This window comes from Sorangiineae bacterium MSr11954 (genome assembly GCA_037157815.1).
Taxonomy (GTDB): Bacteria; Myxococcota_A; Polyangia; order Polyangiales; family Polyangiaceae; genus Pendulispora; species Pendulispora albinea.
In genome coordinates, this window is the sequence record CP089984.1 from 8,117,742 (window position 1) to 8,175,412 (window position 57,671).

Annotated in this window: 44 protein-coding genes (2 of these 44 cut by a window edge); 17 read left to right on the forward strand and 27 right to left on the reverse strand. The window is 67.2% G+C overall.

What is annotated here, in order from left to right; translation table 11 throughout:
- The 4 genes from alr to LZC94_31435 all read right to left on the reverse strand — a co-directional run.
- A protein-coding gene (alr, locus tag LZC94_31420) for an alanine racemase (GenBank protein ID WXB12347.1) crosses the window boundary here: on the reverse strand, nucleotides 1-1,091 show its 5' portion. Its footprint begins 142 nt before the window's first position; the window shows 1,091 of its 1,233 coding nt (coding positions 1-1,091); its start codon is at nucleotides 1,089-1,091; its stop codon lies beyond the left edge, outside the window.
- A 260-nt stretch (nucleotides 1,092-1,351) separates the two neighbouring features.
- On the reverse strand, nucleotides 1,352-3,391 hold the full coding sequence (locus LZC94_31425) for an ABC transporter ATP-binding protein/permease (GenBank protein ID WXB12348.1): 2,040 nt from the start codon (nucleotides 3,389-3,391) through the stop codon (nucleotides 1,352-1,354).
- Complete coding sequence (locus LZC94_31430; protein ID WXB12349.1) at nucleotides 3,388-5,265, reverse strand: ABC transporter ATP-binding protein/permease; 1,878 nt, start codon at nucleotides 5,263-5,265, stop codon at nucleotides 3,388-3,390. Before LZC94_31430 ends, LZC94_31425 begins: the two co-directional genes overlap by 4 nt.
- Before the next feature lie 13 nt (nucleotides 5,266-5,278).
- Entirely contained in the window at nucleotides 5,279-6,415 is a 1,137-nt protein-coding gene (locus LZC94_31435; protein WXB12350.1) for a KOW motif-containing protein, read from the reverse strand.
- Nucleotides 6,416-6,883: 468 nt separating this feature from the next.
- On the opposite strand from LZC94_31435, the gene LZC94_31440 reads away from it, so the two are divergent.
- From LZC94_31440 to pdxT, 5 genes are all read left to right on the forward strand, one after another.
- Nucleotides 6,884-7,999 carry an RNA polymerase factor sigma-32 gene (locus LZC94_31440; protein WXB12351.1) on the forward strand — a complete coding sequence of 372 codons (1,116 nt, stop codon included), beginning with the start codon at nucleotides 6,884-6,886 and terminating at the stop codon, nucleotides 7,997-7,999.
- Nucleotides 8,000-8,036: 37 nt separating this feature from the next.
- Nucleotides 8,037-8,882, forward strand: coding sequence for a 16S rRNA (cytidine(1402)-2'-O)-methyltransferase (rsmI, locus tag LZC94_31445; protein WXB12352.1), 846 nt, complete (start codon nucleotides 8,037-8,039; stop codon nucleotides 8,880-8,882).
- Between the two features lie 113 nt (nucleotides 8,883-8,995).
- Nucleotides 8,996-10,543, forward strand: a complete 1,548-nt coding sequence (locus tag LZC94_31450) for a PLP-dependent aminotransferase family protein (protein WXB12353.1) — start codon at nucleotides 8,996-8,998, stop codon at nucleotides 10,541-10,543.
- A 34-nt stretch (nucleotides 10,544-10,577) separates the two neighbouring features.
- Nucleotides 10,578-11,459 (forward strand): pyridoxal 5'-phosphate synthase lyase subunit PdxS, encoded by an 882-nt coding sequence (gene pdxS / locus LZC94_31455; protein WXB12354.1) that lies wholly within the window; start codon nucleotides 10,578-10,580, stop codon nucleotides 11,457-11,459.
- A gap of 8 nt (nucleotides 11,460-11,467) precedes the next feature.
- Entirely contained in the window at nucleotides 11,468-12,076 is a 609-nt protein-coding gene (pdxT, locus tag LZC94_31460) for a pyridoxal 5'-phosphate synthase glutaminase subunit PdxT (protein ID WXB12355.1), read from the forward strand.
- 161 nt (nucleotides 12,077-12,237) lie between these two features.
- Here the strand turns inward: pdxT and LZC94_31465 are convergent, their stop codons facing one another.
- From LZC94_31465 to LZC94_31485, 5 genes are all read right to left on the reverse strand, one after another.
- Complete coding sequence (locus tag LZC94_31465) at nucleotides 12,238-12,930, reverse strand: hypothetical protein (protein ID WXB12356.1); 693 nt, start codon at nucleotides 12,928-12,930, stop codon at nucleotides 12,238-12,240.
- Nucleotides 12,931-12,935: 5 nt separating this feature from the next.
- On the reverse strand, nucleotides 12,936-13,853 hold the full coding sequence (locus LZC94_31470) for a DMT family transporter (protein WXB12357.1): 918 nt from the start codon (nucleotides 13,851-13,853) through the stop codon (nucleotides 12,936-12,938).
- Between the two features lie 130 nt (nucleotides 13,854-13,983).
- Nucleotides 13,984-14,841, reverse strand: a complete 858-nt coding sequence (locus tag LZC94_31475; GenBank protein ID WXB12358.1) for an AraC family transcriptional regulator — start codon at nucleotides 14,839-14,841, stop codon at nucleotides 13,984-13,986.
- A gap of 68 nt (nucleotides 14,842-14,909) precedes the next feature.
- Nucleotides 14,910-15,665, reverse strand: coding sequence for a glutaredoxin family protein (locus tag LZC94_31480; GenBank protein ID WXB12359.1), 756 nt, complete (start codon nucleotides 15,663-15,665; stop codon nucleotides 14,910-14,912).
- A complete protein-coding gene (locus LZC94_31485; GenBank protein WXB12360.1) occupies nucleotides 15,662-17,620 on the reverse strand; it encodes an ATP-binding cassette domain-containing protein in 1,959 nt (652 codons plus the stop codon). The genes LZC94_31480 and LZC94_31485 overlap by 4 nt, the downstream gene beginning before the upstream one ends.
- Before the next feature lie 102 nt (nucleotides 17,621-17,722).
- Between LZC94_31485 and LZC94_31490 the strand changes: the two genes are divergently transcribed.
- Nucleotides 17,723-18,613 (forward strand): hypothetical protein, encoded by an 891-nt coding sequence (locus tag LZC94_31490; protein WXB12361.1) that lies wholly within the window; start codon nucleotides 17,723-17,725, stop codon nucleotides 18,611-18,613.
- A gap of 9 nt (nucleotides 18,614-18,622) precedes the next feature.
- On the opposite strand, the gene LZC94_31495 is transcribed toward LZC94_31490, so the two are convergent.
- From LZC94_31495 to LZC94_31510, 4 genes are all read right to left on the reverse strand, one after another.
- Complete coding sequence (locus tag LZC94_31495; GenBank protein ID WXB12362.1) at nucleotides 18,623-19,180, reverse strand: hypothetical protein; 558 nt, start codon at nucleotides 19,178-19,180, stop codon at nucleotides 18,623-18,625.
- Nucleotides 19,181-19,210: 30 nt separating this feature from the next.
- On the reverse strand, nucleotides 19,211-20,485 hold the full coding sequence (locus tag LZC94_31500; GenBank protein WXB20277.1) for a FliI/YscN family ATPase: 1,275 nt from the start codon (nucleotides 20,483-20,485) through the stop codon (nucleotides 19,211-19,213).
- Between the two features lie 92 nt (nucleotides 20,486-20,577).
- The gene (gene dnaJ, locus LZC94_31505; protein ID WXB12363.1) at nucleotides 20,578-21,738 is read right to left on the reverse strand and encodes a molecular chaperone DnaJ; all 1,161 of its coding nucleotides are present in this window, start codon (nucleotides 21,736-21,738) and stop codon (nucleotides 20,578-20,580) included.
- Nucleotides 21,739-21,873: 135 nt separating this feature from the next.
- Nucleotides 21,874-23,844: a hypothetical protein gene (locus tag LZC94_31510; protein ID WXB12364.1), complete on the reverse strand. Its 1,971-nt coding sequence runs from the start codon at nucleotides 23,842-23,844 to the stop codon at nucleotides 21,874-21,876.
- A gap of 90 nt (nucleotides 23,845-23,934) precedes the next feature.
- On the opposite strand from LZC94_31510, the gene LZC94_31515 reads away from it, so the two are divergent.
- From LZC94_31515 to LZC94_31535, 5 genes are read left to right on the forward strand one after another with little or no spacing between them, the layout of a single operon-like run.
- Nucleotides 23,935-25,452, forward strand: coding sequence for a hypothetical protein (locus LZC94_31515; protein WXB12365.1), 1,518 nt, complete (start codon nucleotides 23,935-23,937; stop codon nucleotides 25,450-25,452).
- Between the two features lie 3 nt (nucleotides 25,453-25,455).
- Nucleotides 25,456-27,126, forward strand: coding sequence for an FGGY-family carbohydrate kinase (locus LZC94_31520; GenBank protein ID WXB12366.1), 1,671 nt, complete (start codon nucleotides 25,456-25,458; stop codon nucleotides 27,124-27,126).
- Between the two features lie 51 nt (nucleotides 27,127-27,177).
- Nucleotides 27,178-28,269: a substrate-binding domain-containing protein gene (locus LZC94_31525; GenBank protein WXB12367.1), complete on the forward strand. Its 1,092-nt coding sequence runs from the start codon at nucleotides 27,178-27,180 to the stop codon at nucleotides 28,267-28,269.
- A 5-nt stretch (nucleotides 28,270-28,274) separates the two neighbouring features.
- The gene (locus tag LZC94_31530) at nucleotides 28,275-29,840 is read left to right on the forward strand and encodes a sugar ABC transporter ATP-binding protein (protein WXB12368.1); all 1,566 of its coding nucleotides are present in this window, start codon (nucleotides 28,275-28,277) and stop codon (nucleotides 29,838-29,840) included.
- A 15-nt stretch (nucleotides 29,841-29,855) separates the two neighbouring features.
- Nucleotides 29,856-30,824 carry an ABC transporter permease gene (locus LZC94_31535; protein ID WXB12369.1) on the forward strand — a complete coding sequence of 323 codons (969 nt, stop codon included), beginning with the start codon at nucleotides 29,856-29,858 and terminating at the stop codon, nucleotides 30,822-30,824.
- Between the two features lie 19 nt (nucleotides 30,825-30,843).
- On the opposite strand, the gene LZC94_31540 is transcribed toward LZC94_31535, so the two are convergent.
- From LZC94_31540 to LZC94_31550, 3 genes are all read right to left on the reverse strand, one after another.
- Entirely contained in the window at nucleotides 30,844-31,452 is a 609-nt protein-coding gene (locus LZC94_31540) for a Uma2 family endonuclease (protein ID WXB12370.1), read from the reverse strand.
- Between the two features lie 70 nt (nucleotides 31,453-31,522).
- Nucleotides 31,523-33,304, reverse strand: a complete 1,782-nt coding sequence (locus tag LZC94_31545; GenBank protein ID WXB12371.1) for a hypothetical protein — start codon at nucleotides 33,302-33,304, stop codon at nucleotides 31,523-31,525.
- 45 nt (nucleotides 33,305-33,349) lie between these two features.
- The gene (locus tag LZC94_31550; GenBank protein ID WXB12372.1) at nucleotides 33,350-34,435 is read right to left on the reverse strand and encodes an aldo/keto reductase; all 1,086 of its coding nucleotides are present in this window, start codon (nucleotides 34,433-34,435) and stop codon (nucleotides 33,350-33,352) included.
- 119 nt (nucleotides 34,436-34,554) lie between these two features.
- Here LZC94_31550 and LZC94_31555 point away from each other — a divergent pair, with 119 nt between their 5' ends.
- On the forward strand, nucleotides 34,555-35,454 hold the full coding sequence (locus LZC94_31555) for a LysR family transcriptional regulator (GenBank protein WXB12373.1): 900 nt from the start codon (nucleotides 34,555-34,557) through the stop codon (nucleotides 35,452-35,454).
- Between the two features lie 114 nt (nucleotides 35,455-35,568).
- A complete protein-coding gene (locus LZC94_31560; GenBank protein WXB12374.1) occupies nucleotides 35,569-36,798 on the forward strand; it encodes a hypothetical protein in 1,230 nt (409 codons plus the stop codon).
- On the opposite strand, the gene LZC94_31565 is transcribed toward LZC94_31560, so the two are convergent.
- From LZC94_31565 to LZC94_31580, 4 genes are read right to left on the reverse strand one after another with little or no spacing between them, the layout of a single operon-like run.
- Nucleotides 36,795-37,334 carry a hypothetical protein gene (locus tag LZC94_31565; protein WXB12375.1) on the reverse strand — a complete coding sequence of 180 codons (540 nt, stop codon included), beginning with the start codon at nucleotides 37,332-37,334 and terminating at the stop codon, nucleotides 36,795-36,797. The genes LZC94_31560 and LZC94_31565 overlap by 4 nt on opposite strands.
- Nucleotides 37,331-38,440 (reverse strand): NAD-dependent epimerase/dehydratase family protein, encoded by a 1,110-nt coding sequence (locus LZC94_31570; protein WXB12376.1) that lies wholly within the window; start codon nucleotides 38,438-38,440, stop codon nucleotides 37,331-37,333. The genes LZC94_31565 and LZC94_31570 overlap by 4 nt, the downstream gene beginning before the upstream one ends.
- A complete protein-coding gene (locus LZC94_31575; protein ID WXB12377.1) occupies nucleotides 38,416-40,653 on the reverse strand; it encodes a DUF362 domain-containing protein in 2,238 nt (745 codons plus the stop codon). Before LZC94_31575 ends, LZC94_31570 begins: the two co-directional genes overlap by 25 nt.
- Nucleotides 40,650-40,973 (reverse strand): hypothetical protein, encoded by a 324-nt coding sequence (locus LZC94_31580; protein WXB12378.1) that lies wholly within the window; start codon nucleotides 40,971-40,973, stop codon nucleotides 40,650-40,652. Before LZC94_31580 ends, LZC94_31575 begins: the two co-directional genes overlap by 4 nt.
- A gap of 184 nt (nucleotides 40,974-41,157) precedes the next feature.
- Here LZC94_31580 and LZC94_31585 point away from each other — a divergent pair, with 184 nt between their 5' ends.
- Nucleotides 41,158-42,720, forward strand: a complete 1,563-nt coding sequence (locus LZC94_31585) for a hypothetical protein (protein ID WXB12379.1) — start codon at nucleotides 41,158-41,160, stop codon at nucleotides 42,718-42,720.
- 45 nt (nucleotides 42,721-42,765) lie between these two features.
- Here the strand turns inward: LZC94_31585 and LZC94_31590 are convergent, their stop codons facing one another.
- Together LZC94_31590 and LZC94_31595 are read right to left on the reverse strand one after the other, a co-directional pair.
- On the reverse strand, nucleotides 42,766-44,109 hold the full coding sequence (locus LZC94_31590; GenBank protein ID WXB12380.1) for a cobalamin-dependent protein: 1,344 nt from the start codon (nucleotides 44,107-44,109) through the stop codon (nucleotides 42,766-42,768).
- Between the two features lie 129 nt (nucleotides 44,110-44,238).
- Nucleotides 44,239-46,278 carry a hypothetical protein gene (locus LZC94_31595; protein ID WXB12381.1) on the reverse strand — a complete coding sequence of 680 codons (2,040 nt, stop codon included), beginning with the start codon at nucleotides 46,276-46,278 and terminating at the stop codon, nucleotides 44,239-44,241.
- A gap of 80 nt (nucleotides 46,279-46,358) precedes the next feature.
- Between LZC94_31595 and LZC94_31600 the strand changes: the two genes are divergently transcribed.
- Nucleotides 46,359-48,428, forward strand: coding sequence for a UvrD-helicase domain-containing protein (locus LZC94_31600; protein ID WXB12382.1), 2,070 nt, complete (start codon nucleotides 46,359-46,361; stop codon nucleotides 48,426-48,428).
- Between the two features lie 219 nt (nucleotides 48,429-48,647).
- On the opposite strand, the gene LZC94_31605 is transcribed toward LZC94_31600, so the two are convergent.
- Nucleotides 48,648-50,450, reverse strand: a complete 1,803-nt coding sequence (locus tag LZC94_31605) for a DUF885 domain-containing protein (protein ID WXB12383.1) — start codon at nucleotides 50,448-50,450, stop codon at nucleotides 48,648-48,650.
- Between the two features lie 100 nt (nucleotides 50,451-50,550).
- Between LZC94_31605 and LZC94_31610 the strand changes: the two genes are divergently transcribed.
- Nucleotides 50,551-51,195, forward strand: a complete 645-nt coding sequence (locus tag LZC94_31610) for a Uma2 family endonuclease (protein WXB12384.1) — start codon at nucleotides 50,551-50,553, stop codon at nucleotides 51,193-51,195.
- A 1-nt stretch (nucleotide 51,196) separates the two neighbouring features.
- Here the strand turns inward: LZC94_31610 and LZC94_31615 are convergent, their stop codons facing one another.
- Nucleotides 51,197-53,467 carry a bifunctional salicylyl-CoA 5-hydroxylase/oxidoreductase gene (locus tag LZC94_31615; GenBank protein ID WXB12385.1) on the reverse strand — a complete coding sequence of 757 codons (2,271 nt, stop codon included), beginning with the start codon at nucleotides 53,465-53,467 and terminating at the stop codon, nucleotides 51,197-51,199.
- Between the two features lie 44 nt (nucleotides 53,468-53,511).
- Nucleotides 53,512-55,914 (reverse strand): endopeptidase La, encoded by a 2,403-nt coding sequence (gene lon / locus LZC94_31620; GenBank protein WXB12386.1) that lies wholly within the window; start codon nucleotides 55,912-55,914, stop codon nucleotides 53,512-53,514.
- Between the two features lie 150 nt (nucleotides 55,915-56,064).
- On the opposite strand from lon, the gene LZC94_31625 reads away from it, so the two are divergent.
- The gene (locus LZC94_31625; protein ID WXB12387.1) at nucleotides 56,065-56,673 is read left to right on the forward strand and encodes a TetR/AcrR family transcriptional regulator; all 609 of its coding nucleotides are present in this window, start codon (nucleotides 56,065-56,067) and stop codon (nucleotides 56,671-56,673) included.
- A 38-nt stretch (nucleotides 56,674-56,711) separates the two neighbouring features.
- Here the strand turns inward: LZC94_31625 and LZC94_31630 are convergent, their stop codons facing one another.
- Nucleotides 56,712-57,431: a hypothetical protein gene (locus LZC94_31630; protein ID WXB12388.1), complete on the reverse strand. Its 720-nt coding sequence runs from the start codon at nucleotides 57,429-57,431 to the stop codon at nucleotides 56,712-56,714.
- Nucleotides 57,432-57,612: 181 nt separating this feature from the next.
- A protein-coding gene (locus LZC94_31635; protein WXB12389.1) for a biotin--[acetyl-CoA-carboxylase] ligase crosses the window boundary here: on the reverse strand, nucleotides 57,613-57,671 show its 3' end. 742 nt of this gene lie beyond the right edge of the window; only the last 59 of its 801 coding nucleotides appear in the window; its start codon lies off the right edge, out of view — the gene reads right to left on this strand; its stop codon occupies nucleotides 57,613-57,615.

A 57,671-nucleotide genomic window follows, 5' to 3' on the forward strand; every position in this document is an offset into this window, starting at 1 on the left:
GCCTCGTCGCGCACGCTCACGCCCTCGTGATCCGTCACGTCGATCATGACCATATCCATGGATACGGCGCCGACGATGGCGGCGCGCTTCCCGCGGACGAGGACGTGCCCCTTGTTCGAGAGCTGCCGCGAGAGCCCATCGGCATAGCCCATGGCGATGGTCGCGATGCGCGAGCGCCGGGGCGCCCGCCAGAGGGCGCCGTAGCCCACCTTGCCGCCGGCGGGGATCTCGCGCAGGTCGATGATTTCCGAGCGAACGCGCATCACCGGGCGAAGCTCGCCGACGGGGCTGGAGCGCGGAGCCTCGTCGCCCGTGATGAGCGGCGGAGCCACCCCGAAGAGCGCAATTCCGGGTCGCACGGCATCGAAGCGCGCATCGGCTTCGGCGATGTCCGAGCGGAGGACGGCCGCGCTGTTGGCGGCGTGGCGCACCTCGGGGACGACGCCGCGCTCGCGCAAAAAGGCGGTGGCTTCGTCGAAGAGCGCGATTTGCGACTGCGTCTCCTCGGGCGAGAGCGCGTCGGCTTGCGCCAGGTGGGTCATCAAGCCGCGGACGGTGAGCTCGTTTCGCGCTTCGTACGCCCGAAGCTGGACGGCGAAGTCGGGCAGCTCGTCCAGGGTGATGCCGAGGCGTGACATGCCGGTGTCGATCTTCACGTGCACGTCGACCGGCCCTCGCACCTCCCCGCTGCGCACCAGGCGCGCGAACGCCTCGAGCTGCGCTTCGTCGTAGACGACGGGGGTCAGGCCGCGCGCGAGCACCTCGGCCTGCGCCGAGCCGTAGTAGCCGCCCATGACCAGAATGGGCGCGGTGATGCCGGCCTCGCGCAGCTCGATGCCCTCTTCGAGGAGCGCCACGCAGAAGCCGTTTACCCCTGCCCGCTCCAAGGTGCGCGCCACCGCGGGTGCGCCGTGTCCGTAGCCGTCGGCCTTCAGCACGGCCCAGATCTTCGCTTGGCCCGCGTGGCGCTGGACCACCCGCAAATTGTGACGGAGGGACGCGAGGTTGATCTCGGCCCTCGTGAGCCGTACGGCGTCGGCCGGAGCCGCTCGGCGGGGACGCAGAACGCGTGGTTCGGAGGTTTTCGTCACGAGCATCTCTATACCGAACGCCGAGCAAAAGGAGCAGATTCCTGCGCCTTCATGTCGCCGGCAGTACGCGACTGGACGCGGTTAGATGCCACTGAACGGCGACCGCTTACTCGGCCGGCGAGGCGCTCCGGCCTACCGGCCGTCGTGGGCCTCCCTTCCGAGACTTCGCCGCCCACGGCGGCCGACTCACTCCACGAGAGAGCCGCCGCTCACCGCCGCCGCCGTGCTCGGCCGGAGACTCGCCGCCCGCGGCGGACGGCTCACTCCGCGAGAGAGCCGCCGCTCGCCGCTGCCGTGCTCGGAAGGCTGCTCTTGGAGCCGCCATCGCCCGCGATCACCCGTTCATGTGCATACTGCATACGATACAGACGCGCATAGATCCCCTGGCGGGCGAGCAGCTGCTCGTGCGTCCCGGACTCGGCAATGCGCCCTTTGTGAAAGACCACGATGCGATCGACCGCCTTGATGGTCGACAGGCGGTGGGCGATGACCAGCGCCGTGCGGTCAGCCATCACCGCCTCGAGCGCGATCTGGAGCTGCGCTTCGGTGTCCGAGTCGACGCTGGCGGTCGCTTCGTCGAGGATCAGGATGGGCGCGTCGCGGTAGACGGCGCGCGCGAAGGCGATGAGCTGCCGCTCGCCCGCGCTGAAGTTCGCGCCGCGCTCGTCGACCCGCGCATCGAGACCGGAGCCGTCTTCCTCGCCGGCTTTGCCGCCCGCGCCCACGCGCACCCCCGAGGCCTTGCGCCGCGCGAAGAGCTCGTAGGCTCCGATGCGACGGAGCGCGCGCTCGGCCTTGGCCCGATCGGGGACGGGATCGCTCATGGCGATGTTCGAGAGCACCGTCCCCGTGAACAAATAGACGTCTTGCGGGACCACCGAGAACTGTTCGCGCAGCGCGTGCCGATCGTAGCTGCGCACGTCCTTGCCGAAGACGCGGGCATGACCGTGGGTCACCTCGTAGAGGCGCAAAAAGAGGCTGGCCACGGTGCTCTTGCCCGCGCCGGTGGCGCCGACCAGCGCGATCTTCTCGCCGCGGTTGGCGAACAGGCTCACGTCCTTGAGGACGGGGACCCCGGGCTTGTACTCGAAGTTCACATCGGTGAATGACAGCGCCTCCTCGGGGGGCCCCTCGGGCGCGACGGCGCCCGATTCGGTGCGCACGTCCTCCACGTCCTTCTCGTCGAGGAGCTGGAAGATGCGCTCGGCGCCGGCCATCGCCGACTGCAGCACCGTGTAGCGCTGCGAGAGCATGCTGATCGGCTCGAAGAATTGCTTGATGTACTGGGTGAACGTCACCACCAGCGGAAACGAGACCGGCGCCCCCGCTTGCCCCACGCCCAGGGGATCGAGGACCCCGCCCGCGTGCTCCAGGCGCTTGACCCCCGCCCACCAGAGGACGCTGGCGATGCACAGGGTGCTCACCATCTCGATCGCCGCGTCCAAGGTGGCTTCGTAGTAGATGGATCGCTTGTTGGCATCGAGGTACGCGGAGTTGATGGCGTCGAACTCGCCCGCCGTGGCCTCTTCACGCCCGTACGCTTGCACCACCGAGATGCCGTTGACCTGCTCGTTGAGGAAGGCGTTGAGGCGCGCCGTCTTGGCGCGGATGTCGCGGAAGGCCTCGCGCGAGCGCTTTCGCACCCACTGCACGATGGCCCCCACGATGGGGATGGCCGCGAACGCGATGCACGACAGGCGCCAGTCGAGCAGGAGCATCATCACCACGATGCCCGCCAGCGACAGGAGATCGCCCATCGAGTTGAGCACGCCCGACGCAAAGAGCTCGCCCACCGCGTCGACGTCGTTGCTGGCGCGCGTGACCAGCCGGCCCACCGGTGTGCGGTCGAAATAGCGGAGCGAGAGGCGCTGGAAGAAGAGGAAGATGTGCGCGCGAAGATCGGCCATCGCGCGGGCGCCCACCAGCTGCATGGTGTAGAGCTGCGCGAGCATGGTCAATTGCGTGCCGACCACCAACAGCGACAGGAAGATGCCGTCGCGAAGGAGGCCGCTCGCGTCGTTTACGGCCGCGCGCCGCACGACGTCGCCCATCAGGATGGGGCGCAAGAGGCCGAGCGCCGTCACCACGCCGAGCGACATGAAGGAGAGCACCAAGAACTTCACGTGAGGCTTCACGAACGGCACCAGCCGGCGCATCAAGCGTCCGTCGTAGGCCTTTCCGATGGAGTCCTCTTCGTGGAACGCGCGCAGCTTCTCTTCGGCGCGCCCGCTCTTCTTCGCGGGCTTGCCGTTCTTCCCGTTCTTTCCGGCCGCTCCGTGGGCCGAGGCCGCGGCGGTCATGCGACCTCCGCGCGCCCGATGGGCGAAGGCGTGAGCGAAGGGGGCTCGAGCTCGATCTCCTCCAGCTCGTGCGCCATCTTTTGCTCCTCGGCGAAGGCCGCGTAAATTCCTTGGGTGCGCAACAACTCCTCGTGCGTGCCGCGCTCGACCACCCGGCCTTGATCGAGGACGACGATGGAATCACAGCGGGCCGCCGCCGCCACCCGGTGGGTGATGAGCACCACCGTGCGCGCCTTGGCCTGCCGCTCGATGGCCTGCAAAATAGCGGCCTCGGTCTTCGCGTCCACCGCGCTCAGGGGATCGTCGAGCACCAAAATTCGAGGCCCCCACGAGAGCGCGCGCGCCAGGGCCACGCGCTGCTTCTGCCCGCCCGAGAGCTGCACCCCGCGCTCGCCCACCACGGTGTCGAACTGCTCGGGCAGCGAGAGCGCCTCCTCGAGCACCTGCGCCTCACGCGCGGCGTCGCGGACCGTCTCCATCGCCTCGGGGGCGTCGGGATCGTCGAGGGAGAAGCCGATGTTGCGCGCGACGGTGGTGGAGAACAAAAAGGCGTCTTGTTGCGCGTACCCCACGGTTTGGCGCACGAAGGAGACGGGGAGATCGCAGACGTCGTGGCCGTCGATGAAGACGGCGCCGCGGGGGGTGGGGAGCAGGCGCGCCAGGAGCATGGCCAAGGTGGACTTTCCGGAGCCGGTGCGCCCGACGATGGCCACGCTCTTTCCGGCCGGCACCTCGAAGCTCACGCCGTCCAGGACCTTGCGCGTGTCGTACTCGAAGCCGAGGCCCGTGATGGTGATCGCGCCCTTGCTCTCCGCCGGCGCGGGGAGCGGGCCGTCGGTCACCTCGGGCTTCGCGTCGAAGATCTCCTTGAGGCGATCGAACGAAACGCGCCCGCGCTGCACGATCGAGAGCGAGAAGCCGAGGGCGATCACCGGCCATGTCATGCGGCCGAGGGCGAGCTGGAACGCGAAGAAGTCGCCCTTGGTGATGCCGCCGTCGGCGGGTCCGCGAAGGAGCAAGGTGCCGCCGTACCAGAAGAAGACCAGGATGCCCGCGGCGCTGGCGGCGCCCAAGAGGGGCATGATGAGGCCGCGCGTGCGGGCCAGCGCCAGGCTCGCCTCCAGGTACTCGCGGTTCACCTTCTGGAAGCGATGGAGCTCGCGCGTCTCCAAGGCGAAGCTGCGCACCACGCGCACGCCGGCCAGGTTCGTTTGGAGCGAGTCGGAGAGCCTGCCCAGCGCCTCCTGGGTGCTGCGCGTGCGCTCGAACATGCGGCGCGAGAAGGTGCGCGTCATGAGAACGGTGAGCGGCAAGGTGACGAAGGCGGCCAGGGTGAGCTTGCCGGAGATGGCCACCATGACCTGGAACGCGCTGCCGAAGGCGAAGACGACGTTCACCACATTGAGCACGCCGAAGCCGAAGAGGAGGCGCACTTGGGCCAGATCCCCCGTCGAGCGGCTCATGATCTCGCCCGACGACATCTTTCGATAGAAGGCGGTGCCCAGGCGGTGAAGGCGCGCGAGCAAGAGCGCGCGCAGCTCGTATTCCACGTTGCGCCCGGCGTTGAAGACGAAGAGCCGGCTCGCCACGCGGGTGGCGAACGCGAAGACCGCGAGCCCCAGCATCAACACCGACGGCTTCCACGCGTCCTCGGGGTGATCGCTGAAGATGCGGTCGATGGACGCCTTGGCGAGCCAATCGATGCGGTTCATGGCCAGCTGAAACGCGGCGAGCACCAGGGTGCCCGCGACGTACGCGGGCATGTGGCGCCGGAACTGTCCGGCGAGGGTCACATCCGTCACATTGGCCGCGTGGGCCACATTGGCCGCGTTCGACGCGTTTGCATTCGATGAATCGATGGGATTGGCCGCCATGAATGGTCCGAGATCAGCGCGCGCCGAGGGGTCTTCGGTGCGAAGACGAAAGAATGGGACGATTGGGGCCGTCCTTGGAAAGGGCAAGGTCTCCCACATCGACCCGGGTCGCCAAAAGACCCAACATGACCTTGGCGGCGCCGCGTCCATCGAGCTCTTGAACCACGCCGGTCTTTCCGACGAACGGTCCCGAAAGAACGCGCACGACCGAGCCTTTCTCCAGCGGCGCGAGCGGCCGGCCGCGCGTGCGCGCCGAGGAAGCCGGCAGCGAAGGCCGCGAACGGCCACGTGCTGCGGCCGCGCCCGACGCGCGCGCGAGCGCCCCCAGCGACGCACCCGACGCGAACGAATCGGGGCGCACGGCGGTTTCGGTCACCAGCGCGAACACGGGGGCGAGGGCCATCACCGCGTCGCCGAGCTGCTCGCCGACCAGCGCGGCGTGTTTGAGGACGAGATCGCGCGGGACCGACCACCCCAGCCACAGACCTCGGCGGCGAAAGTCCGCCGCGGCGCGCGCCAGACCCCCAGGTCGAGGATCGGCTGCCGCCCGGGGCGAGCCTTCGCCCTCCAACAGTGCTCGGACGTCGTTTGCGCTCGCCTCGCGCGTGGGGATGCGGGTTTCATCCTGGATTTTTTCAATTCCACCGAGGGAAAACTGATCGGGGAGCGCGTCGAAAAGACGGGCGATCTCCTCGGACACGGCGCGTGCATGGACCGATGGATAGATCTCGATGCTCACTTCGACAACATGGGCCTGGAGCCTCAAGGCCAAGATGGCGTTCTTGCGAACGGGGGCGTGAAAGAGGATGGACGCGGTCGCCGTTTTTGGCGGCTGCTCGGCGCCGGCCTCGCCCTGCCGCACGATTGGCTCCTCGTCCGACCACGTTGCTTCCACCTCGATACCAAGCTCGGACAGGCGCGCCGCGATCCTTCGGGCCCAGGCCACCATGCGCGACCGAAGCGGAACGAGGTTCGTTTTGGGCGCGGCTTGCGATGCCAGCGATGAGCCACGTTGGGTGGGGGCGAGCGACTCGAAGTCCGCCGACCGCAGATCGAGGGTCGCGCCCTCGGACGATTTTTTGGCTCCCTCGAGCGCCGATGCCGGCTGGCTATCGCTCCGCCGGTTCGGCTCCGCCCCAGTGTCTTTCATCTTCCCACGAGGGCGCCTCTCGTGGGTTCGACGATCCTTCGGTATCATGTGGATATTCCTAGGAAATCTGATTCAGCTACGCAAATTTAATGCATTGCGTTATGAGGTCGGTTCGGGGCATGTCTCCATCGTTGAGGGGGTCCGAGCGAGCGAGTCCTCGCCATCCTTTCGCTCCTGCGTGCCGTCGTGCTCGCGGGAATCGTGCCTCGCCTGCGAGCTCGGGTGGCATCCGTATCGCGTACGGATGCGGAATCGTTTCCCAGAGGGGATTGTTGTCGCGGTAGCTGTGACCATAAACTACGATCCTCCACTGTGCCGCGAATGAGAAAGACGAACATAGCTACGGCCGACGAGCCGGCAACGAAACCGCGCGCGAAGCGTGCCCCGAAAGCGAACACGGCGGGGCGTGCGCGCGGGCCTCGAGATTCCCAGAGCCCCGCGGCCTCCTCGCGCTCCGAGCACTCGGATTTGGATTCGCATTCGGACTCCGCCAAGAAGGACGACGAGTCCTACGAAGGGCCTCGCAGCGAGGCCGAACCCGAGGGCGAAGAGTCCAGCGCCTTGGAGGGACCGGAGAGTGAGCTCGATGCGGAGTCGAGCCCCGCGGCCGAACTCTCTGCCGACGAGGAGGTCGATCTGGACGATCCGGGCCTCGACGCGCCCGAGTCGACCCGCACGACCTTCCCCAACTCCGAGCGGGAGCCTGTTTCGGAGGCCGCGAGCTCGCTGGCTCGCTTCGACCCGATGGCCGCGTACCTGCGCGAGGTGCAGCGCCATCCACTGCTCACGCCCGAGGAGACGCACGAGCTCGCGGTTCGCTTCGTGGAGTCGGCCGATCCCGAGTCCGCCGCGCGCTTGGTCACGGCCAACCTGCGCCTGGTGGTGAAGATCGCATACGAGTACCGCCGCGCGTACAAGAACATCATGGACCTGGTGCAGGAGGGCAACATCGGCCTCATGCAGGCGGTCAAGCGCTACGATCCCTACCGCGGCGTAAAGCTATCGTCGTACGCGGCGTGGTGGATCCGGGCCTATATCCTGCGGTTCATTCTCAACAATTGGCGCTTGGTCAAGCTCGGGACCACGCAGGCGCAGCGCAAGCTCTTCTTCAACCTTCGGAAGAAGCGCGCGGAGCTGCAGGCGATGGGCATCGACCCGACGCACGAGGAGATCGCCAAGCGCCTCAACGTGCCCGAGAGCGAAGTGGCCGACATGGACGTGCGGCTCACGTCCAGCGAAAAGTCGCTCGACGCCCCGGTGGGCGACGCCGAAGGGCGGGCCATCGCCAAGGTCGACATGATGCCGAGCGGGCTCGAAGGCCCCGAGACGCTCATGGCCGACGAGGAGCTGCACGCGCTGCTCAAGGAGAAGCTGGGCGCGTTCCGCGAGACGCTGGCCGGCAAGGAGAAGGATCTGGCCATCTTCGATGAGCGCCTGGTGTCCGACGAGCCGCTCACCTTGCAGGAGCTCGGGGATCGATTCGGCATTTCGCGCGAGCGCGTTCGGCAGCTCGAGCAGCGGCTCACCATGCGTCTGCGCGAGTTCTTGCGCGACGAAATGGGCGACGCAGCCGAGGCCACATGATGGCACCCGGGGCCATCCCCATCTCCATCCCCAGGCGATGAGCGGCCGACTCTACATCGTCGCTACCCCCATCGGAAATCTCGAGGACATCACTGCGCGGGCGCTGCGCATTCTCGGCGCGTGCCCGCGCATCGCCGCGGAGGACACGCGCCGCACGCGCGCCTTGCTCACGCACTTCGGCATCGCGCCGCGATCGCTGGAGTCGCTGCACGCGCACTCGAACGATCGGGAGATCGCGCGCTTGGTCGATGCGCTCACGGCGGGTGAAGACGTCGCCTTCGTGACCGACGCCGGCACCCCGCTCATCAGCGATCCGGGCGACGCGCTGGTGCGCGCGGCCACCTTCGCGGGCATCACGGTGATCCCGGTGCCGGGGCCCAGCGCGGTGCTGGCGGCGTTGATGGCCAGCGGCTTGGTCGGGGGTGCGTTTCGCTTCTTGGGCTTTCTTCCGCGCGATGGCTCCGCGCGCCGCGAGGCCCTGGCCAAGGTCTGCGACACGCCGGAGACGGTGGTGCTCTTCGAGGCGCCGAACCGCACCGCCGTCACCTTGCGCGAGCTCGCCGACGCCACCCCCGATCGCGCAGCGTGCATCGCGCGCGAGCTCACCAAGCTCCACGAGGAGATGGTGCGCGGCACGCTCCGCGAGCTCGCCTCGCTCGAACGCGAGTGGATGGGCGAGGTGGTCCTGGTGCTCGGTCCGCACGAAGTCGCCGCGCGCGCCGAGTCGATCGACGACGCGGCCATCGACGAGCGCATCGACGTGGCGCTCGCCCAAGGGGAGCACTCGCGCGCCATCGCCGAACGGCTCGCCGCGTGGAGTGGCAGGCCCAAGCGCGAAATGTATGGTCGTGTGATCGCACGTAAGCAGAAATTAGAGTCCTAATTGGCACAAGACCGATCGGGCCAATTGTCACAATTGATACTCCGCGAAATCACCTGGTGACCGTGGATAAGCCAGCCAACCAGCCGTACAACTAGGCCAATTGGAGGTTCCAATTGAGCCAAGATGTCGGCCTGAGTGTGGACCCTCGGCGTGAGGAGCCCATCTATCGTCAGATCTTCGATCAGGTGGTGGCGCGCATCCAGACGCACGCCTTTCCCCCTGGGTTCAAGCTGCCGCCCACCCGCGTACTGGCGCGCACCTTGTCCACGCATCGAAACACGGTGGCGCGCGCCTACGCCGATCTCGAGGCGGCGGGCTTCGTCTGCTCCACCGTCGGACGCGGCACCTTCGTGGAGGAGCAGACGGCGGATCCCGCCAGGGCGCCCGGCAACCGTCCGCGCCCGAGCCAGCCGGCGCCGACCACCATGGCGTGGTCGTCCCTCCTTTCGCGCGCATCACGGGTCGACATCGTAGGCCGCGCGGAGCGCATGGCGCGGTTCAGCGAGGGGCGCGACATCATCAACTTGGCGCGCATGCAGCCGTCGGTGGATCTGCTGCCCGACGATTTGATGCGGCGGTGCATCGAGCGCGTGATGAACGATTTGGGACCGCGCTCCATGAGCTACGCGCCGCCGGAGGGCGTGCGCCGCCTTCGCGAGCAGATCGCGCTCGATCTGAACGCGCGCGGCGTGCCGGCGACCATGGAGGACATCCTGGTCACCTCCGGCAGCCAGCAGGGGCTCGATCTGGTGGCGCGGGCGCTCATCAACCCGGGCGAGACGATGCTGGTCAACAGCTACACGTACTCGGGCGCCATCGAGATCTTCTCCGTGGCCGGCGCGCGCCTCATCGGGGTGCCGAACGACGCCGAGGGGCCCGATCTGCACGCGCTGGAACGCTTCGCGCGCGCCGACGTGAAGGGGCTCTACTTGATGCCCAACGGCCACAACCCCACGGGCCTCACCATTTCGACCGAGCGGCGCCACAAGCTGGTGCGGTGGTCGCACGCGACGGGCATCCCGCTGATCGAGGACGACTTCGGCGCCGGGTTGAGCCTGGACGCGCAGCCCTTGCCCCCACCGCTGCGCGCGCTCGACGGCGACGTGATCCACCTCTCCACCTTCAGCAAGCGGCTCATCCCCGCGCTCCGCGTGGGGTTCGTGGTCTGTCCGCGGCCGATCCGCACGGTCATGCGCTCGCTCAAACGCGTGAGCGATCTGGGCACCTCGACCCTCATGCAAAACGCGCTGGCGGAGTTCATGGAGCGCGGCTACCTGCGCGCGCACATGAACCGTCTGCTCCCCGAGTACCAGCTGCGACGCAATGTGCTCGAGGCCTCCTTGCGCGCCGCGCTCCCCCCCGAGATCCGTTGGAACACGCCCTTTCATGGTGTGGTCCTCTGGCTGCGGCTCCCGCGCACGATGGACGCCGATCGGGTCGCGGAGGAAGCGTACCGCCATGGTGTGATGGTCTCTCCGAGCTCCCTCTACTCGGTGGAGGCGGAGCCCGAGCCCGCGCTGCGCGCGACCTTCTGCTCGGAGCCGCCGGACCGGCTGGCGGAGGGCGCGAAGAGGCTGGGGAAAGCGTTCAAGTCGGTGATGGCACAACAAACCCGTTCATCCGACGGCCGTCCGCACGACGCCGTCGTCGAAGTCGTATGACGGCCGCGCGCGCGGCCTCGATTGGAGATTCGAAATGAAAAAGGCTACCAACACGACGAAGCTGGGTCTCTCCGAAATGCTCAAGGGCGGCGTGATCATGGACGTGGTCAACGCCGAGCAGGCGAAGATCGCGGAGGACGCCGGCGCGTGCGCCGTGATGGCGCTCGAGCGTGTCCCTGCCCAGATTCGAGCCGAGGGAGGCGTGTCGCGCGCCTCCGATCCGGCGATGATTCAGTCGATTCAAAAGGCGGTGAGCATCCCGGTCATGGCCAAGTGCCGCATCGGGCACTTCGCAGAGGCTCGCATCTTGGAAGCGCTGGGCGTCGACTTCATCGACGAGAGCGAAGTGCTGACCATGGCGGACGAGGAGTTCCACATCGAGAAGGCGTCCTTCCGGGTGCCCTTCGTCTGCGGATGTCGCGATCTGGGCGAGGCGCTCCGCCGCATCACCGAGGGCGCATCGCTCTTGCGCACCAAGGGCGAGGCGGGGACGGGCGACGTGGTGGAGGCCGTGCGCCACCTCCGCAAGCTGCGCTCCCAGATCCGCCGCATCACGGTGCTGGAGCACGACGAGCTGGTGGCCGAGGGCAAGACCTTGGGCGCGCCCTACGAGCTGTTGGTGAAGATCAAGGAGACCGGCAAATTGCCCGTCCCCAACTTCGCGGCCGGCGGGATCGCCACCCCGGCGGACGCCGCCCTGTGCATGGCGCTCGGCGCCGAGGCGCTGTTCGTGGGCAGCGGCATCTTCCTGAGCGAGGACGCGCCCAAGCGCGCGCGCGCCATCGTCACCGCCGCCACCTACTGGCAAGATCCGGCCAAGCTCGCGGAGATCAGCACCGGGCTCGGTCAACCGATGCGCTCCGTGCAGGTGGCGACCTTGCCATCGAACGAGCGCTTCGCCGCGCGCGGGATGTGAGGGCCACGATGCGAATCGGGATCTTGGCCTTACAAGGCGCGTTCGAGAAGCACGCCGAGGTCGCGCGCAGCCTCGGGCACGAAGCCGTCTTGGTGCGAAGCAAGGCCGACTTCGAAGATCTGGACGGGCTGATTCTTCCGGGCGGAGAGAGCACCGTTCAACTCAAATTGATCGACCGATTCGATCTGGAGTGGTCCCTCACCCGCTTCGCGGCGGCCGGAAAGCCGATCCTCGCCACCTGCGCGGGTCTCATTCTGGTCGCCCGCACCGTGACGCAGCCGGAGCAGCGCAGCTTCGGGTTCATCGACGTGCACGTGGCCCGCAACGCGTGGGGCCGCCAAATCGACAGCTTCGAGGCCAAGGCCGACGAGGGGAACCTTCCGCTCGTCTTCATCCGCGCGCCGCGCATCCTCGAGGTGGGCGAAGACGTGGAAGTGCTGGCGCGCTTCCGCGGCGAGCCGGTGCTCGTCCGCCAGGGCAACGTCACCTGCGCCACCTTCCACCCCGAGCTGACGAACGATCCCCATGTCTACCGCCTCGCCTTCCGCAGAAGCTCCGCCAAGGGGCTCCCCGGATTTGCGCCGCTCGGCGCAGGTGCTTCCGCGCCCCACGCTTGAAGGTCGATTCATCCGGCTGGAGCCGCTCGGTCCGGAGCATCACCCGGCATACCGGGCGCTCCAATCCGAACTCGACGAGCCGGTCTGGTCGTACCGGGAAGAATGGCCGGAGGTGGCGCGAGGGCTCGAGGAGCGGCTTTCGTCCTTCGCGCCGAAACCCGTCAGAACGAGAACACCGGTGAGGACAGGCTCAGAATGCCGGTCTTCGCCGAGAGCGCCCACACGGCGTGGAGCTCGTCGGCGGCGGTAGCGACGAGCCTTCGAACGTCGGTGTCGGCGGTCGCGTGGAGTGCTTCGGCGACGATCAGCACGGCGTGGGTATCGTTGGAGATGGCGGAGTGGGCGCTCTGGCGGTTCGTCCAGCGGCGGGCGTGGGCGCGGTTGGCTTGGTCGGCGAAGATCACCTCGCGGGGCTCGGGGTTCTCGAGTGTGCCGGAGAAGGTCGAATAGAGCTCGGTGCCGGCGGCGTAGCGGACCTCGAGGCTCCCCTCGATCTTGGAGGCGTCGAAGACGGCAATGGGGATGGCGAACGCGAGCGAGATGGCGTTGCAGAGATCGATGATGGGGTGAATGTGCGGCAGCGATTTTTCCTTCTTGAAGCGGCGGAGCAGCGACTCGGATGCGCAGCGGTATTGGGTTGGCTTGAGGCCCATTTTGGAGAACGTGCGTCGCCAGGCTTGGACCTCGGGGAGCTCCCCTTCCGAGCTCGAGGCGAGGCGCGATTCGGCGATGGCGTTGAATCGAAACGTGCGGGGCTCGACCAAAGCATCGTGGGTGATTCCCTCGGCGAAGAGCACACCGGGGACGAGCTCCGCGTAGTCGCTCCAGATTTCACGAGAATGACAGAATTGCATGGCATTCACCTCGCCAGCGCAGGGCTGGACTTCTTCGGCGAACCGAAGCCAAGAACCGCCACCAGCACGCACCCGATGCCAATCATCTGGTTCACACCGATGGGCTCCCCCAACACGACGAACGCAAAGAGCACGGCCGAAACCGGCGCCAAGGCGGTAAACAAGGAAGCTTGCGCGCCGCTCACCCGCGAGGATCCTGCATACCAGAGCAGAAAGCCGCCCACCGTGGGGACGAGCGCATAGTAGAAGACCGCCGCGAGCGAGCCGGTCGTCATCGACGTAGCCCAGGGCCTCTCGAAGAGGGCGAAGAGGGCGGCCACCACCAGGCCGACGCCGGTCATGATGGTGGAGAGTGAGAGCGGCGGGATATCCGCGCGAAGGCGCTTGTTCAGCAAGATGAACAGGCCCTCGCAGACGACGGCGCCGAAGATCAGCGCATTGCCAATCCACGCATGGCCAGCGCGGCCCGCGCCGCCGGCGCCATCGCCCGAATCGGTGCGAAACGTGATGACGAGAACGCCGATGGCGGCCAGCGCGATGGCCATCAGCAGCGAACGTCGGGGGCGTTCGCCCAGAACGACGATGGAAATGGCGCCGGAGACGATGGGCAAGGTCCCGATGATGACACCTGCATCGGCGGCCGACGTCCAGCGCAGGCCCGAGATGAGCAGGGTCGTGTAGCCTACGCTGCCCGCCGCCGCTTGCAGGACGAGAAGCACCGTGTCCCGCCATCCCGGCCTTGGCCACGGGGTTCCGGTGAGGCGCATCAGCCCCAGAAAGAGCGGGAACGCCACCGCGAACCGAAGCGCCGTCGCCGTAAACGGCGAGAGCCCCGATGCGATGACCTTGCTCGCGATGACCGTGCTCCCCACGCCCACCATCGCCAACGACAAATACGCATACCCTCGTGTCTGGCTCGACATGGCCCGCGCGCCTCCTTCTGCGCAGCTCCGGAGCTCCCACATGCGTGAGCTCGCGGAAACGCATGCAGTAAAGCGAAGGTGGGCAGGGCCGGTCTTGAACGAAATTGTCGCGCCTTTCCACCGCGCCCGTTCAACGCCGCGCAGCGCGGAGACGCCCCGCCATGGCGTCCGCATAGATGCGCGGCGAAACGCCATATTTCCGAACGAAGACGCGGGTCATATGGCTTTGATCGGCGAAGCCGCTCGCATCGGCAGCCTCCGCCAGCGGCATCCCATCGGCCATGAGCCGGCGCGCTTCATGAATCCGCTGCTGAACGATGTACGCGTGCGGCGTAAGCCCCGTGGCCCGTACGAACCCTTTGATGATCTGAAAGCGGGTGAGCCCCGTCTCCCGCGCCAGATCGGAGAGCGAAATCGCCCCCGTGGGATCGTCGTCGATGAAGCTTCGAGCTCGCGCGATCGCCTCGGGAACCGCCTGCGCCTCCCGACGGAGCCCCAGCGCCCCGGTCGACACATCTTGCTCGCAGAGCACGTCCGCCAAGAGCATCTGCGACAGCTCTTCCATCCGAAGACTGGGTTCGACCGCCCCCTCCCGGGTCACCGCGGAGAACAGCCTCCGAAAACGCTTGGCGATCCGCGCATCGCGAATGACCGGACGAGAAAACTCGCAATCGCCCGCCCTGCCCTCGCGGATATCCCCCGCAACTTCCGCGACCCACGATGGATTGAAATACAGGATCCGCCAGGCGCGCCCGCCATCACCGAGCGGTACGCCATCGTGGACCTCACCCGGGTTGACGGTGATCGTATCGCCAGGACCGGCTTCGACCATCCCCCGCCCACTATGCGACTTCTGCGCGCCGCGCTCGATGACCCCCACCCCGAACTGCTCGTGCGTATGCCTCTGGAACGTATGCCGCGTCTCGGCCTCCACGGCCTGCACGCCAACCATCGCGCACGGAAGCATCTTGAACTGGGACGCGGACATGCTCGTTCGCCGTTGGTAAGTCGCGGTTCGTACGTCGCGGTTCGTAAGTCGCCGTTTGCCCAACCCCCTCACATGGCCGCGCCCAGCGCTTCGTCGACGACCCGCGGATTGAATCCGACCATCACCTTGCCACGCACGTCGAGGACGGGAATGGATCCATGACCGAGCCCCGCCTTGGCCAGCTTGCCCTGCATCTCGCGCGCAGCACCGCGGTCAGCCTCGATGTCCTTCTCGACATAAGGAATCCCCTTGCTACGAAGGTAAGCCGCCGCTTGATGGCACGCCCCGCACCATTCGGCCCCGTAAATGATGACGGCCGGCCGCGCGTTCGGATCCCCCGGCTCCGCGCTGGAGCCGCCCCCTTTGGCCAGCCGCGGATCGGCAGCGGCAGCCGCGGCGTCGGTGGGCTCGAGGAGCGCCGTTTTGCCTTTGCGCCGGGCCACGGCCAGCTCGTCGAACTGCGGCTTGGTCATGGTCTTGACCAAGTAGGAACCGTCGGGTTGCGTGGTGCGGAGGTCGGCCACGAAGATGCGCTCGGGGTGCGTGCCCTCTTCGCGCGTGGGGTCGACCACGCGCACGCTGTCGCGGCCCACCAGGGGCACGTCGGCGGCTTTTTGCTCCACGTGGAAGTCGCCGTGCTCGTCGATCCAGGTGAACAGAAGGCCGTCGCTCGCGTCGGTCACCGTGAAGGGCGCGGCGCCGTTGTCGCCGGCGGAGGCCGCCGCCGTTTCGTTTCCGGTGCGTTTGCGGCTGCACCCGGCGGAGGGCAAAAGGATGCAACATGCAGCCAATAGCGCGGTGATCCGTTCGGCACGACCCTTCATGACGCTTCCTCGGACAGGCTGGCCCACTCGCTCATCATCTGATCCACCTTCTTGCTCAGAGCTTGCTCCGCCTTGGCCCGTTCGGCCAGCTTTGCCCAATCCCCGGCCGGATCTTCGCGGAGCTGGGCCCGCATTTCCGTGAGGTTCTTCTCGGCGGCGGCGATGCTCTTTTCCAGCTCCTCGAGCCGGCGCTTGCGGCGCTCGCGCTCGCGCGTCGCCTGGCGCTGGGCCTCGAACGACTGGCGCCCGCCTTGGGGCTCCGGCGCGGGCGCGGCCTTTTGCTTGGTCGCCTGCGCCTGCTCCTTGGCGGATTTCTCCTTCGCCGCCTTCTCTCTGGCGGCTTGCTCCTCGGCCAGCTGCGCGACGTGCGCCGCGTAGTCGTAGAAGCCGCCCTGGTAAATCTCCACCTGCCCGTCGCGCACGGAGACGATGCGGGTGGTGACCGTCTCGAGGAAGCGGCGGTCGTGGGAGACCAGGATCACGGTGCCCTCGAAGGCGACCAGGGCCTCCTCCAGGATCTCGGCCGCCGGGATGTCGAGGTGGTTCGTCGGCTCGTCCAAGAAGAGCAGGTTTCGCGGCTCGAGCAGGAGCTTGGCCAGGGCCAGGCGCGAGCGCTCACCGCCGGAGAAGCCCGAGACGGTGCGGAGCGGTTGATCGCCCCAGAAACGGAAGCGCGCGAGGTATTGGCGCGCGGCCTCCACCGTGAAGTCGCCCCGCACGCGGCGGACCTCTTCGACGGCGGTGCGCGAGGGGTCGACCTCGCCCAGGTGCTGATCGAAGAAGCCCTCTTGCAGGTTCGTGCCGCGTTTGACGTCGCCGCGATCGGCCTCGGCGCCGCGCGCGGCCAGGATCTTGAGGAGCGTGGTCTTTCCCGAGCCGTTGGGGCCGACGATGCCGATGCGCTCCCCGCGCCGCACGAGCAGATCGACCCCGGAGAAGAGCGGGCGGCCGCCGCGCTCGGCCGCGAGGCCCTTGGCGTCGAGCACGATGTCGCCGGTGCGGTTGGCGGGCACGAAGCGAAAGGCGATGCGCTCGGCCACCTGCCATACGTCCTCGGGCCGCTCGATGCGTTCGAGCTTGTCGAGCATCTTGCGCCGGCTCTGCGCCTGCTTGGTCTTTTGCCCGGCGATGTTGCGGCGGATGAAATCTTCCGTCTTGTCGATCATCGCCTGCTGCCGCTCGGTGAGCGCCCGCTCGCGCGCCAGATCTTCCTCGCGGGCGACCGCGTAATCGCTGTACTTGAGCGGGTAGTCGCGCAGGCCCCGCGTGCCCAGCTCCAATGTGCGAGGACAGGTGCGATCGAGGAAGGCGCGGTCGTGCGAGACCACGAGGACGGCGCCGCGGTAGCCGATCAAGTAGTTCTCGAGCCAGGCGATGGTGTCGAGATCGAGGTGGTTCGTGGGCTCGTCGATCAGCAGCAAATCCGGCTTTTGCGCGAGGACCACGCCGAGCTGGAGCCGTCCGCGCTCACCGCCCGAGAGCGACGCCACCGGGCGCGCCAGATCGGCATCGGTGAAGCCGAGCTTGTGGGCGAGCATGGCGACTTCACGCTCGAGCTCGTCTCCTCGGGCGACGTGGTAGCGGTCGGTGACCTCGGCCAGGTGGGCGAGCGCGCGCGCATCGCCGGAGGCGGCGCCGTGTTGGGCCTCGGTGAGCTGGTGGCGAAGCTGGACGATGTCTTGGAAGGCCGAGAGGAACGCCTCCATCACGTCCCCCTCGGGGGGGAGCTCGTGCGACTGCCGGTAGTAGCCGAAGGTGGCATCTTTGCGGATGACCGTGGTGCCCTGGTCGGGCTCGATCTCGCGGGCAATGAGGCGCAAAAGCGTCGATTTTCCGGCGCCGTTCGGGGCCACCAGGGAGGCGCGTTCGCCAAGGGCAAGGCTGAAGGTCACGTTTTCGAACAAGACGTCGTCGGCGTATCCAAAACGGAGGTCCGCGACTTGGAGCACGGTCATGGCGGCGTTGGATTTAGCACGAGGATGGCACGAAGATGCGGGGACGCCGCGCCGCACGTGGGGTCTCGCCAAGGGCAAGACACCTCCGGTAATCTTTGGGCCATGTGGCGCACCGGAGGCGCGCGGCTTGCCGCGCCCGACTTCAAACGCAGCGTCTTTTTGGTCGTCGTTACGGCAGCGACCGCTCTCGGCCTCGCCCAGGTTGGATGCAAGAAGTCGGTCGGGGAGCTGCAAACCTTCGACGTGGTCGCGGACGCGCCCGGCGATCCGCAGCACCCCGCCGAGGTGCGCATCGAGATGCAAAAGGGCGAGCTGCATATGACGCCAGGCGGCATCCACCTGGTCGGGGGCGCCGCCAAGACGAATGTGAGCGATCTGGCGCCGGCGCCGGCCACCTCGGGCTACCGCGCCACCGTGACCCAAGGCAAGCCGGGGGTCGACGCCACCAAGTGGGGCAACGAGCTCATCGCCGACTACCGCCTGACCCTGGGCACCACGCCGATGGCGCTCACCGTCACCTCGCGCGAGGCCTCCGTCGATCTGGAGCTGGGCGGCCTGGCCATCGCCTCGCTCACGGCCCGCACGGAAGCAGGCCCGATCCGTGTAGGTTGCAACTCCGCCAACCCCATGGCCGCCGAGCTGCTCGACGTGGAGACGAGCGCCGGCTCCATCTCCTTGACCGACGTGGGGCGCTTCGGCGCGAGCCGGGTGCGGGCGCACGCGGGGGCTGGCGTGATCAACGTGTCGCTCGGCAGCAAGGTGGATCGCGAGGTGGCGCTCGATCTGGAGACGCAAGCCGGCCCCGTCACGTTGTCGCTGCCGGCGGGCATCAGCGCGCGCGCCGACGTCACGAGCGACGCGGGGACCTTGAAGCTCAATGGCTGGAACAAGGACGGCGAGGAGTACGTGCTCGGCAGCCCGGGGCCCAAGCCGCGGGTGCGCATTCACGTGAAGACCGGGGCGGGGCCCATCACCTTCGAGACCTTGCCTTAGTCACGTTCGTCACGGTTCGCGGTAGAGCAGCCGGAACTCGCAGGCGTTGCCGTCGCGCAAGCGGCACATGACCTCGCGCGCGTCGATCAACTCGGCGCCGGCGATGGTGACGGTTTGTTCCAGCCAGCCGAGCACGGAGAGGCACATGCATCGGTGCGGCGTGGCGAAGCTCTCGACCCGAATGATGACGCCGTCCGGTACGGGCCGGCTCGATGCGATGCCGGAGTCGTAGTGCGCGGACCAGACGGCGCTCACCTTGGACAAGATGTAGGTCGGCGTGCCGATCTTGTAGAAGATGCGGTAAAGGGTCGGCAGATTGACCTCCGCGGTGTAGCGGCCGAGCACCCGGCAGAGGGAGAGATCGCCGATGCCGAAGCGGCGATCGATCTCGGTGTTCAGCGCCACATAGGCGTCGAAGGGGATCCAGAGGTTCGGGGAGGCCGCGCCTCGGATCGCCAGCTCGTGACGGTCGAGCGCGCCGATGACCTCTTCGACTCGGGCCTGTCCGTGATGGACCCGGACCCAGTCGAGCCGAGCTCGAATCGCGCTGCTGCGAACGTGCGCCACGCACCTACTATACCCCTCACCGGGCGATGGTCAGCCAAGGACAGCGCGGCGCAGGCGGGTGAGCGTGTCCTCGAAGGGCGTTTTTTCCCTCGGATCCTGCTTCAAAAATTGCTCGATGCGCGGCATGTGCAGGAGCGCCTCGTCGAGCTCGCGATCGGTTCCCTTGGCGTAGGCGCCGAGCGTAACCAGATCGCGCTTGGCCTCGTGCACCGCCACCATGGCGCGCAGGCGTCGTGCTGCGTCGCGGTGCTCGGGGGTGACGATGCTATCCATCACGCGCGAGAGGGAGCCCGTGACGTCGACCGCAGGATAATGCCCGCGGGCTGCGATGGTGCGATCGAGCACGACGTGACCGTCGAGGATGCCGCGCGCCTCGTCGGCGATGGGCTCGTCCATGTCGCCCCCCTCGACCAGGATGGTGTAGATGGCCGTGATCGAGCCGCGCGCGGCTTGGCCGGCCCGCTCGAGGAGGCGCGGGAGCATGGCAAAGACGCTGGGCGGATAGCCGCGCCGGGCGGGGGGCTCACCGGCCGCGAGCCCCACCTCGCGCTGCGCGCGCGCAAAGCGGGTGATGGAGTCGACGAGGAGCATGACGCGCGCGCCCTGATCGCGAAAGTACTCGGCGTACGCCGTGGCCACTTGCGCGGAGCGAAGGCGCTCGAGGGCCGAGACGTCGCTGGTGGCGACCACCACGACGCTGCGCGCGCGCCCCTCGTCGCCGAGAGCGTGGTCGAGGAACTCACCGACCTCGCGGCCGCGCTCGCCCACCAATCCGACGACCACCACATCGGCCGCCGCGCCGCGCGCGACCGCCCCGAGCAGCGCGCTCTTGCCGACCCCCGAGCCGGCAAAGAGCCCCATGCGCTGCCCCTCGCCAAGGGTGAGCAAGCCATCGAGGACGCGCACGCCCGTGGGGATGGGCACATGCACCCGCCGTCGCTCGAGCGCCGGAGGTGGATCGCGATCCACCGGGATCCATTCGTCGCCCGGGATCGCATCGCCGCCATCGAGCGGGCGCCCCAAGCCATCGACCACGCGACCGAGCAGCGACGGGTGCGCGCGCACCCCGGACACGAGCCCGGTCGCCTCCACTTCGTCGTCGGGTCCGACACCGGTGAGCGCTCCAAGGGGCATCGCGATCACTTCGCCCTCGGCAAAGCCGACCACCTCGCAAGGCAATGGCGCACCGCGTCTCCGCACCTCCACCACGTCGCCCACGCGGACCCCGGGCAACGTAAACCGCAGCGCCAGCCCCGTGACCCCCAGCACCCGCCCCGTGGCCCTCACCGTGGGCGTCGCGGCCAGCTTCGCCCTTAGGCGCTCGAAATCGTAATCCTTTTTCCCGTCCTTCTCGGGGGTCTCGGGAGCGCGAGACGGCCCGGGCGGGGGCAGGCTACTCACTTCGACGCGGCAACGCGCCGGCGCGATACGCCTTCGGCATCTGCATCCGCACCCACCCGGAGCTCCTCGTCGAGCAACTCGAGCAGCTCACGCGCCCGCGCGGTGAGCGCCGTCGGCACCTGCACCTGAACGACCACGATGAGGCACCCACGCCCTCGCCCATCGAGCCTCGGAATGCCCTGTCCTTTGAGCGTAAACACAGCACCCGACTGGGTGCCCGCGGGGATGGTGACCGTAAGGGTCGACTTGGCCGACGCCGGACCGGTGTCGTCGGCGCTGTCCGTTTCGGGGCCGATGGATGGAACCATCACGTCGGCGCCGAGGGCGGCTTCGACGAAGCCCACGTTGACGCGCGTGACCAGATCGGTGCCGTCGCGCTCGAAGCGCGGATCGTCTTCGACATCGATCTCGACATAGAGATCGCCCGCCGGGACATTGCCCGGCCCGGGCATCCCCTGCCCTTGCACGCGAAGCCGCTGGCCCGAGTCGATGCCGGCCGGAAAATTGACGGTGACCTTGCGCGGCTTGGCGACCATGCCCTCGCCTTTGCAAGTCTTGCAGACATTGCGAATGACCTGCCCGCGGCCTTGGCAACGCGCGCACGGCGCGGTGAACATGACGAAGCCCCGCGCGGTCGACACTTGGCCGGTGCCGCGGCACCCGCTGCACGTTTCGGGCTTGGAGCCGGCTGCACCACCGCTCCCGCCGCAATCGTCACACCGGGAAGGTGCGTGAACGACGACCTCGCGCTTGCAACCAAAGGCCGCCTCGCGCAGGGTGAGTCGCTGCTGAACGCGAAGATCGCCCCCGCGACGGGGCTGACGGTTGCCGCCAAAGCCAAAGGGCCCGCCGCCCGAGAACATCTCGGTGAACAAGTCCTGCATGTGCGAGAAGACATCGCCCATGTCACCTGGGCTCGCGGGACCACCGCCCTCGAGCCCAGCGAAACCGAACTGGTCGTAGATGCGGCGCTTCTGCTCGTCCGAAAGGACTTGGTAAGCCTCGTTGACCTCTTTAAAGAGGGCCTCGGCGCGGGGATTACCTTGGTTGCGATCCGGATGATGCTTCAACGCCTCCTTCTTGTAGGCGCGACGCAGTTCGTCGGCAGATGCATCCTTCGAAACCCCTAGAACTTCGTAATAGCACCGCTTCGACATGTCACCCAATGGGGCCTAAAGCAATGATTTGCTGGGTAATAGCTCGCTGCGGCAAGTTAAGTCGCACGAGTTTCTTGTCAACGAATATGGATGAAAGGGGGTCCTCCAAACGGGAACTTTGGGGACCATAGTCACTCAAGGCGCTTCGCGCGAGTCCTGAACTGCATGTGCGCGATCACGCGCATCGAGCTCGCGAGACAGTTGTTCGAGGAGGACCGCCTGCCGTTGGAGCTCGGCTCGCGCTTTCATGAGCTCCTCCCCCGATTCGGCCCGCTGCCGCGCCTCGTGCTCCTGCGCGATGGCCCGACGCAAAATATCGAGCTCGTCTTCGAGCCGAGCCAGGCGCTCCAAGTCAATCGATCGGTATGTGGTGCGCGTCAGCTCCCCTTGGAGCTCGGCAATGCGCCAGGTGCGGGCGTGGAGCTCGCCTTCCCGTCGCGCCGCATCGATGGCCATCTCATCGAGTTTGGCGCTCCACGCTGCATTTTCCTTCGCAAGGACATCCTTTTCCTGGACGAGGACCTCCATCTTGGCGAGCAGCTCGGCATCCTCGCGCTGCAGGGTTTCACCCGCACCCGCCGACGTACGTTCGCCGACGTCACCCGAGGTCTCCGGCCCGCCGGAGCCGAGGTCACGTCCCGCGATCTCCGGCTCGCCGGGGCCGAGGTCGCGTCCCGAGGTCTCCGACGCAACGCGCTCCTCCAGCTCGGTGACGAGCGATAGGGTGATGCGCTCGCGGCGCCCGAGCTCGCGCTCCAGCTCGGCGATGCGATGTCCCCTCTCCACCAAGCGGCCCTCGAGCGCCTCCAGCTCGGTCGTGTGGGCTTCCGCCATCTGGGAAAATTCGCGCTCGAGCAGAGTGTTCTTCTCCTCGTGCTCGCCAATCTGCAGAAGCAGGCGGTCGACCTCCTCGGAGTCCAGCAGCGCCCGTTGCTCGTGGGCCGCGCGCTCGGCCGCGAAGGCCGCCCGATCGCTCTCGCGACCCGCGCGCTCCGTCGCGAGCGCGGCCCGGTCGCTCTCGCGCGCCGCGCGCTCCGCGGCGAGGGCCGCCTTGAGCGACTCCACCTCGGCCAGCACCGAGACGCTTTGCTGCGCGCGCACCAGCGAGGACTCCTCGGCCTCGCGCGTGCGGTTCTCGAGGATCGACACGGCGTCTTCGGCGAGGCGCACGGCCTCCTCGAGCGCCACGGCGTGCTCGCGCCTTCGGTCGATGTCCACCTCGAGCAGCTGGATGCGGTTCTGCGCATCGAACAGCGCCTGCTCCAGATCCGGCAGCCGCTGCGCGTTCGCCGCCTCGGCGCCCAGGCGCGCGAGCTCGGTGCGATGCTCGTCGAGCTCCGCCTCCAGGGCATTGACGCGCGCGGTCGCCTCCACCAACACGGCGCGATCGGCGGCGCCCACGCCCTCTTGCGTGGAGCCGAGCGACAGCGACACCGCGTCGCGCGGCAGCTGCACGATGGCATAGGGCGCGAGGCGGATGCTGTCCGAGTGGCTGGCGAGCGCGATGAAGTACTCGGGCGGCTCGCCCTCGGTGACCAGCTCGGTGTGCACGCTCACGTCGGGCTCGTCTTCCGACTCCCCCAGCTCGGCGATGGCGGCGCCGAAGAAGGGCACCTGCCCGATCATCCGCACGCACGCGAACTGCAGCGACACGATGTCGTACAGCTCGTAGTAGTCGATGACGCGCGGCGCGGCGGCGCCACCCGCGCCAGATGGCGTGGATGGCGCAGATGGCGCGTCCCACGACTCGGGGTTGCGCGCGGCGACGAGCACCGCGCCATCGGCGTCGACCACGCGGCGAAGGCGGGCTACGAGGGCCGTGGGATCGGGCAAGATGGCCACGTCCGGCACGAGCACCAGATCGAAGGCGCCGTCGCGCACATCGAGCTCGTCGTCGCGCAGGTGGCGAAAGACCACGTTGCGCTCGGGCGGCGCGCGGCGAACGCGCTCACCGTCGGGGTCGTAGACATGAACGAGGCGTGCGCCGAGCTCCAGGAGGCGCGCACCCAAGTCTTGGGTGCAGTCGCCCACCACGAGCACGCGTCGCCCGGCCGCGAGGGGCTCGGCGTAGACGCAAAGGAGATGGGAGGGCTGTAGGGGATCCATGAGGGCGCCGTCGGGAGCACGAGGCTAATACGGCAAACGGGAAACTTGTACACAGTAACGAGCGCTTCGGGATCGGCTACCCTTGCTCCCATGACGAAAAAGATCGCTCTTTTCTGGCCAGGCGATGCACGGCAGAAGCCGAACGAGCTCGCCCTGCCAAATATCACCGAAGCGACCGTCCAGCTCGAGACGGCGCTAAAAAAGCTTGGGCGGCAACCTTACCGCGTGGAGGGCTTCCTCTCGAAGCCCCATGAGTCCATCGAAAAATTATCCCCCCTCGCGGACCCCATGATCGGCGTCTGCGTGCACTGGTTTTACGGTCCGCACACGTGCGACGGGGTCACCGGAAACGACAATCCGCTGCTCCTTGCAAGCAATTTCTCGGGTCAATGGCCCGGTTTGGTGGGTCTGCTCAACACAGGCGCCTGTCTCGAGAGCCTGAACCGGCCCTTTTCCCGGGTCTGGACCTCCTCGCCCGACTTCAGCAAGGACCCGCTCTTCATGGACCGCCTCGCCGAGTGGTGTGAAACGGGAAAGATCCGATACGGCGAAGAACAGGTGGCCTACAGCGCACCGGTGTCCGCGGATGCCTTTGCGCGCGCGCGCCGCGTCGCGTCGGGGATCAAGAAGCGCCGCCCGCTCTTTCTGATGCTGGGCGACACATCGATGGGCATGATCAACGGCTACTTCGGCCCGCGCTTTCTCCACGGCGTGGGGTTCGCCGAGCACAAGATCGACCAAGCGTGGATCATCGACCGCGGCCGCCGCATCGAAGAGGCGCGCATCGATCGGGCGCTCGCCTTCGTGAAGGAGAAGGGCATCACGTTCCACTGGGGCGAGAAGGGCGCCGAGGACTTCGACGAGCGGGCCACGCGCGAGCAGCTGCGCGACTACCTGGTGGTGCTCGATTTGGTGAACGAGTTCAAGGCCGATGGCTTGGGGTGGCAGTACCAGCTGGGGCTCATCCCGCTGCGGCCTCCGTCGGATCTGGCCGAGGGGCTCTTCAACTCGAGCTGCCGTCCGGAGTCGAACGGCGACACCATCGCCTGCGCCACCGAGGCCGATCAAGGCAACTTGGTGCCCATGGAAATGATGAAGCGCCTCCTTCGCGACAAGGGGCTTCATCAAGCGGTCATGTTCCACGACGTGCGCTGGGGCGCCGAGCACGATGGGCGCTTCCTCTGGGTGCTCCTCAACTCGGGCTCGTGCGGAGCGTACGCGTTCAACCACGATCCCGACACGCTCTCCGGCGTGCACTCGTACCGTCAGCCTTCGCTCTACTTCCCCACCCCGGGCGGCAGCTTCGCGGGGGAGAGCCTCCCCGGAGAGATGACCTGGGCGCGGGCCTACATCAAAGACGACGTGCTCTGGATGGACGTGGGTCGCGGCGAGGTGGTGAAGCTGCCCCCGGCCGTGCGCGACGCCTGGTGGGAGGGGACCACGCGGCAGTGGCCCTTCATGGCGGCCGACATGGGCATCTCGCAAGAGACCTTGATGGCGCACTACCTCTCGAACCACGTGGCGGTGGCCTACGGCGACATCTTCGACGAGATGGTGGCGCTCTCGCAGGAGCTCGGCTTTCGCGTGCGCATCCTGACGGGAGCCTGAGCCATGAGCAGCACCGATTCGGATCGGAAGTGCTACCTCGGCATCGACGTCGGCACCGGTAGCGCGCGCGCCGCGCTCTTCGATGCCCGCGGCACCATGCTCGGGATGGGGACCAGCCCCATCGAGATGTTTCGCCCGGCGGAGGACTTCGTCGAGCAGTCCTCGGAGGACATCTGGCGCGCGTGCGGCGAGGCCGTTCGCAAGGCGCTGGCCGAAGGAAAGATCGCGCCCTCGCAGGTCCGCGGCATCGGCTTCGACGCCACGTGCTCGATGGCGGTCCTCGGCGAGAACGACGAGCCGGTGAGCGTGAGCCCTACGGGGCGCGATGCGCAGAACGTCATCGTGTGGATGGATCATCGCGCGGTGGAGCAAGCGGGGAGGATCAACGCGCAGGGCCACGAGGTGCTGCGCTATGTGGGCGGGGTCATCTCGCCGGAAATGCAGACGCCCAAGCTCCTCTGGCTGGCGGAGCACGCGCCGCAGACCTGGAAGCGGGCGGCGCGCTTTCTGGACTTACCCGACTATCTGACCTACCGCGCCACCGGAAACGATACGCGCTCGCTCTGCACCACCACGTGCAAGTGGACGTACGTCGCGCGCAACGGGGGCTGGGACGCGGAGTATTTCCGGAGCATCGGGCTCGGTGCGTTGGTGGACGAGGGGTATGCGCGCATCGGCACGCGGGTGCGGCCGATGGGCGAGTTCGTGGGGGTGCTCACCGAGGGGGCGGCGAACGATCTGGGGCTCTTGCCCGGCACCCCGGTGGGCGTGGGCATCATCGATGCGCACGCGGGGGGGCTCGGAACCCTGGGGATGGCCATCGACGGCGCCGTCCCCGATGAGGCCGAATTGCAAACGCGGCTGGCGCTCATCGGTGGGACCTCGAGCTGCCATATGGCCGTATCGCGCGAGGCGCGCTTCGTCCAAGGCGTGTGGGGGCCGTACGAATCGGCGATGGTGCCGGGCCTTTGGCTCAGCGAAGGTGGACAATCGGCCACCGGCGCGCTCATCGACTTCACCATCGGCTCGCACGCGCGCGCCGCGGAGCTCCGCGAGGAAGGAAACCGGCGCGGCGTTCGGATCGAGACCCTCCTCGGCGAGCGGCTCGCCAGCCTTGCAGATGCACACAAATTGGAATTCACTGGGGAGCTCGTACGGGATCTTCACGTATTGCCCGATCATCATGGCAATCGCTCACCGCGCGCCGATCCCACGGCCCGCGGGATGGTTTCCGGGCTCAAGTTGGACGATGGGGCCGACTCCCTCGCTCGCTTGTACCTTGCAACGATTCAAGGCATCGCTTACGGCACGCGTCATATCATCGACGCAATGAGTCAATCCGGATATGCAATCCGGACATTGGTTGCATGCGGGGGTGGGACAAAGAACCCGATCTTCCTTCGGGAACACGCTGACGCAACGCAATGCAACGTCGTCCTGCCCAAAGAGCCCGAGGCCGTGCTCCTCGGCGCCGCCATTCTGGGGGCGGTCTCATCCGGAGATCATCGGAGCATTGTATCCGCCATGGGTGCGATGAGCGGCGCAGGGACCGTGATCACGCCCAGCAAAAAAGGCGGGGTGCGCGACTTTCATGATCGCAAGTACCAGGTTTTTCTGGCTATGTATAAGCATCAGATGCACTACCGATCGCTCATGTCGGGCGCGCCCGCGTGATCATCGAACATCCTTTGAAACATCGGATCATTTCAAGTAGGAGGTCGTGACGTGCGACAGCGACAGAAGCTCGGGACAAAGTTCGTCCGTCTCACGGCGGCGATGGCGCTGCTTCCTCTCGGTGTATTCGCCGCCCTGGGAGCGTCGGCCTGTGACAAGGGGGGAAGCAACGGTGGTGCGAGCGGCGGCTCGAACGCGAGCGAAAAAGAAGGAACCGCGGCGGCGGCGGCCACCAAGAAGACCACCATCGCGGTCATTCCAAAGGGCACGACGCACGAGTTCTGGAAGTCGGTCCATGCGGGCGCGGTGAAGGCCTCCAAAGAGGAGAAGGTCGACATCGTCTGGAAAGGGCCGCTGAAGGAAGACGATCTCAAAGGCCAGATCGACGTGGTGGAGAGCTTCACGTCGCAAAAGGTGAGCGGCATCACCGTGGCGCCGCTCAGCGACAAGGCGCTGGTCAACTCGGTGACCCAGGCCACGGCGGCCAAGGTGCCGGTGTTGGTCTTCGACTCCGACTTGGCCAGCGATCAGCAAATCAGCTTCGTGGCGACCGACAACCTCGCCGCGGGGAAAATTGCGGGCGAGAACATGGTGAAGCTCCTCAATGGCAAGGGGAAGATCATCGTGCTCCGCTACCAAGAGGGCTCCGCCAGCACGGCCAAGCGCGAGCAAGGCTTCCTGGAGGCGGTCAAGGAGGCCAAGGGCATCGAGGTGGTGAGCGAAAACCGCTACGCGGGCGCCACCACGGAGTCGGCGTTCTCGGCCAGCGAAAACCTGCTCGCCGCGCAAAAGGCGGCCGCCGGGAACATTCAAGGGATCTTCACGCCCAACGAGTCGAGCACGTTCGGCATGCTGCTGGCGCTGCGCAAGGCGAACCTGGCGGGGAAGATCAAATTCGTGGGCTTCGATGGATCGGACAAGCTCCTCGCCGGTCTCAAAGATGGGCACATCGACGGGCTCCTTCTGCAGAACCCGTTCCGAATGGGGTACCTGTCGATCAAGACCATGGCCAAGCACCTGCGCGGGGAGCCCATCGAAAAGCGGGTGGACACCGGGGCGGCGTTCATCACCAAGGCGAACATGGATTCGCCGGACATGCAGGAGGTCGTTCACCCCGACCTCAAGACGTGGCTGCAAGAGTGACGGGAGTGACGACGCTCGTCGCGCGAGGCCTGCAGAAAACCTTCGGGGCCACGCTGGCATTGCGCGGCGTGGACCTGGAGGTTCGCTCGGGTGAGATTCATGCGCTGATGGGGGAAAACGGGGCCGGCAAGTCGACCTTGATGAGCATCCTGTCGGGCTCCGCCCAAGCCGACGCCGGCTCGATGGCCTTCGATGGCTCGCCCTATCGGCCCAACGGCCCACGCGAGGCGCGCCACGAGGGCGTGCTCTTGGTGCACCAGGAGCTCTCGCTCTGCGGGCATATGACGGTGGGCGAAAATGTGATGCTGGGCATCGAGCCCGCGCGCTTCGGGTTCTTGCGGCGCGAGGAGATGCGGGCAAAGGCGGCAAAGGCCATTCGAGCCGTCACCGGCGCCGAGGGCTCCATTTCGCTCGACGCGCGCGCGGCCGATCTTTCGCCGGCGGATCGGCAGCTGGTGGAGATCGCGCGGGCGCTGGCCGTCCCGCAGTGCCGCGTTCTGTTGCTCGACGAGCCGACCAGCTCCCTGGCGGCGGGCGACGTGGATCGGCTGTTCGTGCTCCTGCGGGAGCTCAAACGGCGTTCGCTGGCCATCGTCTACATTTCGCACTTTCTCGAAGAGATCATGCGCGTGTGCGACGTGTACACGGTGCTGCGCGATGGGCAAGTGGCGGCCAAGGGGGCCATCGCGGAGACGGACGCGAAGAAGCTCGTCTTGGCGATGAGCGGCGGAGATCGCGCCGGGACGGAGGAGGGCGCGGCACAGGCGCCGCAGGTGACGGGCGGCGGCGGCGGCGCGGCTCCGTTTCGCGACGCGGGCGCGGGGACGGTCTCGGGGACGCGGGAGCCGGTGTTGGTGGTGGAGGACGTGACGGGGACGGTCAAGCCTGCGTCGGCCTCGCTCACCGTGCATCGCGGCGAGATCGTGGGCATCGCGGGGCTCTTGGGCGCGGGGCGCACGGAGCTTCTTCGCATGATCTTCGGGCTCGATCCGGTGGTGCGCGGCACGATCAAGGTGGCGGGGTCGGTGGCGATGAGCGGGGCCTCGCCGGCCAAGCGCATCGCGCAGGGGGTCGGATTTTTGAGCGAGGACCGCAAGGGCGAGGGGCTCTTGCTGGGCATGAGCATCGCCGACAACCTCACCATGTCGCGGCTCTCCGGCTTGGGGCCCAAGGGGTTCGTGAGCGAAGGGGCGCAGCACGCGAGCGCGAAGAAGTGGACCGATTTGCTCAAGGTGCGGCATCGCGACGCGGGGCAGCCGGTGCGCGATCTCTCGGGCGGCAACCAGCAGAAGATCGCGCTGGCGCGGCTCCTCCACCAAGGCGCCGATCTCTTCTTGCTCGACGAGCCGACCCGCGGGGTCGACATCAACAGCAAGACGCAAATCGAAGGGCACATCCGGGCCCTGGCCGCTTCGGGGAAGGCGGTCCTCCTCGTATCGAGCCACCTGCCCGATCTGATCGCGGTGTGCGATCGCATCGGCGTGATGTACCGCGGCCGCCTCGGCGAAATCCGGCCCGTCTCCGCGTGGACGGAGCACACGCTTCTCGCCGCAGCCACCGGAGCGAATTAGGAGCAGATGACATCGATGTCCAAGAGCCTTGCACTTCCGAAGCTTCGCGCACCGTGGATTGGACCGCTTTTGGCGGTCGCGCTGCTGTTCGCGCTCTTTGCGATCCTCGCGCACGAGACGTTCGCGAGCACCTCCACCGTGGTCACCATGCTCCGCCAAACGACGGTGGTCGGCATCGCCGCGGTGGGCATGACCATGATCATCGTGCTGGGCGGCATCGATCTGTCGGTGGGCTCGGCGGTGGCGCTGACGACGGTGTCGGTGGCGCTCTGTTTGCGCGCCGGGCAAGGCCCGTGGGTGGCGGCCTTGGTGGGCATCGCCACCGCGGCGGCGTGCGGTGCGATCAACGGTTTGCTGGTCGGCTACCTCAAGTTCGTGCCGTTCATCGCCACCTTGGGGACGATGAGCCTTCTGCGCGGTCTCTGCAAAGGTCTGGCCGACGAGCAAAAGATCGACGCCGAGCCGCACGGCCTCGAGTCGCTCCTCGCGCCGCTGCCCGATGGGCGCGAGTGGATGCTCTTGCCCACCGGCGTCTGGATCACGGTGCTCCTGGCGGTGGTGGTGGCCGTCCTGTTGCGAACGACGCAGGCCGGCCGCTACGTCTTTGCGGTGGGCTCGAGCGAGCCGGCGGCGCGGCTCTGCGGCATCGATGTGGCCAAGGTGAAGTTCGGCGTGTTTGCGCTGGCCGGGGTGCTCGTGGGGTGGGCCGGGGTGCTCGAGTTTTCACGGCTGACGGTGGGCGATCCCACCGACTCCGTGGGGCTGGAGCTCGACGTGATCGCGGCCGTGGTCATCGGCGGGGGCTCGCTCTCGGGCGGCGAGGGCTCGGTCCTCGGATCGGTGCTCGGCGCGCTCTTGATGACGATCATCAAGACGGGCTGTACGCACGTGGGGCTGCCCAACTGGGTGCAGGAGATCCTGACGGGCGTCATCATCGTCGTGGCGGTGGGGCTCGACCGGATCCGGCATCGGAAGGGCGCGTAAGGCGCAGCGCCCGCTCCGTCTACATGCGCCAGAGGGTGCCGAGGGGGAGTGGCATGGCCTCGAACGGCTCGGCGTGTACTTCGTCGTCGCCTTCGTAGGTGTCGACGAAGTACCAGCGCTCGCGCTCGAGGCGGTACACTTCCAAGGTCTGCGCCTCGGGGTTTACGAGCCAGGCGTGGCCGACGCCTTCGCGGCGGTAGATGCGCATCTTCTTTCCGCGATCACGGCGTTCGGTCGAAGGTGAAATGACTTCGCAAAGCCAGTCGGGGCGGACGGTGATGCCAACGGGGGCGTGCTTCGCGAGGGCGGAGCTTGGAAAGCGGTCGCGGTGCCAGCCCGCCAAATCCGGAACCACCTTGTCGGGTTTGGGTCCGAGGTGAAGCTCGGGCTCGATGAGGAAGATCCAACTGTCGGGGCCACGAGGGCCACCAAGGTTGAACTTACTGTTTAGCTCTGTAAGGAGATTGGATGCCGCCAGCGAATGCTTCGGCCGTGGACGCGGCTGCAGGAAGAGCTCGCCGTCCAAAATTTCCGCGACCATCTCCGGCGGCGCGGACTGGAAAGCCGCTTCCACCTCCGAATCGTTCGGTGCGGAAGGATCGTATCCATACACCTTTGCGCGGTTCATCCTCGAAGCTTACCACCGCGGGCCCGAACGCACCCGCCACCCGCGCGCTGCCGCTCGACGCCCCGGCGCCTTAAGCCGGGTGCCCGGACGAGCCTTGCACGGCTTGCGCGCGCTGCGCCGGAGGCAGACGGCGCTCGGTGCCTTCCCACGCCGTTTTCGAAGAGGCGGTGCGCCGATCCACGAAGGCGGTGACGAGGGAGAGCACCAGGGTGCGCGTGGCCGCGAGGGTCGGAATTTCGGGGACCAGGCGGACGACGCGTTCGTGGAGGCGGCGGCCGGGGAGCGGGCGCTCATGAGGGGCGAGGGCGAGCAGCTTGGCGGCAGCGGCGCTGGCATCGTGGACGCGGACGAGCACCTCGGGCGCCAAGTAGGGACCGTCGGGGACGCCGGGCCAGGTGGCGCCGATTTCGATGCCGATGACGCCGGGCATGGAGGCGCGCGGCAGGACGAGCAGACGCAGCTCGTCGTGGTCCTCGCTGCCCACCGGGTGCCTGGCCCACGCGACCACCCGAAGCGCGGAGACGTGCTTCTTCATGGCGTTGAAGAGCGACTTGAGCCACGGCGCGGAGGCTTGCGGCAGCGGCGGTGGAAGCTGGGCGCGCGTGCCCGTGAAGAACAGCGGGATCAGCATCAGCGCGTCGAGCAGCACCAAGTAGCTCGCGGCGCGGCCCACATAGCGCTGCACCAGGACGGCGGCGCCCACGGCCACGGCGAGCACCAGCGCCGCGGCGATCTTTCCGGAGCGGGTCGAGGCATCGAACGCGTCGCCCTCGCGCGGAGGCGACGCAAACGCCTCGCGCTCGCGCACCGTCGACCAGCTCCCCGGGCCGCGCGGGCGCAGGATCACGCGCGGCGCGCGGTAGGCGGCGGCGAACATGGCGCCCGCGAGAAAGACGCCGCTCCATGTGGCGTATCCCGCGAGCTGGAGCGCAATGCTGGTGGCGGCGGCCCCGCCGGATGCCGCGATGCGAAAGGCCGGCGCGAGCGGCATGAGCGGACGCGCCGCGACTTTTTCGCGCGCGTAGAGCGCGGACGCGTGCTTGTTCTTCTTCGCGACGGCCGCCGCGAACAAAACGCCGATCAGGGCGGCGAACGCCGTGCGCAGGCCCTCGTGGAGCTTGCCTTCCGCAGGGGCCGACGCTGCGGCCGGCGGGCGCAGCTCCGGCGCGTGCACGGCGGGAAAGGCCTTGGGATCGACGCGCGCCCCCCAGGTGACGCGCTCGCCGCGGGCCACGTGCGGGCGCACGATTTCGAGCTCGTCGCGATCGGACGAGCGCCGCAAGGTGGAGACGACGCCATCGCCCCCTGCCCCATCGGCGCGCCACGGGCGAGGCTCCGTCGGGGCCGACGGAAGATCGAAGACCATGCGCTCGCCGTCGATGCCCTCCGGAAGCGAAGGCGAGGTCCATGCGATGCGCCAGAGCGCCAGATCCTTGCTGATCGCCTTCTCGGCCACGAGATCCAGCCGGTAGCGCACCTTGACCACGTAGGTGCCGCGGCGAAGGGCCTTTTTATCGAGCATCTCCACGTGCAGCGAGGCATCGCGATCGTCGCCCGCGGGCGGCTGCAACGTCACCTGCCCTGCGAACGAACGCCCATCCTCCGCGGTGACCACCGCCTCGGACTCGACCGCGACATGGGGCTCGATGCCGGCCAAGTCGAAGCTCGTGAGCGTGCCCGATACCACGCGGTACGTGATGGCGTGCTCCATCTGCGCCATGCCCGCGTCATCGATGCGCGCGCGCATGTCGTGCGCCGTGGCGTGTGCCTCGCGGTAAGCCGCCCGCGCGGGCCCCGGCGCCCAAAAAAGGAGCCCCAGCATCGCGACCCCAGCCAAATCTCGACGAAGCACGCCCGACATGTCCTACATGTACGCACACATGCCGGCGAGGGCAAATTACGTGCGTTTCACGATGGTGGCGCCGCCGAAAATCACGTTGTTCGTGATTTCGCGCGCCAGCATATCGTGGGGCACGCCGAGCTCGATGGCGGTGGCCGCCTCGAGCCGCGCGCGCTGCTCGGGGGTAAATGTCACGTCGAGCGCGCCGAGGTTGTCCTCGAGCTGCCGCACGGTGCGGGCGCCCACGATGGGCGATGTCACGGCCGGGTGGAGCAAGGTCCACGCGAGGGCGACTTGGGCGGGCGTCTTATCCATCTCGCGCGCCACGGACTGGACGACCTCGGCGATCTCCAGGTTGCGCGCCGTGAGCACACCGTTGACGGCGGCGACGTTCTTGCGCGTTCCAACGGGGTTCGCCGGGCCGGGGGTGTCCTCCAAGTCGGCCTTGGAGTACTTGCCGGTCAAGACGCCGCTGGCGAGGGCGAAGAAGGGCACCACGCCGAGGCCCAGCTCTTTGGCCATCGGCAAAAGCTCGCGCTCCACCGTGCGCTGCGCGAGGCTGTACTCGATCTGCAGCGCGACGAACGGCGACCAGCCGCGCAGATCGGCCAGGGTCTGCATGCGCGCGATCTGCCACGCGGGCGTGTCGGAGATGCCGGCGTAGAGCACCTTTCCGGCGCGCACCAGATCGTCGAGCGCGCGGAGAATTTCCTCGGGCGGGGTGGTGCCGTCCCACGCGTGGAGGTAGAGGAGATCGATGTAGCTCGTGCCGAGCCGCGAGAGGCTCGCCTCGACGGAGCGCACCATGCTCTTGCGGTGGTTGCCGCCCGAGTTGGGATCGCCGGGCTGCATGGTGAGCGTATACTTGGTGGCGATCACCAGCCCATCGCGCTTGCCCTGAGCAAACTCGCCAATGAGCTTCTCCGATGTGCCGCCCGTGTAGAAGTTCGCCGTGTCGATGAAGTTTCCACCGCGGTCGACGTACGTGTCGAAGATGCGGCGCGTCTCATCGCGGTCCGCGCCCCACCCCCAGTCGGTGCCGAAGGTCATGCCGCCCAGCGCGAGCGGGGAAACGCGGAGCCCCGAGCGGCCGAGCAGGCGGTACGTGTCGAGGGAAACGGCGGAAGAAGCAGATGTGGTCATGGTGCATGTCCTCGCATGCGGCAGGCACCTCGTCCTGCCCGCACCGTGGAAGATGCGACCTTTCCGCTCTTTTCAGAATCGCACACAATCGAATGAGCCTATTAAGCTGAGGGTACATAATGCGCGGAAGCGAATTTGCCGAGCTGAACGCCTTTGCCACCATCGCGGCGCACGGAAGCTTCGCGCGCGCCGCCGCACATTTGCGCGTGTCGCCCTCGGCGCTCAGCCAGACCATCCGCGGGCTGGAGGAGCGGCTGGGGGTGCGCCTCTTGAATCGCACCACGCGCAGCGTCGCCGCCAGCGAGGCGGGGGCCCAGCTGCTCGCGAGGCTTCGGCCGGTGCTCGACGAGCTCGACGCGGCGGTGGCCGATGTCACGGCGTTTCGCGACCGGCCTGCGGGCACCGTGCGCATCAACGCCGCGCGGATGGCGGCCATTCGCTTCCTGGGGCCCTTGCTGGGTCGCTTTTACCGAGCGCACCCGGAGATCGTGCTCGACGTCACGGTGGACGATACGCTCGCGGATATCGTGGAGGGCGGCTTCGACGCGGGCATTCGCCTGGGCGAGCGGCTCGAAAAGGACATGGTCGCCGTGAAATTGAGCGGCGACATGACCAGCCTGGTGGTCGCGACGCCCTCGTATCTGGCCCGGTATGGAACGCCGAAGACGCCTCGCGATCTGCACCAGCACCGCTGCATCAACGCGCGCTTCCCGACGAATCGAACGCTGTACCGTTGGGAGTTCGAGCAAGGAAAGAAGAGCGTCGAGGTCGCGGTCAAAGGGCCGCTCGTCCTCGACGATTGGGATCTCGTGCTCCGTGCCGCGCTGCAAGGCGTGGGCATCGCATATGTCATCGACCCCAGGGCCCAGAGGTGGATCGATCGCGGAAAGCTAACGCGCATCCTGGAAGCGTGGTCGCCCACATTCCCGGGCTTTTACCTGTATTATCCGAGCCGGAGGCAAACGCCACCCGCGCTGCGCGCCTTCCTCGACTTCGTGCGAAGCCACGCGCTCGCGTGAATCGGTGCTTCGTTATTCCTAGGGGCGACCGCCCCCACGATGTCGGCCTCACAATTTTAATAAAAATGAGACTTATAGCAACATAGGCACTGCGCGAACCGATACGTACTTATTGTGCGGTCGTTCGATAGCTATCCTTATCGCTTCTACGTCGCGCTCGACGGAAACGGCGTCAACGGGCTCGAAGGCATGGCGGGGGTGTGCCTCTTCCTGTACGACCCGGCCGATCATGCCTACGCCTACAAAATCCGGTACTACGACGGTATCGCGGCGGGCCACGCGGTGTCGGTCAATCCGGGTGCCACCGTTGGCTTTCTTGGGAACGCGGGCCAACACCTCCTGCTGTACGACGCCCGCACCCTCGAGGAGATTGGCCGGGTGTCGACACTGCGCTACGAGAACCCGGGCTCGTCGCTGCAAGGCTCGACGCACCTGGTTTGGACGTCGGACCGCGAGTTCATCACGGCCATCGGCACCGGCTTCTATCGCTGTTCCGTCGATGCGCTGGAGCAGGGCACGCGCCTGGCGGATCATCGCCTGAAGCTCCCGCATGCCATGAAACGGACCGCCTCGGGGCGCTATGTCGCCGTCGGCTCGATGGATAACCCGGCGGACGGCGCCGCAGGCGAAGCCCGTCATGTGGGCATCCTCGATGTGGAGACGATGCAAATGCGCGTCGTGCCGCTGCCGGCCACGTGCTGGCACGTGGTGGCGCATCCCACGCGCGACGTTTTTTACGCCGTCTCCTTTCGCGTCATGCCGCAGGAGCACGTGGACTGGCACGAGTGGGCCATGGCGTACTTGAAGGAGTACGCCTTCGAGATCGATGCGCCGAGCGCCCGGGTGCTGCGCCACTGGAGCGCCGGGCGTGAAGTGCCGGCTCATATCAACTCCGACATCTGCCTGTCCGATCGCGAGCTGATCTTCTGCAACGGGGGCAGCCAGACCATCATGTGCATCGATCTCGAGAGCTTCGCCAAATACCGCTTCATCGACGAGAAGCCGGATCTGCAAGCCCAGATGGACCGGCCGCGCGAGGTGGCCACCCAGGTGTTCGACGTGCTCGCGCGCGGGAGCATGTTCACCAGCACCCACCGCATGCTCGGTGCGCTGCGGGTTTCGCGCTTCGCGTTGCTCGACTCGGTGTACGCGTGTCAGCTGTCGAAGGATCAGTCGCTGCTCTTCACCGCCAACCGCGGGCTCAATCACATCACGGTCTACGACTACCCGTCCGCCACCGTGCGGTTGCGCGTGCGCATGCCGGAGATCCGTGAATACTTCGCCTGGATGCCGGAGTTGGCCGATCCGCGGCTTGGATTCCACCACGGGTATCTGGTCGGCTAGCGCTTGCGATCCGCGGCGATCAGCTCGCCCGCGGCCACGATGGCGCGGGTGAGGTTTCTCGGGATGAGGGTGCTGACCATCGACTCCACGAAGCTCGCCAGCACCGGTTCGAGCGCGGGCGACAGCACGCCGCCGAAGCCTGGCCGGAGCTCGAAATAACCTTCGAAGCTGACGCGCGTCCCGCGTCCGGCCATGGCGCTCTCGTAGCGCGTACGGCCGCCGCAAGCGACGTGGTCGTGCAGCAACGAGGGCTCGATCGTCCATTCGCAAAGGCGCTGGGCATCGTGCCATCGCGCCCGGTCGAGCCAGCTGATGGTTTCGCTGCCGAGCGCGTCGCGCAGAAGCGCCGGGACCTTCTGGCTCGCGATCCAGCGGTTGAGAAGTCGCGCGCCATCGGGGTCGAGGGTGCGCTCGAGCTCCTCGATGCCGTGGAGATCGTCCATGGTCGCGGCCACCGCGGACAGACGGTCGCGCATCGTGGTCCACACGGTGTCGACGGGCTCGCGGATCATCGTAAAGCTTCGGAACTCCTTCATCGTGCCTCGCTCCGATCCCACGCGCCAAGCGCTCGCCGTGCCGCGTGCACCTCCGCGTGGAGGCGCAAGGTGCTCCGCAACTCCCGCGACACGTGCTCGCTTCCGGCGAGCCATGCGCAGGCCTCCGCGAGCGCGGCACGTGCAGTCCGCGGCGCGTAGCCCATGGCCGCAGCTTTGGCGTGCGAATACCAATAATAACGGCCGACGAGCCGCGCCTGCTGGCGGGTCGTCAGCGCCGCGCGCCGCTCGAACCGAGCGCGGAGCTCTTCAAAACCCGCGGCGGCAAAGGCCAAGGTGTGGTTGATGCGGGTGCGCGGCGGGTCCGCGCCGCACAATCCGGCCACGAGCGCGTGGATTTGCTCCCACTGCAGGTTCTCGCCGCCGAGCAGGTAGTGTTCGCCCGCCGTACCGCGGGTGGCCGCGAGCCAGTGGCCGGCGGCGACGTCACGCACCGAGACGATGTTGCAGCCGCCGGGGTAGGTCATGCGCAGCGGATCGGATAGGTAGGCCACGATCACGCCATTCGAGGGGCCGAGCACGGTGCCGTACGGGCCAACGCACATGGTCGGACAGGTGAACACGATCTCCAAGCCTAGCTCGCGCGCCAGCTCCGCCGCCGCGACATCCTGCTGCACTTTGGACGCTACATAGACCGGCTCCACGAAGCCGTCGGCGGACACGGCACCGCGCGGCGCGGTCTCGTCGAGCCACCGGGGCGTCGGTGACGAGCCGAAGATCACCGACGACGAGGTGACCACGACCCGCCGCACACCGGCCATGGCGGCCGCGCGCAGCACGTTCTGCGTTCCGGTCACGGACGTGCGAACGAGCGCGTCGTCGCTCACACGGTCGTACGTGAAGTGGGCGGCGGCGTGGAAGACGATCTCGCAGCCTCGCATTGGACGAGCCAGTAGGTCGGGGGATTGCAGGACATCACCCAGCACGCGCGGAGCCGCCGTGCCCTGCAAAGCTTCGAGCCGGCTGGTGGCGCGCACCATGGCGTGGACGTCGACATTCCGGTGCAGAAGCTCGCGCACGAGGTTTGCGCCAACCAGCCCGTTTGCGCCCGTGACCAGCACCTTCATGCCCGCTCGCCCCTCGCCCATGGATCGTGCTGCTGCCGCGAGACGGCGAGATCGCGCAGAAGCGCCTCGAGCGCGCCGTCGAACCATCGGCCCCACACCGTGGTCGCGGGGCTCATCGCGTTGACGTGGGGCGGCGCGGCGGGTGGTGCCTGGAAATGGAGGAAGCCGTCCGTGTCCAAGGTTCCTGCAGACGCCGCGGGGTCGCCCGGCGCGAGGCGCGACCGCGACACATCGAACAGGAGCTCCTTGACCAGCGGGACGATTGCTTCGGCCAGCCGCGTGGCGGTGGCGGCGAGCGCCTCGATGGGCCGCGTGGTGGTCGCCAAGGGGAGAGCCGGATCGGGAGGCGCGCGGCCGATGGCGATGTCGCGCCCTTCGAGCAGAGCCTCGAAGGCCGCGAAGGTCCGCGAGAAGAAGGTCCCGTAGGCGTGGTCGATCAGGTGGGACTCGAGATCCGGCCGGAGGCCCGGGCGCAGCGCTTCGAGCATCGGCGGGAGCGGGAAGTGCTGGCAGCCAAAAATGGTCACGCGGGTGATCCCTTCGCCCGCAGCGGCGAACGTTACGATGCCGTCGTCACGGATCGCCGAGCCGTTCTCCGAAAGGATGGTCTTCCAGAACATGCGCTGGTGGTCGGCCGCATGCTCGATGGACTCGATCTTGGCTACGTCGATCGGCTTGCTGCCCCACCACGCCAGATAGTTGGGCTGCGGTAAGTAGAGGTTGCGCTCCGCCTGGCGGATCGGCCGGCCCTGCTCGTCGCGCTGCAGCACGACGATGCTGCCGCCGAGGTAGTCACTCATCGATTGAATCACGCGCGAGATATCGACCTTGGCCCGAAACTCCTCCAGCGGTACGGCGATCTCCCGGGTGCAGCAGAACACCACCGCACCATCGAGCTTCCGCCACCGCAGCGCGGCGTTGTCGTCCGTCGGTGGCAGGCTGGTGTCGAGCCAAGCCTCGAGGGCCTGCATTTCAGAGACCATCGCCTGGTAGTCGGCCTCCGTGCAGGCGAGGGTCTCGGGCGATATGCCGGCGAGCCTTCGCCCGACTTGGTCCTTGTCGTAGTTGATACGCCAGGCATCGAGCGCAAAGTCGATCGCCACGCACACGTGGTTCAGCGCGACGATCGCCGCCCGCATGGTCTCGTCGGTGTCGAGCGCGCCGAGGCGCGGTGCGATCCGAGCTTGCAGCCGCGCGTCGATCGGGTGCTGGAGCGGGAACGATGCCGTGTCGACCCGCTGCAGCCACGGCGACAGCAAGCGGCGGAAGGTCGGCGAGCGGTCGCGTGCGCGCGTCGCGTTCACGAGCAGCGGATCGGGCAGCTCGATACCTGGTAACGGCACGAGGTTGCCCCGGATCGGCCGGGGCACGCCGCCGCCGCGCAGCGCACGCAGCGCGGACCATAGCGGGGAGCAACCCGGATCGGCGCCCATTTTGGAGGCGGCCGCCGCGTCCACCGTCACGAGATCGCGCCCGACCACCACCGCCGCGGACGGGGCGCGCCGCGGGGCGTTCCGGCCGCCCGAACCATGCGCCACGCCGCACAAGTCGACGATGCAAAGGCCAAGCGGTGCGCGGTCGAGCAGGAGCGACAACGCCCGTGCGGCGTCCGCGGCCTGCGGGAACATGCGCTCGGGTTCGGCCGCTGGCCAAGCGCGACGGAGCGTGTGCGCCGCGAGGGTCAAGGTGTCGTGCTGATCGGTGCTCGCCTTGGCGACGACGAGGCGCAGGCCCGCGTCGCGCCAGGCGCGCGAGAGCATGCCGCCCGCAAAGGGCGTGGTGTGGTCGAAGCCTCCATCGACCAGATCCTCCGACAAGTCGAGGATGTCGTAGGGCGTGCCGCGTGCGGTTTCGTAGGTGTAGCCGAACAAGTCGGCCAGCACCGGTACGGCGCGATTCTCGGCCCAGGTGCTGGAGTCATCCGGGGACGATGCGAGCGCGATGTGCTGCCACCCCATGTCACCCAGGCGATCGATCACCTGCTCGACCAGCGCGCGGCTCGGCAGCACCGGCGAATGGCTCTCGAAGGCGCCGAGGTCCACCAGCACCAGCGCGCGCCGGCTCGGATCGCTCGATGCCGATTGTGTTTCGAAGCCCAGCGTCTCGAAGCCCAGTGTCTCGAAGCCCAGCGTCTCGAAGCCGATGGCGTCGAGCGCGCAGCTCAGCAGAGCGGAAGGGTCGGCCGCGGTAGCGTCGGTGGCTTGGGCGATGGCCACCGCAGCGGCATCGATCATGCTTTTGGCTCGTTGCCCTCGCCCCTCTCGCCGGGCGGGCTCACGGTGCGCGTCTCGACCTTCAGATCATTGATCCCCACGAGCGACACTGCCCACTTGGCATAGGCCGACGCGAGGCCGATGCCGAGCTCGATGGCCTGGCGTGACTCGCTTGCGACCAATTTGAGCGTTGTTTCCGCCACCTGCGCCGCGTCGATCTCGCCCTTGCCATACGAGGAGAGGGCGTTGGCGTATTGCATGACGGCGCTGCCGTACTGGCTGGCCGCGCTACGCAACACTTGGCTGACGTTGCGCTCAATCTCGCTTTGCAGATTGCCCATCGAGACCTCCATGAATTTCGAAATGGACAGTGGATGCTTGCACGCACACCTCCAGCGCGCAATGGAGCCACATGCCCGACGTTCCGAACTCATGGTATGCAGAGCGATGGGTAAGCGCATTCGTTCTCGAATCGATGAAAACTCGGTCGAGCCTCGATGCGCGCACGACAACGAGGGGACGATCGTGACGCAAGTGATTTTGGTGATCATCGCGCTTTGCGCGATCGCCGGATGCGCGCCGAAGTCGGGCTCTCGTGTACCGGACGGTGAAAGCCGCACGCCGGAGTCCGGACCGATGTCGTCGCCCGAAGAGTACGGCGATCGGCCGATTTCAGCAGAGGCGGGCGCGGACTATTTTCTTCGCCTGGGCGGCGGCGATCCTTATGCCACGGGCATGGCCTATCCGCTGTTTCTGGCCCTGATGGAGGCTTATCCCGGAGAGCTCGGCCGCGACTGGAATGCGTTTGCGGAGAAGTTCGGGATGATTTCCGATCCCGAAGCAAAGGGCGATCCGCGCGTGCTGCCCATTGGGTTTCACCTCACCGTCGACCCGAAAACGAACGTTCCATGGTTGGTTGCCAATTGCCAATTTTGCCATGCGGAGCGCATCCGCCTTCCGGGCGGGGACCGCATCGTGCCAGGCATGGGCAACAAGAGCGTACGGCCCCACGCGTACGGGGCGGCGCTCGTTCGCATCGGGACGGATCCGGGGCTCGATCCGGCCCGTCTGACGGCGCTCGCCACGCAGCGCGCGGCGGCATGGAATGTCGCATGGCCCGAGGTGATGCGGCGGCCGATCGTCGATGCGACCCTCGCGGCCTTCAAGAGCGGCTCGGCGAGACGGGCAGCATGGGCCAAGCAGGTCGACGATGCGCTCCCGGGGCGCACGGCCACCATCGAGAGCTTCGCGTTCGCCCTCGGCGAACGGCAAAACCAGACCATCGTGCTCCCCAGCACCATCGGCTGGGTCAAGACGCCCGATGTGCGAGGCTTCCCATTCCGCGAAACATTTTCCTACGACGCATCCGGATACGGCTCGCCGCAGGCGCTGGTCTTGGAGGCGGACTTCCTCTTCGGCACGCGCGCCGAGTGGTACCTCTCGCACCCGCACATCGCGACGAGCATGTACCTTTACCTGAAGAGCTTCACCCGCAAGCTCCCGTTCCCAAAACCCGTCGACGAGGCGCTCGCCCGCCGGGGCAAAGGTGTGTTCGAAGCACGCTGCGCCGAGTGCCACGGCTTCTATGTCGATCATGGCGACGACGTCCGAGTGAGCTACCGCGAGCGCGTGATCCCGCTGGACGTGATCGGCACCGATCCTGCGCGCGTCAAAGCCGTCACGGCCGACTTCGTGGAGGCGGCCAACCGTTTCGAGATGACGCGCGGTTACACGCGGGTGCGAAATACGAACGGTTACGTGCCGCCGGTGCTCATCGACGTGTGGGCTCGCGGCGTCTTCGGTCACGCCGGACAGTGGCCCAGCCTCGAGGCGATGGCCACGCGGCCGGATGAACGCCCGCGCCAATTCATCGTCGATACGCGCGGCCTCTACGATCTCGAGCGCGTGGGCGTTCGTCACGAGATCGTGCCGCGCGGCCGCCCCGCCCGCCCCCTCAAGCCCGGCGAGTACCTGTACAACGGCGATCTTCCGGGGTTCCGTACCGACGGCCACCCCTTTCTCTCCAATCTTCCGCCCGCGGATCGTCTCGCCACCATCGAATACTTGAAGACGCTCTCGGCGGATTGACGTCCGCCCCAACGGCTCACCGGGTGACCGCTCGCCGCGTTCCGTTCAACGCGAGAGCGCACCGCGGCGCGCACGCGCCAGATGGACCCAGCCCGGCCCGCGCAGGCGCGCCTTCTGGAGAAAGGCCGACACCTTGGCGCCAAAGCGGATCCCGAGCTCGGGCACGATCCACCCGGCGCGCTTCGGCGCCTCGCGCGCGAGGAGGTCGAGCAGCGCTTGTCGGTGCTCGGCGCGGCCCACGCCATGGCTCTCCCGGTCCTCCATATAGGCGATGAACACGGCCACGTCGGGATCGAGCTCCTCCACGAACGCCAAGGTGCGCTCCGCCTCGGCGGCGGTCTCGCCTTCGGCCCCCAAAACGAAGGTGTGGCAGTCCGCGATCCCGTGCGCTCGAAACGCCGCGCGCACCCTGCGCACCTGGTCCAACGTAAACGGCTTGCGGAGGCGCTCCAGCACGCGCGCCGAGCCCGAGTCGGTCCCGATCTCGGCGCCGACGCAGCCGGCGCGCGCCATCGACTCCACCAGCTCGTCGTCGAGCGACGCGGGTGAGACGTAGCAGACCCACGGGAGCGCGACGTTTCGCGCGATCTTGGCGCGGCACACGGCGAGCGCGTGCGAGCGCGGCACGTTGAAGACGCTGTCGACCACGAAGGCGTGCGACACCTGACCCGAGGCGGCCAGCGCCTCCATCTCGTCCACCACCGACTCGGGCGCGCGCACGCGCACCTTGCGGCCCTCCAGATCCGGGTAGTCGCAGTACGTGCACTGGAACGCGCAGCCGCGCTTCGTCTGCAAGGAGGCGGTGCCGTCGAGCGCGATGTAGCGCGGATCGACCAGATCGCGCGCGGGCCGCGGGAGATCGTCGAGCTCGTAGGCGCCCGCGCCTTTACGTGCAATTTGCACATATTTTCCGGGCGACGACTGCGCGCGGATCACGTCCGACGTGACGATGGGATCGGGGCGCTCGCCGCGCGCGAACGCGTCGAGCAAGGCGCGAAAGGTGCGCTCCCCTTCCCCGACCACGGCGTGGGTGGCGCCGAGCCGCTCCATGAGCTGCGTGGGGCGCAAGGTCACGGCCGAGCCCCCGAGGACGAAGGGCGCCCGCGTGGCGCGACGGATGCACGCGGCCACGTCTTCGTAGTAAGCGAGGAGCGGCTCGCTGCCCGCGTAGGTGTTGTCGTGCAGGTTGCGCAGGCCCAAGCCGACGACGTCGGGACGAACGGCGGCGATGGTCTTCTCGAGGACCGCCAGCGGATCGTCTTCGAAGCACAGATCCAGCACCTCGACGTCGTGCGCCTCGCGCACGGCCGCCGCCACCGAGAGGACGCCGAGCGGCACGACGGCCGAGGGGAGCTTCTCGCGGTTGGCGGAGACGAGGAGCACGCGCATCGTGCTCCCATGCTACGCGAAGCCGCGTGGAAAGTCGGCCGCGCCGCGCCGCGGGCCTCGGAAAGAGCCCCGCGACGCGTCGGACCGGAGTGTCCTTCGGGTTGCTCGGCTGCCTCGGGTCCTTCGGGTTCAGCGCCCCAAGTTGATGGACGCGGCGATGAGTTCGCGAACCGCGGCCTTGGGCACCTTGGCGGTCACGACGAAGGTGCCGGCCGCGTCTTTCCCTGGCTGTACGAGGAAGGTGAACGGAACCGGTGTGGCGCCATGGGCCGGCGAATTGGCGAGCGTGCGGAACGGATCCTCCGGCTGGGGATGGCGCTCGGACGCAAAGGTCAGCGGGTTGGCAGAGAGGAAGCCGCGCGCGTCGAAGAAGCCACCCGCGTTCAGCTTGGCTTGCTTCAACTCCGCGAGCCCCTCGCGCTGCTCGAGGGACGTTCCTCCGGCCACGACCCCCGCGAGCGTCTTGGCGACCAGCGCATCGTCCATGCCGTACGCCACGAGGGTGCGCGCGCCGTCGGGCGCGAAGAAGACGTGGAGCTTGACGGGCTTGTCCAGCTTGACCGTTACCTTCTTCGGCGCCGGCGCGGCCGCGCCCTTGGCGCCGGCCTTCGGCTCGGCCGCCTTGTCCTCTTTGACGTCCGCGTGCACGAAGGTGAGCTCGTAGTGCGTGGTGCCCTTCGGCAAGCTCGCGGTGAGCTTCGACGGCGTCTCTTTCAAGGTCGGGGCTGGGCTATGCGGGTGCCGCTCCTTGAGCCACTTCGCCACCGCGGGGCGCGCGACCAGGGCCGCGATCTCCTTGGCCACCGATTGAACCTTCGCGGCCGGCTCCTCGAACGAGGTGATCGCCCAACCCCCGAGCTGCGCCACCGCCGTCCGCACGGCCTCGGCCCTCGCGAGGTCGGCCTTCGCATCCGGCTTTCCGCTGCCGCCGCCGGCCGCACCCAGCGCCGCAAACGCCTTTTGCTGCGCCTCGAAGTCGAGCCCCTTGGCGTGCACGGCGGGCGAGGCCAAGAGCGACACCAGGTGCGAAATCGTGCCCTTGATGGCGTTCTTGTCCGCCTCGGCGAGGCCGCCCTTGGCGAGGCTCTTCGTGAGGGCGTCGAGCGCGAGATCGCGCGCGTGCAAGAGCTCCTTCTCCTCGGTGCCCCGGTGGAAGTACGCCACATCGGAGGAGGCGGGCATGCGCCAGAAGGCGTCGGGCGGCGCGGCGGCGCGCTCGGGGTGGCTCAACGCCAAGCGCGTGGTGAGCGCCTGGTTCGACTTGAAGCTCGCGGCCAAGGTGCCCTCCGCGCCGGGGTCGGCCGCCTTGGCGTCGAACTGGAGCTTGTCCAGATCGAGCGCAAAGTCCGCGAGATCGCCGATGGCGGCCGCCGTCAGCTCGTACACCGCGGGGTTGTCGTCCTTCCGGATCCCGAGCACGCCCGCGAGCAAGGTCGGGAACATGGAGCGCCCTTGGTTCAGGGTCTCCCGGAACGGTCCGAGGGTCAGATCCATATGAATGTCGGACGCGAACTTCTCACGCGGCGTGGTGCGCGACAGGTACGGTCCGAGCGCCTCCAAGCTCCACGCGGCGGTCGCGCAGACCAGGCGCACCATCGCCCCCGCCGGCGCGGACGCCGAGGCGTCGGCCGACGGATAAATGGCGCAAAAGCGGCGATCGTCCTCTTCGTCCTCGCCCTGCGCCTTTTGCTCGAGACTGTAGACTCCACCCTTCGCGGCCTTCAAGGTAAAATACTTCTCCAAGACGGGCCGCGACTCCTCGAGCGGGCGCACCGCCATCGAGAGCGCCAAGCCCGGCGAGGCCGAGCGCCCGCGCGGATCGGTGGCCACGGCAAAGTCCACTGGGCGCCCGAGCTCGGAGGCCGCGGCGATGGGCGCGCTGGCCACGAGCCTTCCGACCATGTCCTCGGGCAAGGTGGTGCCCGCCCAGCCGCCGGCGACCTTCAAGAGATCCCCCGGCTTGGCCACGCGCCCGAACACGATGAGGGTGGACGGCGCAGGGACCGCGCTCACATCGGGCGGCGTGGTGGCCGACGTGGGCTTGGTCTCCGCCGGCTTGGGCGGGGCGGCCGGCTCGGGTGTCGCGCCCCCACAGGCAAGGCCAGCAAAGGTCGGGAGCAACAAAAGCAACGACGGGGCGAGGCGAGCGACGCGCTTCGAGCGGTTCATGTTGAGGCCAGCATACCGCGCATATCGCGGCGATTCTTTCAATCTAGTTCCCGCGGCGACTCCATGCTTATGGGGGAGCCATGGTTGGTCTCAATCCGGCTCAGAAGAGAGCGGTCGAGCATCAAAACGGCCCGCTTCTCGTCCTCGCGGGCGCTGGATCAGGAAAAACGCGCGTCATCACGCAGCGGATGGTCCGAATGATGGAACGTGGGGTCCCGGCGTCCACCATCGTGGCGCTGACCTTCACCAACAAAGCCGCCGCCGAAATGGGCGAGCGCGTGGCCAAGCTCCTAGGGAAGAACAAGGCGGGGGCCAAAGGGCTCACGATCTCCACGTTCCACTCCTTCGGTCTGCACGTGCTCACGCGCGAGAAGCGCGCCCAGAACCAGGCCTTCACCATCTTCGACCAGGGCGACGCGCTCGGGACCGTCAAGGAGATCCTCCGCAACATCGACGCCGGAAAACGCTTCGACGTGCCCGCCATCATGTCGCGCATCTCCAACGCCAAGAACGCCTTCTTGCTGCCCGAGGAGCTGCCCGACGACGGGGTCGATCCGTACAACGAGATCACCAAGATCGTCTACCCGCGCTACCAAGCGGCGCTGCGCACGTACTCGGCCTACGACTTCGACGATCTGGTCTGCGAGGTGGTGCGCGTCTGGCAATCGCGCCCCGACGTGCTCGCGCGCTGGCAGGAGAAGGTCCGCTACCTGCTCGTCGACGAGTACCAAGATACGAACCGCGCGCAGCTCATGATGCTGCGCCTCTTGGCCGAGCCGCACCGCAACATCTGCGTCGTGGGCGACGACGATCAAGCCATCTACGGATGGCGCGGCGCCGACGTGCGCAACATCCTCGAGTTCGAGGAGCACTTCACGGGCGCGGAGGTCGTGAAGCTCGAGCAAAATTACCGCTCGAAGCAGGCGATCCTGGACGTGGCCAACGCCGTCATCGGCAAGCGTGTGGGCGTGCGCCACAAGAAGCACCTCTTCAGCGAGCGCGTGGGGGACGAGAAGATCACGGTGGCATCGGCGCCGACGCCGGAGGCGGAGGCCTCCTACGTCGTCCGTGAGATTTCGCGCTGGATCCGCGACGAGAAGAAGCAGCCGCGCGATCTCTCGGTGCTCTACCGCTCCAACAGCCAAGCGAAGCTGATCGAGGAGTCGCTGCGCTCCGAGGGCATCGCGTACCGCATCGTGGGCGGGCAGCAGTTCTTCGAGCGCAAGGAGGTCAAGGACGTCCTCTCGTACTTGAAGCTGGCGCTCAACCGCTCCGACGAGATCAGCTTGCGCCGCATCATGAACTACCCGGCGCGCGGCATCGGCGATACGAGCGTGGAGCGCCTGGCGCTGCACGCCCAAGCCAAGGGCTGGACTTTGTGGCAAGGCATCGAGCGGGTCGATGCCTTCGACGACATCTCCGAGCCTGCGCGCCAAGGTTGCAAACAGCTCGAGCGCATCGTGGGCGATCTGCGCCGCAAGATCCTGGTCGAGCAGGTGCGCGCCAGCGAAGTGGCGTCCTTTTTGTGCCAGCAAATCGGCCTGCGGCAGGAGATCGATTCGAGCTCCCCCACCCCGCAAGCCGCGGCCAAGCGCTGGGGGAACGTGGAGGGCCTGATGGGCACCCTCACGCGGCGCGAGGCCAAGGTCGGCACGGAGCAGGCGAACGATCTCGCCAACTTCCTGCACGCGCTCACCCTCGATTTCGGCAAGGAAGAAGACGCCGAGCCCAACGCCGTCACCCTCTCCACGTTGCACGGCGCCAAGGGGCTCGAGTTCGAAATCGTCTATTTGATCGGGTGCGAAGAGGGTTTTCTCCCGCACGCACGCACCCTGGAAGATCGCGCGACCGACGCGCCCGCGCTCCCCGACGACGGCAGCAACTCGGCCAAGGCGGCCGACATCGAAGAAGAGCGCCGCCTCTTTTACGTCGGCGTCACCCGCGCGCGCGATTTCCTCACGCTCTCACGCTGCAAAAACCGCGCGATGCGCGGCAAGCCCGTGCCGCGCACCCCGAGCCGGTTCTTGATGGACCTTCCGCCCGAGCGCATCGTCGAAATCGAGGTCCGCGACGAGCCGACCATGGGGACCAAGGCCGGGCTCGAAAAGGCGAATGCGCTTCTTGCGATGCTCGAGGGGCTCGGGCAGTAGTCGGGCGCGCAAGTGTGAACCGGCGCGCGGGCGCGCAGGTGTGAACCGGCGCGCGGGCGCGCAGGTGTGAACCGGCGCGCGGGCGCGCAGGTGTGAACCGGCGCGCGGGCGCGCAGGTGTGAACCGGCGCGCGGGCGCGCAGGTGTGAACCGGCGCGCGGGCGCGCAGGTGTGAACCGGCGCGCGGGCGCGCAGGTGTGAACCGGCGCGCCCGTGTCGGTCATTCTCCGAAGATTTCGCGCTCGAGGAGCCCCGGGGCGACGGTGCCTCGGGTGAGCACCTCGGTGTGGAAGGTCTTGAGCGAGAAGCGGGCGCCGTCGCGGGCGCGCATCCGCTCGCGCATGGCAAAGATGCGTTCGCGGCCGATCAAGTACGAGAGCGGCTGGGTAGGATTCTCGGTGTAGCGTTTGACCTCGTTCAAGGCGAGCTGGCGCCCGAGGTGGACCTCGTCGACCAGGATTTTCACCGCTTCGTCGTAGGTCATGCCGCGGGTGTGCAGGCCCACGTCGATGATCACGCGCGCGGCGCGCACCAAGGTCCATACGAGCTGCATGAGGCGCTCTTCGTCGGTGTAGTAGCCGAGCTCCGCGAAGAGCTCCTCGCTGTAGAGCGCCCAGCCCTCGGAGAAGATGCTCGGCCCCGTCACCTTGCGCACCACCGAAGGATGGAGCCGCGAAAACGACTGCTGCAAGTGGTGCCCCGGATAAGCCTCGTGCACGGCGGTGTCGACCTGATCGCCGTGATCGTTCTCGCGGAGCCACTCTTCCTGACGTTTGCGCGGCCATTGCGGCTCGGCGGGGGTCACGTAAAAGAACCCCTTGGCGCCAGGCGGATCGAAGGGCGGCGATTGATCGTACGCCGCTTGGATGGTGGTGCGCCGGAACTGCGGCGTCTCGATCACCTCGAGGATGTCGCCCGGCGGAAAGGGCATCACGTCCTTGTCGACCAAAAACTGACGCGCCCGCGCGACCTCGCGCCGATACGACGGCAACAAATCGGCCATGGTCGGATGATGCGCCTTCACGCGCTCCACCACGTCGCTCCACCGCTTGGCGGAGGGATCGATGCGGCGCGCCGTCTCCGTCAGCTTTTGCTGTGTATCGTCGAAGACGCGCTTGCCCATGGCATGAATGGCGTCTGCGTCCTCGGTGAGGAAATAGTCCTCGCGGGTAAGAAACTCGAACAGCGGCTTGCCGGCGGCGAACTGCCCCGTCGAACGCGGCAACAGATCCTTCGTGAGCCAAGCCTTGTAGCCGGCATACGCCTCCTTGGCCGCGCGAACCGCCGCGGTGATGCGCGCCTTCTCCGACGGCAGCTCTTTGACGAGGAGCGCCGACTGCTCGTCGAGGAACCCTTTGGCGCCATCCGCCGACTCGATGCCAATCTGCGTCGCAATGCGCGACGGGTTCTTGAGGTTCGTCTTGGCCGCGGCCACCGCCTGCGGCAGCTTCTCGATGCGCGCCAGCGCGGTGCGCGCCCGATCCGCGGCCGGCGCAAAGTCCCGCGCCATGATGACGAAGATCGCCGACAGCGGCTCCGTATAAAAGTCGGGCCGCGTTTCATGCGGCCGAAGCGCCTCCGTCCGGCGAATGTCGACCGCCAGGGCATGCTCCAAAATCGACAGATCCGTAAAGCTCGCCCGCGAGGCCCGCGGCTTCTCCGGAAAGCGCGCCATGAGCTCGTCGAGCAGCTCGCGCTCCCGCGCCGTGACGCGATGGATCCCTTCGAGCGAGCGATCGTTCAACTCCGAATCGCGCGTGTGCAGACCAAGGGTCGTCGCCGTCTCGGGCCAGCACTCGACCACGAGATCGACGTACCGCTGCCCATAGGCAGCAATCACGGCGTCATCCGGGTTCGCGTTGGCTTGCGCGGCGCCGGCATCGGCGGGCGCGTCGGGTTTGGAGGCGGACGGTCTCTCCGTCGGGGCGGCGGGCTTGGGCGCGATGGTGTCGGGCGCTGCCCCGCCGCAGGCCGCGGCGAGGGCAAAAGCTCCGATGCACGCGAGCGCAGAAAGGCGATTCATAGCGCAGCCATATCGCGGCGGCCGCAGTGTTGTCCATGGCAGCGGTGTACGCGCTGGAGCCGAGACACCCACCGCGACGAAACGGGCTATACTTCTCCCCATGGTGGCGGCTCAAACGGCGGAAAACTTTGCGGAGGGTAGCGCCGTCGACCACGGCCGACTCGAAGCCGAAGAGGTCGACCAGCGGGTGATTCTTCACGGAATGACCTGGAAAGACTACGAGATCATCTTGGCCGTGCGCGGTGAGCGATCTCTGCCGCGCATCTATTACTTGGACGGCGAAATCGAGCTCATGAACCCCTCCTGGATGCATGAGGATGTGAAGACGACCATCGCGCGTCTCCTGGAAGCCTATGCGGACGAACGAGGCCTCGAATTCAATGGCTATGGCCAATGGACCTTGCGCAAAGCCCGAAAGAAGCGAGCAGCGGAAGCAGATGAATGTTACATCCTCGGAGCAAAGAGAAAATCGGTCCCTGATCTCGCCATCGAAATCATGTGGAGCCGGGGCGGTCTAAACAAGCTCAAGATTTACAGCGGCCTCGGAGTGCGCGAGCTTTGGATTTGGGATCGCAAAGGCTCGATTCAGGTCCACATTCTGCGCGGGCAGCACTACGAGCCTTCCGACAAGAGTGAGCTCTTGCCCGAGCTCGATCTAGGCTGGCTCGTCAGCTTTTTGCACTATCCTACACAAAGCCAGGCCGTGCGAGCGTTCCGCGCTGCCATGCGAAGCGCTCCGCGCTGAATCACCTTGGACGCGGCCGCACCGCCTTGTACTGATTCGGCCACGCCAAATCCGAATACCCCAGCTCCTCCGCGGCCGCCAAGGTCCAATGCGGATTGCGAAGGTGCGGACGCGCAAGCACGCACAGATCCGCGCGCCCGGCGATGAGGATCGTATTCACTTGATCGGCGGAGGTGATGTTGCCGACCGTCATCGTCGGGATCTTGGCCTCGTTGCGGACGCGATCCGAATAGGGCGTCTGGTACATACGCCCGTAAACGGGCTGCGCGTAAATCGATGTTTGGCCGGTCGATACGTCGATGATGTCGGCGCCGCGCTCCTTCAACGCGCGGGCCAGGATCACGGCCTCATCGCCCGTGAAGCCTTGATCGTGCCAGTCGGTGGCCGAGATGCGGACGCTGAGCGGCTTGTCCTTCGACCACACCGCGCGCACGGCCTCCACCACCTCCAGCGGGTAGCGCATGCGGTTCTCGAGCGACCCGCCATACGCGTCTTTGCGAATGTTCGACAGCGGCGAGAGGAAGCTCGAAAGCAGATATCCGTGCGCCAGGTGGACCTCGAGCAAATCGAAGCCCGCGTCTTGTCCCATGAGCGCCGCCCGAATGAAGTCGGATTTCACGCGGTCCATGTCCGCGCGGTCCATCTCCTTCGGAACTTGGCTGTAGGGCAAATACGGAATGGGCGACGCGCTGATGATGGGCCAATTGCCCTCGTCGAGCGGCTCGTCCATCCCGTCCCACAGGAGCTTGGTCGAGCCTTTTCGCCCGGCGTGCGCGATCTGCAAACCGATGGCCGCCGCCGACGATTGATGCACGAACTCCACGATGCGCCGCCACGCGGTCACGTGCTCGGGCAGGTACATGCCGGCGCAACCCGGGCTGATGCGCCCGTCGCGCGAGACGTCGGTCATCTCCGTCATGACCAACCCTGCCCCGCCCATGGCCCGGCTGCCGAGGTGCACCAGGTGAAAATCGTTCACCGTGCCGTCATTTGCAGAATACATACACATGGGGGACACGACCACGCGGTTCTGCAAGGTGAGGCCGCGCAGCGAGAAGGGCGTGAACATCGGGGGCGGCGGCGGCTCGGGGCCCATGCCGCGATCGATCGGGACCACCTGCGCGCGCGCCATCTCGCGGGTCGCATAGCCCTCGGTGGCGCGCCCGATCAGCTCGGGATCGCGCAGCTTCAAGTTGTCGTAGCCGATGCGCTTGCTGCGGGAGAGCAGGCTCATGGCGAAGGTCATCGGATCGTGACCCAGGTAACGCTTGCTCCCCTCGAACCAGAAATAGCTGTCCTGCGCCGCCTTTTGCGTGCGCAGCACGATGTCGTGGCGCTCTTTCTCGTAGGCGTCCAGGGCATCGTCCAAGCGCGGGTGCTGCGCCAGCGCCTTGGCCAGCGCGATGGAGTCCTCCATCGCCATTTTGGTCCCGGAGCCGATGGAGAAGTGCGCAGTGTGCGCGGCGTCGCCCATGAGCACGATTTTGCCGTGCCGCCAGGTGGCGTTCTTCACGGTGACGAAGTTGACCCAGGTGGAGCGGTTCGTCAGGAGCTCGTGGCCATCGAGGTGCTTGGCGAAGAGCCGCTCCAGGTAGGCGATGCTCTCCTCGGTGCTGGCGCGGTCCAAGCCCGCCTTCTTCCACGAGGCTTGATCGCACTCGACGATGAAGGTGCTCGTGTCCTTGTCGAAGCGGTAGCCGTGGACTTGAAAGAGCCCATCTTCGTTCTCTTCGAAGATGAATTGAAATGAGTCGAAGAGCTTGGTGGTGCCGAGCCAGATGTATTTCGACGGACGCGCGTCCAAGTGCGGACGAAAGACGCTGGCGTAGCGTGTGCGCACTTTGCTGTTCACGCCGTCGGCGGCCACCACCAAGTCGGCCTCGCGGAAGACGTCGATCGACTCGAAGTCGTCCACCTCGGTGCGAAATTGGATTTCCACGCCGAGGCCTTGGGCCCGACGGGTGAGGATGTCGAGCAGCTTGCGGCGCGCGATGCCGGAGAAACCATGGCCCCCGGAGCGGATGCGCTCACCGCGGTAGTAGATGTCAATCGCCTCCCAGTGGGCGAAGGTTCGCGTGATCTCTTCGTGGGTCTCGCGGTCGTTCTGCTCGAGGTACTCCAAGGTCTCGTCCGAGAAGACGACGCCCCAGCCGAACGTCTCCCCCGGTGCATTCCGCTCGAGAATGACCACCTGGGAAGACGGATCGGCTTTCTTCTGAAGGATACCGAAGTAGAGACCGGCGGGCCCGCCGCCAATGCACGCGATCTTCATGGGTCGCGTGCAACTCTAGCCGATGTTTTACGATGCGGTTCGGTTTACGAGCCCGCCCCCGCGCCTCCTCCGGCTCCGGCCTTGCCGGATGTCGTGAGGGGGATATCCATCGGAAGCGCGGACAGGTCGATCCCCTGCGCTGTGTCGGCCGGCTCCAGCGCGAAGGCGAGGACCTCGCTCATGTCGCTGGCAAAGCCGATTTCCAGGTGGCGGCGCACCTCCTCCGGCACCTCGTCGAGATCGCGCGCGTTCTTTTCCGGGAGAATGACGCGGGTGAGGCCGGCACGATGCGCTGCGAGGACCTTGGCCTTGATGCCGCCCACCGGGAGCACCCTTCCGCGCAAGGTGACCTCACCGGTCATCGCCGTGTCCGAGCGCACTTTTCGACCGCTCAGGAGCGATGTGAGCGCGGTGAAGATGGTGACGCCCGCGGAAGGTCCATCCTTCGGCACGCCGCCCGCGGGGACGTGGACGTGAACGTCTTGGCCCTCGAGGAAGCGCGGATCGACCCCGAGCGCGGTCGCGTTGCTGCGCACATAGGTGAGCGCGGCGCGCGCCGACTCCTTCATGACGTCACCGAGCTGGCCGGTGATCTCGAGCATCCCCTTGCCCGGCATGCGCGACGTCTCGATGAAGAGAATGTCGCCGCCCACCGGGGTCCACGCGAGACCGGTCGCCACACCCGGGACCTGCGTGCGCTCCGCGACCTCGCTGAAGAAGCGGCGCTTGCCGAGGTGGGTGGCAAGATCGGGGGTGTCGACCGTGAGCTTGTGCGGCTTGCCGTCGGTGGCGCGTGCCACCTCCAGCGCCAGCGCGCGGACGAGCTTGGTGATCTGCCGCGTGAGCTGCCGCACCCCCGCCTCCCGCGTGTAGTCCGTGATGACGGCGGAGAGCGCGGGCTCGGTCAGGTTCAGCGAGCCCTCGTCGAGGCCGTGATCGCGCAGCGCCTTGGGAATGAGGTGGCTCTGGGCGATGTGCGTCTTCTCGTCGGGCGTGTACCCCGCGAGCTCCAGGATCTCCAAACGATCGCGGAGCGGCGCCGAGAGGGTCTCCAGGGTGTTGGCGGTGGCGATGAAGATCACCTCCGAGAGATCGAACGGGACCTCCAGGTAGTGATCGGTGAACGTCTTGTTTTGCTCGGGGTCGAGCACCTCGAGGAGCGCGGCCTCGGGCGATCCTTGCCAACCCGTGCCGAGCTTGTCGATCTCGTCGAGCAGGAACACGGGGTTCTTCACCTTGGCCTTGCGCAGCGCATGCACGATGCGGCCGGGGAGCGCGCCCACGTAGGTGCGCCGGTGACCGCGGACCTCCGCCTCGTCGCGGACGCCGCCCAGCGAGATGCGCACGAAGGGGCGCCCCGTCGCGTCGGCGATGGATTGGCCGAGCGACGTCTTGCCCACCCCTGGAGGACCGGCGAGGCAAAGGATGGTGCCGCGCGGGTTCTTCGAGACCTTGAGCACCGCCATGTGCTCGAGGATGCGCTTCTTCACCTCCTCCAGGCCATGGTGGTCGGCGTCGAGCTTCGCCTTGATGGCGTCGATATCGTCCTTGGCCTCGGCGCGCGTGTTCCACGGGAGCTCGGCCAAGGTCTCGAGGTACGTGCGCGCCACGTTGGACTCGGGGCTCTGCGGCGACATGCCCTCCAGCCGTTTGAGCTCGCGGTCGGCCACGGAGCGGGCTTCGTCCGGGAGGCCGGCCTTGTCGAGCTTCTCGCGCAGGCGGCTCAAATCGTCCTCTTTGTCGTCGCCCAGCTCGCGCTGGATGGCGCGCATCTGCTCGCGCAAAAGGACGTCGCGCTGCGTTTTGCCGATTTCCTTTCGAACGTCGCCCTCGATCTTGCGGCGCATCTCGGAGAGGGTGGACACCTCGTTCACGAGGGCCGCCACCTGGCGAAGGCGATCGATCACGTCGATCGTCTGGAGCACCTCCATCTCTTTGTCGGTCGCCAGCCCAAGGCCGGCCGCGATTTGATCGGCGACCAGACCCGGTTGATCCTCGCTGGCGCGCACCGAGCTGGCGGCGCCGCCGGATCGACCGGCCAGCTCCTCGACCCGCTCGCGCAAAACCTTGGCGAGCAGGCGCGCCTCCTCCACATTGGAGACCGGCTCCTCGACGATGCTTCCCTCCGCCGTCCAATACGGATCGGTGCTGACGAGGTGCGCCATTTCGAAGCGGCCGAGGCCCTCGACCGTCATGCGGTATTCGCGATCGCCGGCGCGGGCGATTTGCTGCACCCGTGCAAAGGTGCCGTAGTGATAAAGGCCATCCTCGGTGGGCTCGGTGACCGAGCCATCTTTTTGCGTGACCACGACGAGGATGTCGCCGGGGCGAACGGCGCGGGCGAGCGCGACCGAGCGTTCGCGACCGAGCGGGAGCGTGACCGTCGTTCCCGGGAAAATGACCCCGTTACGCAGCGGCAATAGCGGAAATGTCGTTCTCGAACTCATCGAGTGTCTCCCAAACCGCTCGCGTGTCCCCGGATAATCGCCTCCGCGCCCTGATGGCGCTTGGCTCGTGAGGACTCTGTAGGCTGAGCGATGAACCGAAGTTAAATCCGTTCAACGTTCCGTCAACCAGGTAGACTCGTCGAAACACCGATGGGTACCTCGGAAGCGGAGCGACGCAAGCTAATCCTCGATGCCGCACGGCGCCTGCTTTCCCACTATGGGCCGCATAAAACGACCATCGCCGAGATCGCTCGCGAGGCCGCCATAGGTGTGGGCAGCGTGTACCTCGAGTTTCCGTCGAAGGAGGCGATCATCGGCGCGCTGTCGGAGCTGGAGCACGCGCGCATCCTCGAGGCGATGGAGCGCGCGATCGCCAAGAAAAAGGCGAAAAACGCAAGCTTTGCCGACCAGATCGCCGCGATCCTCGACGCGCGCGTGGAGATGCTGCTCGAGCGCGGCGGCGAGGGGCTGCACACGAAAGATCTGCTGCACTGCGGGAACCCCAGCGTCAAAGATGCGCAAACCCGCTTCGAGCAAAGCGAGCGCACCCTCATCGCGCGCCTTTTGCGCGAGGGCATCGAGGCCGGGGAGCTCGAGGTGGACGACGCGGATCGCACCGCGGCCGCGATGCTGCGCGCCTATGCGGCGTTCTCCGCTCCGAAGATTTTTTGGGAGGCGGAGCACGAGGTGCGCGAGATGCTGCGCGCGGTGCACGAGCTGGTGAAATTCGGGATCACGCGGCGCGTTCGCCGGCGGTAGCGACCGTGCGCTCCGCGATCGCGCGCCAATCGGGTCGCTTATTTGGCGACCGGAATTTTCTCGTCCGATCCGGCGCCCTCCGTCTTCGGAAGGATGCCGGAGTCATAACGCATGCGGTCCGGGTGGAGATCGCAGAAGCCGCGTTCGCGGGCTGCGTCATCGAAGGAGACGGCGCCGCAGCGGCCGCAGATGGAGAGGCGGCGCTCGTAATCGCGCGCGCGAATGAGCGCGTCGACGGCGAAGAGCGACATGACGCGGTCCTCGAGCCGCATGCGGGGCCAATCGACGGGGATGTAGCCCATCTCGCCATTTCCATGGCGGCTGCGCATGATCGATCCGGCCGTTTTGGCCCAGCAGGAGAGCGAGACGAGACCATCGGGCGTGGTGTCGAGGCTCTTGAGCACATGGTCGCGTACCCCGAACAGCAGGCGCTCGATGCGCTTGGGGTCGACCTCCGCGATGTTGGTCTCGAAACCAATGCGCTCCGCACCCGGGAGCGGGTATGCGGCATCGCGGTAGGCGCCCACCAGCCACCGCACCAGATCGCGCTTCGTCCAACCGCGACCGACGCCGTTCACGAAGGCCAGACCGGCAGCGCGGCAATTGGTGGCGACGCGCCAGGGATTGCCGTCTTCCAGATAACAATACGGCTCTGCTGGGGTGGCCGTGGTGCCGCTCTCGACCCCCGATGTTTCGAGGGTTTCGCGGGATGGCGGCGGCTCGTCGTGGGACCGCGCGATGGGATCGTCACTGCTCATGATGCCGACATGAGAGCAAATGCACGGCCAAACCGAAGACGCAGTAGGAGCTGCAACCACTGCGAAAAGGTGGGTAAAACCGATGTGACTTCGGCTCCCCTCGCGAACCGCTGCCACGGCAAATCGCCACAGTGGGCTAAAAGTGTGTGTGATCCGTTATGCGATTAGAGCCCATTCCATACTACAAAATTCCACTGACCAAATGGATCTCCCCGGCCACGTAGCGCTGCACGTTTCCAT

Excerpts from the sequence above, each read along its gene's own strand:
- LZC94_31425 (WXB12348.1), bottom strand. The coding sequence starts at position 3,391 with ATGACCGCCGCGGCCTCGGCCCACGGAGCGGCCGGAAAGAACGGGAAG.
- LZC94_31430 (WXB12349.1), bottom strand. The coding sequence starts at position 5,265 with ATGGCGGCCAATCCCATCGATTCATCGAATGCAAACGCGTCGAACGCG.
- LZC94_31435 (WXB12350.1), bottom strand. The coding sequence starts at position 6,415 with ATGAAAGACACTGGGGCGGAGCCGAACCGGCGGAGCGATAGCCAGCCG.
- rsmI (WXB12352.1), top strand. The coding sequence starts at position 8,037 with ATGAGCGGCCGACTCTACATCGTCGCTACCCCCATCGGAAATCTCGAG.
- pdxS (WXB12354.1), top strand. The coding sequence starts at position 10,578 with ATGAAAAAGGCTACCAACACGACGAAGCTGGGTCTCTCCGAAATGCTC.
- pdxT (WXB12355.1), top strand. The coding sequence starts at position 11,468 with ATGCGAATCGGGATCTTGGCCTTACAAGGCGCGTTCGAGAAGCACGCC.
- LZC94_31465 (WXB12356.1), bottom strand. The coding sequence starts at position 12,930 with ATGCAATTCTGTCATTCTCGTGAAATCTGGAGCGACTACGCGGAGCTC.
- LZC94_31470 (WXB12357.1), bottom strand. The coding sequence starts at position 13,853 with ATGTCGAGCCAGACACGAGGGTATGCGTATTTGTCGTTGGCGATGGTG.
- LZC94_31475 (WXB12358.1), bottom strand. The coding sequence starts at position 14,841 with ATGTCCGCGTCCCAGTTCAAGATGCTTCCGTGCGCGATGGTTGGCGTG.
- LZC94_31480 (WXB12359.1), bottom strand. The coding sequence starts at position 15,665 with ATGAAGGGTCGTGCCGAACGGATCACCGCGCTATTGGCTGCATGTTGC.
- LZC94_31485 (WXB12360.1), bottom strand. The coding sequence starts at position 17,620 with ATGACCGTGCTCCAAGTCGCGGACCTCCGTTTTGGATACGCCGACGAC.
- LZC94_31490 (WXB12361.1), top strand. The coding sequence starts at position 17,723 with ATGTGGCGCACCGGAGGCGCGCGGCTTGCCGCGCCCGACTTCAAACGC.
- dnaJ (WXB12363.1), bottom strand. The coding sequence starts at position 21,738 with ATGTCGAAGCGGTGCTATTACGAAGTTCTAGGGGTTTCGAAGGATGCA.
- LZC94_31510 (WXB12364.1), bottom strand. The coding sequence starts at position 23,844 with ATGGATCCCCTACAGCCCTCCCATCTCCTTTGCGTCTACGCCGAGCCC.
- LZC94_31515 (WXB12365.1), top strand. The coding sequence starts at position 23,935 with ATGACGAAAAAGATCGCTCTTTTCTGGCCAGGCGATGCACGGCAGAAG.
- LZC94_31520 (WXB12366.1), top strand. The coding sequence starts at position 25,456 with ATGAGCAGCACCGATTCGGATCGGAAGTGCTACCTCGGCATCGACGTC.
- LZC94_31535 (WXB12369.1), top strand. The coding sequence starts at position 29,856 with ATGTCCAAGAGCCTTGCACTTCCGAAGCTTCGCGCACCGTGGATTGGA.
- LZC94_31540 (WXB12370.1), bottom strand. The coding sequence starts at position 31,452 with ATGAACCGCGCAAAGGTGTATGGATACGATCCTTCCGCACCGAACGAT.
- LZC94_31550 (WXB12372.1), bottom strand. The coding sequence starts at position 34,435 with ATGACCACATCTGCTTCTTCCGCCGTTTCCCTCGACACGTACCGCCTG.
- LZC94_31555 (WXB12373.1), top strand. The coding sequence starts at position 34,555 with ATGCGCGGAAGCGAATTTGCCGAGCTGAACGCCTTTGCCACCATCGCG.
- LZC94_31565 (WXB12375.1), bottom strand. The coding sequence starts at position 37,334 with ATGAAGGAGTTCCGAAGCTTTACGATGATCCGCGAGCCCGTCGACACC.
- LZC94_31570 (WXB12376.1), bottom strand. The coding sequence starts at position 38,440 with ATGGGCGAGGGGCGAGCGGGCATGAAGGTGCTGGTCACGGGCGCAAAC.
- LZC94_31575 (WXB12377.1), bottom strand. The coding sequence starts at position 40,653 with ATGATCGATGCCGCTGCGGTGGCCATCGCCCAAGCCACCGACGCTACC.
- LZC94_31580 (WXB12378.1), bottom strand. The coding sequence starts at position 40,973 with ATGGGCAATCTGCAAAGCGAGATTGAGCGCAACGTCAGCCAAGTGTTG.
- LZC94_31590 (WXB12380.1), bottom strand. The coding sequence starts at position 44,109 with ATGCGCGTGCTCCTCGTCTCCGCCAACCGCGAGAAGCTCCCCTCGGCC.
- LZC94_31595 (WXB12381.1), bottom strand. The coding sequence starts at position 46,278 with ATGAACCGCTCGAAGCGCGTCGCTCGCCTCGCCCCGTCGTTGCTTTTG.
- LZC94_31600 (WXB12382.1), top strand. The coding sequence starts at position 46,359 with ATGGTTGGTCTCAATCCGGCTCAGAAGAGAGCGGTCGAGCATCAAAAC.
- LZC94_31605 (WXB12383.1), bottom strand. The coding sequence starts at position 50,450 with ATGAATCGCCTTTCTGCGCTCGCGTGCATCGGAGCTTTTGCCCTCGCC.
- LZC94_31610 (WXB12384.1), top strand. The coding sequence starts at position 50,551 with ATGGTGGCGGCTCAAACGGCGGAAAACTTTGCGGAGGGTAGCGCCGTC.
- LZC94_31615 (WXB12385.1), bottom strand. The coding sequence starts at position 53,467 with ATGAAGATCGCGTGCATTGGCGGCGGGCCCGCCGGTCTCTACTTCGGT.
- lon (WXB12386.1), bottom strand. The coding sequence starts at position 55,914 with ATGAGTTCGAGAACGACATTTCCGCTATTGCCGCTGCGTAACGGGGTC.
- LZC94_31625 (WXB12387.1), top strand. The coding sequence starts at position 56,065 with ATGGGTACCTCGGAAGCGGAGCGACGCAAGCTAATCCTCGATGCCGCA.
- LZC94_31630 (WXB12388.1), bottom strand. The coding sequence starts at position 57,431 with ATGAGCAGTGACGATCCCATCGCGCGGTCCCACGACGAGCCGCCGCCA.